Source organism: Ancylobacter sonchi (genome assembly GCF_018390695.1).
GTDB classification, from domain to species: Bacteria; Pseudomonadota; Alphaproteobacteria; order Rhizobiales; family Xanthobacteraceae; genus Ancylobacter; species Ancylobacter sonchi.
The window spans coordinates 222,510-277,928 of record NZ_JAHBGF010000028.1; the positions used below are offsets into that span (position 1 = coordinate 222,510).

Here is a 55,419-nt window from a genome sequence, read left to right on the forward strand (position 1 = left end):
CGACGTCCTCATTGGCGACGATGTCGTCGATCGAGCCTTGAGCAAATACCTTGCCGAGATGCAGCACCGTGACCTTGTGGGCGACCTGCCGCACGAAGGCCATGTCGTGCTCCACCGCCAGCACCGTCATGCCCTCGGCATTGAGGCGCTGGATCATCTCGCCGGTGGCATGGGTCTCTTCCGGCGACATGCCGGCGGTCGGTTCGTCGAGCAGTAGCAGGCGCGGCTTGAGGCTGATCGCCATGCCGATCTCCAGCCACTGCTTCTGGCCGTGGCTGAGATTGCCGGCCAGCCGGCCGGCATCGGCGGAGAGGTTGAGGAAGGCGAGCAGCTTGTCGATCTCCTCGGCGAGATGCGCGGGCTCGTAATGGTGCTGCATCGCGATTTCGAGGTTCTGCCGCACGCTCAGCGCCTTGAAGATGCCCGGCACCTGAAACTTCACGCTCATGCCGCGGCGGATGCGCTGGAAGGATTTGAGCGCGGTGATGTCCTCGCCGGCGAACAGGATGGCCCCCGAGCTCGGCAGGTGCTCGCCGAGGATCAGCCGGAACAGCGTCGACTTGCCTGCGCCGTTCGGCCCGATGAGGCAGTGTACCTCGCCGGTCTCCAGCGCGAGGTCGACATTGTTGGTGACGTGCAGGCCGCCGAAGCGCTTGTTGAGGGCCCGGGTCTCGATGAGCGGCATCACGCGTCTCCCGGAAGGTTGTTGTTGGCCCGCTTGGTGAAGGGGCGGGCGACGAGCTTGGCGAGCGCCAGGATGAGGCCGCTCGGCGCCAGCAGCACGGTGAGCACCAGCATCACGCCCATCACCACCAGCGCGTACTGGCTGCCATGGATGGTGAGCGCCTGGAATACCGCGAGCACGGTGACGGTGCCTATCAGCGTCGTCGTGAGGTCGGAGCGCCCGCCGACCGCGACCCAGACGATGGGCAAAGCGGCGGCGGTCATGCCCATGCTGGACGGGGTGATGTACTGGCCCCAGCTGGTGTAGAGCACGCCCGACAGGCCGGCCAGCGCCGCGCCGATGACGAAGGTGCCGAGCTGGTATTTGCGGATGTCGTAGCCGAGCATCTCGGCCCGCTCGGGATTCTCGCGGATGGCGACCAGTACGTTGCCGAACGGCGAGTTCACCAGAATGCGCAGGCCGAGATAGACGACGACCAGCATGGCGAGCACGACGTAATAGAGCTCGACGTCGGGGAACAGCACGATGTCGCCGCCGGGCCAGGGCAAAGTGAGTGGCGGCATGTTGCTCATGCCGTTGAAGCCGTTGAGCCGCGCGCTGCCGATCCGCCATTCCGGGCCGGCGGTCTGCGCCATGAAGCGCTCCAGCACCAGCGTCACCGACAGGGTGACGATGCCGAGGAACACGCCGGAGATCCGCCCGAAGAACAGGAAGTAGCCGAGCAGCGCCGCGAACAGCGCCGCGACCGCCACCGCGAACAAAAGCGCCACGAAGGTGAAGCCGTAGGCGGCGCCGAAATTGATGGTGAGGATGCCGTAGCTGTAGCCGGCGATGCCGAAGAAGGCGGTCTGCCCGAAGCTCAGCGAGCCGCCATAGCCCCAGATCAGGCAGAGGCCGAGCGCCATGAAGATCCAGGTGAAGAAATACACCGTGTTGCCGACCGTGTAGCCGTCCGAGAACAGCGGATAGGCGCAGGCAGCGGCGAGCGTGACGAGGAAGCCGGCCCAGAAAAGCGGGCCGCGTCCCAGCGTCTGCGGCCCTTCGAGGCGGCGGAGGAAGCGGGTAAGCGCGTTCATGTGTGTCTCGTGTTCCCGCTCAGGCGCGCTCGCGCAGAAGGAAGCCGGAAATGCCGCGCGGCAGCACCCGGATGACGACGATGACGGCCACCAGCAGGCCGATCTGGCCGAAGAGCTGGCCGTACCAGGAGGTCATGGTGGCCTTCACCACGGCGAGCAGCGCCGCCGCCGGCGCGGTGCCGAGGAAGACGTCGGCGCCGCCGACCACCACGGTGACGAAGGCTTCCATGATGAAGGTGGTGCCCATGGTCGGCACCAGCGTCATGGTCGGTGCGTAGAGCCCGCCGGCGAGGCCGGCGAGGCCGGCGCCCAGCGCGAAGGTGAGGCTGTAGACGCGGCGGGTGTCGACGCCGAGCGCCGCCGCCATGTGCGGCACCTGGATGGTGGCGCGGGCCATGACGCCGAAGCGCGTCCAGTTGAACAGCGCATACAGGCCGGCGAGCACCACGATGGCCATGACGAACAGCACGAGGCGGTAGAGCGAATAGGAATAGGCGCCGACCTGGAAGCTGCCGAACGGCGTGCCGACGCCGGCCATGGTAGAGCCGAGCAGGATCAGCGTGCCCTGGGTGCCGATCAGGCTGAGGCCCCAGGTGGCGACGATGGTGTCGAGCGGCCGGTCGTACAGATGCCGGACCACGACGATCTCCACCAGCGCGCCGACCATGCCGGCGACCAGCGCGCCCAGCACGATGGCCAGCGGCAGCGGCAGGCCGGCATGGGCGGCGGAGACGGTGACATAGGCACCGCACATGATGAATTCGCCATGGGCGAGGTTGATCACGCCCATCATCCCGAAGATGACGGCGAGCCCGCAGGCGGACAGCACCAGGAAGGCGAAGGCGTCGCCGAACTGGTAGAGCGCGGAGAAGGCGAGGGTTCCGACATCCATCGGCGAAGCGGCCTTGTGCTGGAAGGAAAGGGTTGCCCCGGCCCTCTCTCTTTCGAGATCGGAGGGGGTCGGCCGGGGCAACGGGCGCGACGGACAAGGGGACGCCGCCGCGCGAGGAGACGGGCCGGACCGGCGAACCGGTCAGGCCCGAAGTGCTGTCGTCAGCGCTGCCGCTATCAGGGCTTCGGCGGCGGGTTCGAGGGCGTGTACTGCGCGCTCGGGTCGCTCTTGGTCAGGTCGCAGCCGGCTTCGCCGAGCCAGTACGGCTTGATGTCCTGCCAGACCTTCGGGAAGGAGATCGAGTGATCCTCGCCCACCTTCGCCAGGTAGATGGTGTGCGACATGTGCTGGCTCTTGGGATCGAGGCAGACCTTGCCTTCCGGCGCGTCCATGCAGACGTCGCCCTTGGCGATCTCCTTGCGCAGGTCCTCGCGCTTGGTCGACTTCGCCCGCTCCACCATCTGCTTGTACAGATAGACGGCGAGGTAGGAGTTCTCGGCTTCCTGGTTCACATAGGGCTCGTCGGGGAACATCGCCTTGAACTTGGCGAAGAACGCCTTGGAGGCCGGGCTGTCGATTTCCTCGATGTAGTTGGTGGTGACGTACATGTCCTTGAGCGACGGCGGCTTGAAGCGCTTGTGCTCGTAGCCCTGGCCGACATTGACCGAGGAGGCCATCGGCAGGTTCACGCTGGCGGCGGCGGCCTGCTCGTAATAGGAGGCCTGCGCGGTGCCGACCAGCAGCGTCACCACGAAGTCGGGCTTGGCCTTCTGGATGTTCTGGATGTTCTGCGAGAACTGGGAGACGCCGAGCGGGATGAAGTCCTCGCCGACCATCTCGCCGCCGTGCTCCTTGACGATGTTGCGCACCCATTCGGCGGAGATCTGGCCGAAATTGTAGTCGGCGGCGAGCGTGTAGACCTTCTTGCCGTACTTCTCCATCATCCACGGGATGAGGGTGGAGAACTGCTGCTCGGGCACCGCGCCGGTGACGATCATGTTGGCGTCGCAGACGCCGCCTTCATACTGGTTGTTGTAGAAGGCGAGCCCGTCGAACTGGTTGACGATCGGGCGATAGGCCTCGCGCGAGGCCGAGGAGAAGCCGGCGAACACCGCGTCGACCTTGTCGCGCTGGAGCACGCGGCGCATGAACTCCTGATAGCGGGTGTTGTCGGACTGGGTGTCGTAGATCACCAGTTCCAGCGGGCGGCCGTCGATGCCGCCGGCCTTGTTGATCTCGTCGGCGGCGAGCTGGATGGCGTGCACCTTGCCGATGGTGGCAGCGGCGAAGTCGCCGGACTGATCCTCGAGCACGCCGAGCTTGATCGGATCGGCGGCCAGCGCGGGGGTGAGGCTGTGGGCGGCGCCGAGCAAAAGCGTCCCCGAGAGGGCTGCGGCACGCAGCCCCCGCATGGTCTTCCCAGTCATCTTACTCTCCTGTGAAAGGTTATCGTCTTTCCGCGCTATGTCCGATGAGGCGCGGTTGCGTCGTCTGGCCGGAAATGCCGGCCCGCTTCTTCATGAAGGCTTCGCAATAGTCTTCGAGGCTCTGCCGCGAGCGCATGCTTTCGCGGCGAAGACATTCATAGGCTTCGTCGTCATCGACGCCCGCATCCTGCATGTGGGCGATGATGGCCTTCACCACCGCGCGGCGTCCGCGCCGGCGGCGATCCATGTCGTCGAGCCGCGCCCGGAGGTCGCCGCGCAACAGGAACTGGTTGATGCCGAGGAACAGGGCGGTGTAGACGGCGGCGCCCTGCACCGGCTTGCGCAGGAACGCCGTCGCCCCGAGATTGACGAGGTGCTTCAATCGGCTCGGCGCCTCGACCCCGACGAGGCCGATCACCGGCACCGGCGGCTGGCGCGAGCCGGCGTCGATGTCGAGGGCGAGCGGGTTGTCGAGGTCGCCGTCGACGAACAGGATGTCGCGCTCGGCCTGAAGCGTGGCCGGGTCGAGGTCGGCGCGCCCGTCGATCAGGGCGGGGAAGCTGGCACTCACCCCGAGCTTGCCGAGCGTGACGTGCAGCGCCTCGACGGCGGTGGGGTTGGACGTGACGATATGCGCCCGGCCGCCGTTGAAGTTCTGGAGCAGTCGTGGGGCCATCACTTCACCACCTTCAGCGACGTGTTGCGGGGAGCGACTGCATAGCGCGGCGAGGACTGCACGAGATAGGGGTCGGGCCGCACCGGTCCGGGGGCCTCGACGAGGACGTCGAAGCGCGCGGCGGCGGTGGAAATGCCGATGCGCGGCGTGAGATAGGCGTGCAGCGTCTGCGGGTCGATGCGCACCTCGCCCTGCGGGGCGAGGAGATGCTGGCGCGTCGCCGCGTCCTTCACCGCCTCGACGTCGTCGGTACCGGCATCCGCCAGCGCGAGGATCAGCAGCTTCATCGCGATATAGGAGGCCTCGGCGTCGGCCGAGGAGGACGGGCCGCCCGGGAAGAGCTCGCGATAGGCGCGGGTGAAGGCGAGGCTGGCCGGCGATGAGAGCGAGGAGAAGTACACGCTGGAGCTCAGGTGTCCGTCCACCGCCTCGGCGCCGATCTCTTCCAGCTCCGGCTCCGACAGAGTGCAGCTCGCCACCGGGATGACGCGCGGCTGATCAATGCCGCGGGCGAGGCAGGCGGAGCGGAAGGCGCGGAAGAAGGCGTAGTTGCTGGTGCCGATGAGGTTGTTGAACACGAAGCTCGGGCGCGCCTCGAGGATCGCCTCGACCACCTGGTCGAACTCGGTGTCGCCGACCGGGACATAGCGCTCGGCCAGCACCCGCGCGCCGCGCGCCATCATCGCCTCGCGGAAGATGCGGGTGTTCTCCCACGCCCAGATGTAGTTGGAGCCGATGCAGAAGGCGCTCGAACCGACATGCGCCAGCATGTGGTCGACCAGCGGCAGCACGTGCTGGTTCGGCGAGGCGCCGGTGTAGATGACGTTGTTGGAGCTCTCGAAGCCCTCATAGTGCGAGGGGTACCACAGCAGCGCGTCATGCTTCTCGAAATAGGGGATCACCTCCTTGCGGCTGGAGGAGGTGTAGCAGCCGACCACGTGGCGGATGCCGGACTGCAGCAATTCGCGGCTGAGCTCGGCATAGCGCGTGAGCTCGCCGCCCGGATTGACCACCACTGGCTCGATGGTGACACCGGGCGCCGCCTGCTCGGCAACCGCCAGCAGCGCTCCGTTCAGCATGGAATGCGGAACGACGCTGTAGGGTCCCGTGGTCGAGAACATGACCCCTATGCGGTAGTGCTTCGACACTCTGCGCTCCGACCAAAACAAAAAGCGCCCGCCGGTCGATTGACCGTGGGCGCCTTTGCCACCAACCCGCAGCACCTCAGGACAGGCGCCGTCGTTGGAAATGTTCACCAAATTGCCGCGACATTAGGCATCCTTGCCCGTCGCTCGTTTCTTAGGCTCGCGTGAAGTCGCCTTTTTGTCAAGCGGTTTTCCTCTCGGGAACATCCGTTGCACAATTTTCCCCGCCCGGCCTATGGGGCGTCGCGCAGCCCGTCGAGATGGCTGCGTATGTGCGCTGCCTCCGCCGCGGTGCCGGCGAGGCCGATCGCGGTCATGAAGCCGTCGCGCGCTTCCCGTGTCCGGCCGAGCTGCATCAGCAGCGCGCCGCGCAGGCCGTGATAGTGGAAATAGCCGGCCAGCCTGTCGCCGAGCGGCTCGACCATGGCGAGCGCCGCTTCCGGCCCGCGCAGTTTGGCGACCGCCACCGCGCGGTTCAGCGTCACCACCGGCGAGGGCTGCATGATCTCCAGCGTGCCGTAGAGCAGGTCGATCTGCGCCCAGTCGGTCTCCTCCGGCGTCGGCGCCCGCGCATGCAGCGCGGCGATCGCCGCCTGCACCTGGTAGGGGCCGGGCCGGCGGTGGCGCATCGCCTTGTCGAGCAAAGCGAGCCCTTCGGCGATCATCGGCCGGTTCCAGAGACTGCGATCCTGCTGGTCGAGCAGCACTGGCGCGCCGTCGGCGTCGAATCGGGTGCCGGCGCGGGCGTGCTGCAACAGCATGAGCGCGGCGAGCCCCATGATCTCCGGCTCGGCGGGGAACAGCCGCAGCAGCAGCCGGGCGAGGCGGATCGCCTCCTCGCATAGCGGCTCGCGGGCGCCGGAGGTGTCGCCGGCGGCGGAATAGCCCTCGTTGAACACGAGGTAGATCATCGCCGCCACCGCGCCGAGCCGCGCGGCGCGCTCCACCGCGCCCGGCGACTCGAACGGCACGTCTGCGCGGCCGATGCGCGCCTTGGCGCGGGTGATGCGCTGTTCCATCGCCGCTTCGCCGACCAGGAAGGCGCGGGCGATCTGCTTCACGCTCAGGCCGGAGACGATGCGCAGCGCCAGCGCGATCTGCTGCGTCGCCGGCAGGTCCGGATGGCAGCAGATGAACAACAGCCGCAGCACGTCGTCGCGATAATCCGCGCCGTCCAGCCGCTCGGCGATCTCCGCCTCGGCGTCGCCGGTGTCGGAGATGAGGTCGTCCGGCGGCAGCTCGGTCTGCTTTGCCCGGCGGCGCACCGAATCGAGCGCCACGTTGCGGCCGACGAACACCAGCCAGGCGGCGGCATCGCGCGGCGGGCCGTTCTGCGGCCAGGTCCGCAGCGCCCGCAGGCACGCCTCCTGGTACGCCTCCTCGGCGAGATCGAGGTCGCGAAAATAGCGCAGCAGCGCGGCAAGCGCCTGCGGGCGCGCGGCGGCAAGGGTGGTGCCGATCCAGCGCGCCTCGTCCATCACGGCCTCGCGCCGCCGTCGACGAACAGGCCGACCGGGCGGATCTCGTAGGAGCCGCCGGGATTGGCGGCACCGAGTTCGCGGGCGATGCCGAGCGCTTCCTCGAGGTCGGCGCAGTCGAGCAGATAGAAGCCCAGCAACTGTTCCTTGGTCTCGGCGAACGGGCCGTCGAGCACCAAGGGCGGGTCCTGGTCCTTGCGCAGCGTGGTGGCGGCGGTGGTCGGCAGCAGCCGCGCCACCGGGCCGAGCCGGCCCTCCCTGGCGAGCCGCTCCTGCACGACGGCGAGCTTGCGCATCACCGCCTCGTCCTCCTCCTTGGTCCAGGCGCAGACGACGTCTTCCTGATGGTAGCAGAGCAGGGCATAGAACATGGGTTGCCTTTCGGTTCGCCGGGGGTCAGCCACCGCTGATCGCGGTGATCACGAAGACGTCCGCGCCGGGGGCGAGCGGCGTCGACAGGCGGGCGCGGCGCCCGTCGACGAACACGTTGATGTGCCGGCGGATCGCCGGGGTCTCGTCGCAGAGCCGCTCGCGCATGCCGGGCCAGCGGGCGTCGAGCTCGTCCATCATGTCCGCGACGCAGCCGGCGTGGAGCGACACCAGCCGCTCGGCGCCGGGAAACAGCACGATGAGATGCGCCGGCAGGCGCACCAGCACCGGCGCCGGCAGCGTCGCCGACGCTTCGTCCGGTCGCTCCCGCAGCGCGTCCTCGCCCATCCGACCCTCCGTGAGCATTTTCGAGCGAAGCGGGTACCGGTTCGCGTGAAGAAAATGCGTCAAAACGACAATCTAGAGCCTGCCCGGCGAACCGTGATCACCGGGCAGGCTCTAGCGCTCGATCACCAGCGTCTCCACCGAGGTGATGGTGGGCAGGTGTGGCGCGACGCAGTCCCAGCTTTCGCCCTCGTCGATGCTGGCATAGAGCCCGCCGGCATTGGTGCCGAAATACACCCCGGCCGGCTCCATGGTGTCGGTCGCCATCGCCTGGCGCAACACGTTGAAATAGGCGCCGCCCTGCGGCAGGCCGGCGCGCAGGGCCTGCCAGCTTCGCCCGGCGTCACGGGTGCGCCACACGGCGGTATTGCCCTCCGGCATGAAGCGGCCCTTGATGTCGCCGTTCAGCGGGATGAGGTAGAGGCTGTCCGGGTCGCGCGGATGCGCGGCGGCCGGGAAGCCGAAGGAGGAGGGCAGGCCGGTCTCGATGCTCTCCCAGCGCCGGCCGCCATCGTCGGAACGGTACATGCCGCAATGGTTCTGCTGGTAGAGCCGTGTACCCTCGCCCGGCGCCTTGACGAGGCAGTGCACGCACTGGCCGAATTCGGGATAGTTCTGCCCCTCGGGCATGTAGTCGGCGCGGGTGCCGCGATTGCGGGTCTCCCAGCTCTCGCCGCCATTCTCGGTGGCGAACACGCCGGCGGCGGAGATGCCGACCCAGATCCTGTTGCGGTCGGCGGGATCGAGCACCAGAGAGTGAAGGATCAGCCCGGCGCCGCCGGGGTTCCATTCCGGCCGCGTCGGATGCTTCTGCAACCCGTCGACATGGGTCCAGCTTTCGCCGCCGTCGGTGCTGCGGAACAGCCCGGCCGGCTCGACACCGGCATAGAGGCTGCCATCCTCGCCGGCGGCGAGGCTCCACACCGCCTTCACCGGCTGCTGCCCCGCCTCATAGGCGAGGCCCTGGCTCGAATGGGTCCAGCTCAGGCCGAAATCGGTGGACTTCCACACCGCCGGGCCGAACCACTCATTGCCGCCGCCGGCATAGACGGTGCCGCTCGCCGGATCGGCGACGACATGGTTGGTCGGCCATGTCTCGCAGAACGGGCCGCGCACCTCCCAGGAGCGGCGCGACGCGTCGCTCGCGAGGATGAACGCGCCCTTGCGGGTGCCGACCAGGAGGAAGACCTGCTTGCCCATGGTCCCCTCCCATCATTCACCGGTGACGACCATCCACGACACGCCGAAACGATCGGTCAGCGTGCCGAAGGCGGGCGAGAAGAAGGTCTTGGCGAGCGGCATGGTCACCTGGCCGCCATCGGAAAGCGCGGCGAACTTTGCCTGCGCCTCCTCCGGCGACTTGACCGAGAGCGCCAGCGAGATGCCGTTGAAGCCGGCCGCGTCGGACTGGCAGCCGTCGGAGGCCATCAGTTCGGCGTCGCCGACCTTGAAGCTGGAATGCATGATCTTGGCGCCCCAGCCATCCGGGACCATGCCGGGCGGCGGCGGCTCCGGCGCGTCGCTGAAGCGCATCAGCACGGTGACTTCGGCGCCGACGGCCTTCTTGTAGAAGTCGATGGCCTCTTCGGTGCGGCCGTTGAACATCAGATAAGCCTGCACGTTCATGATTTCGCTCCCTGGTCGATCCTCTTGCGCCGGCGCTTCGGCCGTTGCGGCCGGCACCGATGACGCGAGGACGAACGGGCGCAGCGTAACCCGACATCACGGCAGGAATTTTTCGCAAGATTCGTTGTCGGGTCCGTGCGGTGGCGCTCAGCCGGCATCCGGCGGGGGCGGCGCGACATGCGCCTGCAGCGCGTCGAGATGGGCGCGCGCGGCGGCGGCGGCCAGTTCCTCGATCTGCCGGTAGCGCTCGACGAGCTCGGTGCCGAACGGCGTCAGCCGGGCGCCGCCGCCATGCTTGCCGCCGGTCTGCGAGAGGACGACCGGCGTGCCGAAGATGCGGCCGAGCTCGTCGACGAGGTCCCAGGCGCGCCGGTAGGACATCTCCATGGCGCGGCCCGCCGCCGAGATCGAGCCGGTGCGGGCGATGGCTTCGAGCAGTGCGATCTTGCCCGGCCCGATGCGGCCTTCGGAATCGAGATCGATGCGGATGGAGAGCGCGGCCATGGAATCCGGGTGCGGGTCGAGAAGGTCGCCGGACAGCATGCCCGCGAAAGCGGCGGCGTCAATTCCCGCCGCCGCGCTCCCGTCGGTCCGCTACATCACCGCGCCGAGCTGCCAGGGCACGAACTCGTTGCGGCCATAGCCGAGCAGCTCCGATTTCGAGCGGGTGCCGGAGGCGATGTCGAGCACCAGCTGGAAGATCTCCCGGCCCTTCTCCTCGATGGAGACGCCGTCGATGATGTCGCCGCAATTGATGTCCATGTCCTCTTCCATCCGGGCGAAGAGGTCGGAATTGGTGGCGAGCTTCACCGAGGGAGTCGGCTTGCAGCCATAGGCTGAGCCTCGACCGGTGGTGAAGCACAGCATGTTGGCCCCACCAGCCACCTGACCGGTCGCGGCGACCGGGTCGTAGCCGGGGGTGTCCATGTAGACGAAACCCCGCCGGTCGATCTTCTCGGCGTAGCGGTAGACGCCGCGCAGGGTCGAGGTGCCGCCCTTGGCCACCGCGCCGAGCGACTTCTCCAGGATGGTGGTGAGCCCGCCCGCCTTGTTGCCGGGGGAGGGGTTGTTGTTCAGCTCGCCGCCGGTGCGGGCGGCATATTCCGTCCACCAGTCGATGAGATCGACGATCTTGCGGCCGACTTCCTCGCTCTCGGCGCGGCGGGTGAGCAGGTGCTCGGCACCGAAGATTTCCGGCGTTTCGGAGAGGATGGCGGTACCGCCATGGCGCACCAGCAAGTCGACCGCCGCGCCCAGCGCCGGGTTGGCGGTGAGGCCGGAATACCCGTCCGAGCCGCCGCATTGCAGTGCCAGCACCAGCTCGGAGGCCGGCACGGTCTCGCGCACGGAGGCGTTGGCGTGTGCCAGCATGTCCTTGATTTTGCTGACGCCGGCCTCGATCGACTTGCGGGTGCCGCCGCTCTCCTGGATGGTCAGCGTCTGGAAATGTGGCCCCTCGACGATGCCGTATTCCTTCATCATCCGCGGGATCTGGAACACCTCGCAGCCGAGGCCCACCACCAGTATCGACGCGAAGTTCGGATGGCTGGCATAGCCCCACTGGGTACGGGCGAGGATGTCGAATTCCTCGCCCTTCGAGGCCATGCCGCAGCCGGTGCCGTGGGTGAAGGCGACGACACCGTCGATGTTCGGGTACTCGGCGAGCACGCCGGAACGGGTGACGGCGTCGGCGATGAAGTCCGCCACCGTCGCCGAGCAATTCACCGAGGACAGGATGCCGATATAGTTGCGCGTGCCCACCCGCCCATCGGCGCGGCGGAAGCCCTGGAAGGTGGCGGGCGCCTCGCCGGGCCGCAGGCCGGTATCGGCCTTCGCCTCGGTGGCGAAGGCGTAGTCGCGCTCGAAATCGTGCAGCACGACATTGTGCTCGTGCACCCATTCGCCCGCCGGGATGTCGTCCTTGGCGAAGCCGATGACCTGGCCGAACTTGCGGATCGCCTCGCCCTTGGGGATCGGGCGCGAGGCGACCTTGTGGCCCTTGGGGATCATCCGGCCGGCCGCGACGCCGTCGGGCAATTCCGCGCCCGCGGCGATCTTGTCGACCGCGATGATGACATTGTCGGCGTCGTTGAGACGCAGGATGCGCGGGGCGCTCATGGCTTCAGACTTCCAAAGGCTTTAGGCGTTCAGGCTTCGAGAGGCTCAGACTTCGAGGATCGCCTTGATCACGCCGGCTTCCGGTTTCAGCCAGGCGTCGAACAGCTTCGGGCCCTCGCTCAGCGGACCGCGATGGGTGTTCAGCGCCTTGGTCGGCACCTTGCCAGCCTCCATCTGCCGGACCACCTCGGCGAAGTCGTCGGCCTGGGCGTTGCGGCTGGCGAACAGCGTCGCCTCGCGCTTGTGGAATTCCGGGTCGGAGAAGGTGATGTCGGTGCGCACCACGCTCACCAGCACATAGCGGCCGGCATGGGCGAGGAAGCCGAAGCCGCGCTGCATCGCCGCCGCATTGCCGGTGGCGTCGATGACGACGTCGAAGAAGTCGCCGCCGGTCAGGCGCTTGGCGGTCTCTTCGGCCTGCGAGTCGGCGATCAGCATCTGGTCGGCGCCGAGCTCGTTGATGGTGAAGGCGATGCGATCCTCGCGCAGGTCCATCACGGTGACGTGCGCTCCGCGAGCTTTCGCGAAGATGATCGCCGACATGCCGATCGGGCCGGAGCCGACCACCAGCACGCGATCGTCAGCGGTGATGCCGCCGCGCTTCACGCCATGGGCGCCGATGGCGAGGAACTCGATCATCGCCGCCTCGTCGATGGAGGCGGAGCCCGCCGGCACGACGTTGCCGACCGGCACGCAGAGGAACTCCGCCATGCCGCCGTCGCGATGCACGCCGAGCACGTTGATGTTCATGCAGGCATTGTTCACGCCCTTGCGGCAGGCGTGGCAGGTGCCGCAGGACAAATACGGCACGATGTAGACGTTCTGACCCTTGGCGAGGCCGCTGCCCTCGGGCGCGCTCTCCACCGTGCCGGAGAGCTCGTGGCCCATCACGCGCGGATATTCGAGGAAGGGGTGCTTGCCCTGATAGATGTGGAAATCGGTGCCGCAGATGCCGACGCGGCGGATGCGGATCAGCGCCTCGCCCGGACCGGGCACCGGCTCGGGGCGGCTGATGATCGACAGGCGGCCGGGTTCATCGCAGATCAGGGCTTTCATCGCAGAATGCTTTCCACAGCAGGAGGCTTCGAGAAGAAGATGCGGCCCGGCTCGGGAGCTCGTCGCCCGGGTCGCCGGGCCGCAGTCGGGAGGTTCGTCACATGGTCGGCGGCAGGGTCTGCGGCAGCGGCGAGCCGTTGTACTTGAGGAACACCTCGCGGAGCTTGCCGTTGGCGAGATCCTTGGCGATCCACTCGTTGAGGCGGGCGCGCAGCGCGTCCTCGTTCTTGCGCAGGCCGATGGCGTAGGGATTGGTCTTCAGGATGATCTTGGTCTCGAGCGGATCGTTCGGGCGACGCTGGTTGACCGCCTTCATCACCTGCGGCGAGGAGCCCATGATGTCGACCTGGCCGGAGACCAGCGCGGTGATCAGCGTCGCGTCGTCGTCATAGCGGACGATCTCGGCGTTCTTGATCTGCGCGGTGACTTCCTTGTCGTTGGTCGAGCCGCGGGTGGTGCCGATGCGCAGGCCCTTGAGGTCGTCGATGGTCTTGATCGCAGTGCCCTTCGGCGCGGCGATGGCGATCTCGATCACGCCATAGGCGTCGGAGAAGTCGATGACCTTCTTGCGCTCCTCGTTCACCGAGAAGGAGGCCATGACGATGTCAGCCTTGCCGGTGAGCAGGAAAGGCACGCGGTTCGGGCTGGTGACCTGCACGATCTCCAGCGGCACGCCGAGATCGGCGGCGAGCAGCTTGGCGCTCTCGACGTCGGAGCCGGTCGGCTGCATCTGCGCGTCGGTGAGGCCGAAGGGCGGCGAGCCGAGGTCGATGGCGACCAGCAGCTTGCCGCGCTTCTTGATCTCGTCAAGCGTGTCGGCCTGCGCCGCGAGCGGCAGGGCCAAGGAGCCGGCGAGGCCGGCGAGCGCGGAAGCGGCAAGGAATGTACGGCGGTTCATGGTTTCCCTCCCTGGGATATTGAGCGGCTAGGCGCGATTGAAGCTGTTCTGGCGTGGTGGTTCTCAGAGACCGCTGCCGACGAAGTCGGCAAGCTCGGCGGTCTTCGGGCTGTCCAGCATGGAGCCGGGCCCGGTTTCCCAGACCTTGCCCTTGTGCATGTAGACGACCTGGCTCGCGACCTTGCGGGCGAAGGCCATTTCATGGGTGACGAGGATCATCGTCATGCCGCCGCGCGCGAGGTCTTCCATGACCTTCAGCACTTCGCCGGTGAGCTGCGGATCGAGCGCCGAGGTGACCTCGTCGAACAGCATCAGCTTGGGCTGCATGGCGAGCGAGCGGGCGATGGCGACGCGCTGCTGCTGGCCGCCGGACAACTGCTCGGGAAAATGCCCAGCCTTCTCGGCGAGGCCGACCCGGCGCAGCACGTCATGGGCGAGGTCACGCGCCTCGGACTTCGACACCTTCTTCACGCAGCTCGGCGCCAGCATGATGTTCTGTTCGGCGGTGAGGTGCGGGAACAGGTTGTAGCTCTGGAACACGATGCCGACGTCGCGGCGCAGCGAGCGACGGTCCAACTTGGCGTCGTGCACCGCATGGCCGCACACGTCGATGGTACCGCCGTCGATGGTCTCCAGCGCGTTGATGCAGCGCAGCGCCGTCGACTTGCCCGAGCCGGACTGGCCGATGACGGCGGCAACCTCGCCGCGTCCGACCTCGAAGGAGACGCCGTCCAGCACCTTGTTGGTGCCGAAGCTCTTGTGAACGTTGGAGAGTTTAACGACGGCTGACATTGAGCTTCCTTTCCAGCCGCCGGCTCCAGGTCGAGAGCGGGAAGCAGATCGCGAAATAGATCGCTGCCACGACCATGAAGACGGTGAAGGGCTCGAAGATCGAGTTGTTGATGAGCTTGCCGGCCTGGGCGAGCTCGACGAAGCCGACCACCGAGGCCAGCGAGGTGTTCTTGACGATCTGGACGAGGAACCCGACCGTCGGCGGCGTGGCGATGCGCATCGCCTGCGGCAGGATCACCCGCGTCATGCGCTGCCAGGGGGTGAGGGCGAGGCACTCGGCCGCCTCCCACTGGGTCTTCGGCACCGATTGCAGGCAGCCGCGCCAGATCTCGGCGAGGAAGCCGGACGAATAGATCGTCAGGCCGATGCCGGCGGCGATCAGCGCCGGCACTTCCTGGAAGCCGACGATGGCGATGCCGAAATAGATCAGGAACAGCAGGATCAGCAGCGGCGTGCCCTGCACCACCTGGATGTAGGCGATGGCGGCGTAGCGCACCCAGCGGATCGGCGAGATGCGCATCAGGGCGACGGCGAAGCCGACGAGCCCGCCGCCGACGAAGGCGATGGCGGACAGGCCGAGCGTCCACATGGCCGCCCAGCCGAGGAATTCGAGGTGTACGAGGCTGAAACCCGGCATGATCAGACCCTCACAGCGCCGTGCCGAGCTTGCGCTTGCGCACGAAGACGACGAGGCCGAACAGCCACAGCGCGATGCGCACCACGAAAGACAGAGCGAGATAGATGATGCCGACGACGATGTAGGTCTCGAACGAGCGGAAGGTGTCGGACTGGATGCGGTTGGCGACCGCCGTCAGCTCTTCCGCCGAGATCTGTGAGGTGATCGATGAGGCCAGCATCAGCAGCACGTACTGGCTGGTGAGCGCCGGATAGACCCGCTCGATCGCCGGACGGATGATGACGTGCCAGTAGATCTGCGGCTTGGACAGGCCGAGGCAGTCGGCGGCTTCCAACTGCGACTTGTGCACGGATTCGAGACCGGCGCGCACGATCTCGCAGGTATAGGCGCCGACATTCACCACCAGCGCGATCACCGCCGCCGCATTGGCGGAGACCTTGATGCCCAGCGTGGCGATGCCGAAATAGACGATGAACACCTGCACCAGCAGCGGGGTGTTGCGGATCACCTCGACATAGCTCGCCACCAGGAATTTCACCCAGGGCGGGCCGTCGGAACGGCCGATGGCGCACAACGTGCCGAGCACGAAACCGAGCACGGTGGAGACCGCCGAGAGCTGCAGCGTAAGCCAGGCGCCCTGCAGAAATTCCGGCCAGAAGGCCCAGAGCGCGGAGAAATCGAATTGATAGGTCATGCCGCCACTCCGTCGGCCCGCCGGGCGACCAGCGCGTCGAGCGTCGGGGTCGCGGGAGCGCCCGGACGGCCGGCGATCCAGTCGAGGAAGGCCTTCACGCGCCGCTCGACCTTCACCGTGTGGTTCTGGGCGATGTCGGCGATGCGATGGTCGAGGAAGGGGTTGCGGAAGCGGTCGAGCGTGACGGCGACATAGGCCCGCGCCTCGCTCTCCATGCCCCGCGCGGCGAAGCCGGGCACGACCTCGTCGGCATAGAGCGCGTCGAGCCGGGCGCGGATGGCGTCGTCGGCGAGGATGGCGCGCACCGTCTCAGTCGCTGGGCGGCCTTCGCGGGCCCAGATGTCGGCGAGGAAGGTGTGGCCGAGATTGAGGATGTGCAGCTTCAGCCGCTCGAAGGGCTCGAGATCGTCGGTGAGCACGACGTCGGGATGCGAGAAGGGCAGGGTAAGGCCCGGCTGCGCTTCGATCGCCCACAGCGCATAGGGCTCTGCGACGGCGCCGACCGGCTCGATGGGCTCGGAGACGATGCGGTCGACCAGCGTGTTGCCGAAGATCACCTTGGCGTCGAGCCAGTCGGCGAAGGCCGCGGGCGCGCCGCTCGCCGCGGCGAGTTCCTTCACCGCTGCCTTCAGTACCTCGCCATTGCGGTTGATCAGCTCGCAGGGCAGCACCTTGATCGGCGCCCCGCCTTGGGTCCAGCGATGGTGCAGCAGGGCGGTGAGCTTGCCGGGGAAGGAGGCGGGAACGCCGCCGGCCAGCAGGGCCGGGCCGCGATCCGCGTCGGCGATCACGTAGCCGGCGTCGCCCATGTTCGAGACGACCAGCTCGGCCTCGCCGGCGAAAAGGGCGGCCAGCGCCGCCCAGTCGGCCGCCGCCGACAGGCCGCGATCGACCGCCCGCACCGTCACTTCGCGCTCGACGGGGGCGCCGTCGACCATGCCGCGGATGATCACCGGATAGCCCTCCGGACGCCCGAAGGCGCTAACGCGCCCGGCGCGGGCCGCCGAGCCGGACGCCTGCACCACCGCGATGGGGCCGATGTCCTGCCCGACCTCGCGCGCCTCATGGACGAAGAGGTCGACATGCGCCTGGAGGAAACGGCTGGTGCCGAACTGAACGATACGCGTGCTCACGAACGGCAAGCTCCCATCATGCCGCCGACAGGCGCCGCCCTGGAGGAGCGGACGACGTTGCGCGGCTCAATGTATTGAAAACAAAGGATTCTGTTGCAGCCGCTTGCGCGCCACATCGCGTATTTCCTCACCCTAGGTTATTATTGTTCTTGTTTCTTATGTATAAAATCCATGCTGGACGCGGCGTGTCAATCTGTTTTTAATGTAGAAAAAACAGCGCCACCGTACAGAGTGGCGCTTGGGGGAAAACGAGCCGCGGGGGCCGCATGAAGGGCAATACCGTCTTTAAACGAAGCTACAACCAGTGTTTGCGCCGGCTGGCGGCGCATGACATCGGCGCTGCGCTGCCTTCCGAAAGTGATCTCGCGCACACGCTCGACGTCAGCCGCACCACGGTGCGGGCGGTGCTGGCGTCGCTGGCGGAGACCGGCATCGTCAGCCTCGGGACGAGTGGGCGCGTGCTGGTCCGCCACCCGGTGGAGGCGGACTATTTTCCCGACATGCAGACGCTGTCGGCCGGCGCCGCGGTGGAGCGGCGCTTCATGGAGTGGATCCTGCTGGGGGACTTCCGTGCCGGCCAGTTGCTGAACGCGGCGGAACTCGCCCGGCAGTTCGGCACCTCGACCACCACCATCCGCGAATATCTGGCCCAGTTCCAGCACGTCGGGCTGCTGGAGCGGCGACCCAACAGTGCCTGGCTCTACAAGGGCGTGACGCCGGACTTCGCCACCGAGATCTACGACGTGCGCGAAATGTTCGAGCTGCGCGCCACCCGCAGCTTCATCGAACTGCCCGACGATTCGCCGCCCTGGCGCGAACTCGACGCCATCGAGGCGGAACATCGCGCGCTGCTCGCCAATATCGACGAGGAATACCGGCGCTTCCCGCAGCTCGACGAGCGGCTGCACCGCGTCATCCACGAGACGTCGAACAACCGCTTCATCATCGATTTCTACGACGTGATCTCGACGCTGTTCCACTACACCTATCGCTGGAACCGCTCGGACGAGCAGCAGCGCAACACCGTCGCGCTGATGGAGCATCTCGACTATATCGAGGCGCTGCGCTCGCGCGACCAGCGCGCCATCGATGCCCGCTGCCGCAAGCATCTGCGCACCGCCCGCGCCACGCTGGCGCGCTCGATCGAGTTCGGCCCGTTCCGTTCCCAGCCCAGCCCTGTCGGAGTTTCCACGTGACCAAGGTCTTTGCCAGCATCGGCGAATGCATGATCGAACTGGCCGATGCCGGCGGCGGGCTGTACCGCCGCGGCTTCGCCGGCGACACGCTGAACACCGCCTGGGGCGTGCGCGGGCTGACCGATCCCGCCGAGGTATCGGTGCGCTACGTCACCCGGGTCGGCGACGACGCGCCGTCGGACGAGATGCTGGGCTTCTTCGCCGGGGCGGGGATCGATACCAGCCATGTCGGCCGGGTGCCGGGCCGCCCGGTCGGGCTGTACATGATCGCGCTGCAGGGTTTTGAGCGCAGCTTCACCTATTGGCGCGACACCTCGGCGGCGAAGCTGCTCGCCGCCGATCGCGACGCGCTGCGGGCGGCGCTGGCGGATGCCGCGTGCATCTATCTGTCCGGCATCACCCTGGCGATCCTGCCGCCGGAGCATCGCGGCAATCTGTTCGCCGTGCTCGCCGAGGCACAGGCGCGCGGCGCCATGATCGCCTTCGACGCCAATATCAGGCTGCGTCTGTGGCCGAGCCTCGACGCGCTGCGGGCCGGACTGGAGGAGGGGTACCGCGCCGCGACCATCGCGCTGCCGACCTTCCCCGACGAAAGCGAGATTTTCGGCGATACCTCCCCGGAGGCGATGATCGAGCGCGTAGCCGGCTATGGAGTTTCCGAGATCGTGGTGAAGGACGGCGCGGAACCCTGCACCTTGCAGACCGGGGGGCGGATCGAGGCGATCCCGGCGGTGCGGGTGGCCGAGCCGCTGGACACCACCGGCGCCGGCGACAGTTTCAATGCCGGCTATCTTGCGGCGCGCCTCGCCGGGCGGGAACCGGCGGAGGCGGTGCGCCTCGCGCACAAGGTGGCGGCGCGGGTGATCTGCAGCCGGGGCGCGCTGATCGACATGGGCGCGCTGCGCGAGGTCGCGCAGGCCGGCTGACGCCGCGCGGCGCGGCCGCTGTGGCGGGGTCAGTGGAAGTCCCGCGATTTCGGCAGCAGCCGCACCTGCCGCGGGTGCCCCTGGGTGGAGCGCCGGCCTTGCAGCATATGACCGGGGCGATGGTTGGTCCGCTCGTCGATGCCGGGATCGACGTTCGGCGGGGCCAGCCGGGGCGGCCCGTCGAACAGGCGGGACAGCTCGGCGGTGCGGTCGTGTATGCGTTCGCCCATCAGATGCACCACGCCTTCCTTGCTCCTCTGCACCCGCCCTTCCACCATGACGAGGCGGGCGCCCATCACCTGCGCGCGGTAGCGCTCGAACAGCCGCGCCCAGATGAGCACGTTGACGATGCCGGTCTCGTCCTCCAGCGTCATGAAGATGGCGTTGCCCTTGCCGGGCCGCTGGCGCACCAGCACGATGCCGGCGGTGCGCAGGAAGGCACCGTCGCGGCTCGCCGCCACCTCGGCGCTGGACAGCACCCGCTCAGCGGCGAAGACCGGCCGCAGCACGCCCATGGGATGGCCCTTCAACGACAGGCGCGTGGTCTGGTAGTCGATGGCGATCGCCTCGGGCAGCGGCATGAGCGGCAGCGGCGCGTCGTGCTCCTCGCCGAGCTCGCGGGCGTCGGCGGCGGCGAAGAGCGGCAGCGGCGCGTCGTCCGGCAGCCGGCGCACCGCCCACGCGGCCTCGCGGCGGGAAAGCCCCATCGAGCCGAAGGCGTCGGCCTCGGCAAGCCTGGTCAGCAGGGCGGTCGGCAGGCGGGTCCGGCGGGCGAGCACCTCGATATCCGGATAGCCCGCACCGCGTGCATCGACCAGCTGCTCGCCGGCGGCCTCTCCGATGCCGTCGACCTGGCGGAAGCCGAGCCGCAGCGCGAGCGTGCCGTCGGCCCGCTCTTCCAGCGTGCAGTCATGCGCGCTGCGATTGACGTCGACGGGGCGGATCTCGACGCCGTGCTCGCGGGCATCGCGCACGATCTGCGCCGGGGCGTAGAAGCCCATGGGCTGCGAATTGAGCAGCGCGCAGGCGAAGACGGCCGGGTGCCGGCATTTGATGTAGGCAGAGATGTAGACCAGCTTGGCGAAGGACGCCGCATGGCTTTCCGGAAAGCCATATTCGCCGAAGCCCTGGATCTGCTGGAAGCAGCGCTCGGCGAAGGCACGCTGGTAGCCCCGCGCGACCATGCCCTCGATCAGCTTGTCCCGGAATTTCCCGATGGTGCCGAGATTGCGGAAGGTGGCCATGGCGCGGCGCAGCTGGTTGGCCTCGACATCGGTGAATCTCGCCGCGACCATGGCGAGCTGCATCGCCTGCTCCTGGAACAGCGGGACGCCCTTGGTACGGGACAGCACCTCCTTCAGCTCGTCGGGATCGTGCGGCGGGGACGGCGAGGGGTAGCTGACCGGCTCCGTTCCCTCCCGCCGGCGCAGATAGGGGTGCACCATGTTGCCCTGGATCGGCCCCGGGCGGACGATCGCCACCTGGATGACGAGGTCGTACAGTTTGCGCGGCTTCAGGCGCGGCAGCATGTTGATCTGCGCCCGGCTCTCTACCTGGAACACGCCGATGGAATCACCGCGGCACAGCATGTCGTAGACGTCGTCCTGTTCCAGCGGCACGTCGGGGAGGCCGTAATCGAGGCCCTCATGCGCGCGTATCAGGTCGAGCGCCTTGCGGATGCAGGTGAGCATGCCGAGCGCCAGCACGTCGACCTTCATCAGCTTGAGCGTGTCGATGTCGTCCTTGTCCCATTCGATGAAGGTGCGGTTCGCCATCACCGCCGGGCCGATCGGCACGATCTCGTCAAGCCGCTTCTGGCTGAGCACGAAGCCGCCGACATGCTGGGACAGATGGCGGGGAAAACCGATGAGGCGGCGGGCGAGGCCGATCACCCGGGCAATGGTCGGGTTGTCCGGGTCGAGGCCCGCTTCGCGCGCCCGCCGCGTCTCGACCTCGCCCCAACTGCCCCACACGGTGCCGGCGAGCCGCGCGGTGACGTCCTCGGTGAGGCCGAGCGCCTTGCCGACATCACGGAAGGCGCTGCGCGGGCGATAGGAGATGACGGTGGCGACGATGCCGGCGCGGTCGCGGCCGTAGCGCCGATAGACATACTGCATCACCTCCTCCCGCCGCCCATGCTCGAAATCGACGTCGATGTCGGGCGGCTCGCGACGTTCGCGGGCGATGAAGCGGGAGAACAAGAGGTTGCTGGTCGACGGATCGACGGCGGTGATGCCCAGCACGTAGCAGACGGCGGAATTGGCTGCCGAGCCGCGCCCCTGGCAGAGGATGCCCTCCTTCTCGGCGAAGTCGACAATGTCGCGGATGGTGAGGAAATAGGGCGCGTAGCCGAGCTCGGCGATCAGCGACAGCTCGGTGTGCAGCTGCCGTTCGACCTTGTCCGGCACGCCGTTGGGGTAGCGGATGGCGGCGCGGCGCCATGTCAGCTTCTCCAGCCATTCCTGCGGGGTGTGGCCGGGCGGCACCGGCTCTTCGGGATATTCGTATCTGAGTTCGCCGAGCGAGAAGTCGATGCGGTCGAGGAAGGCCCGGGTCTCGGCCATGGCTTCCGGCGCCTCGCGGAACAGGCGGGCCATCTCGTCCGGCGCTTTCAGGTGCCGCTCGGCATTGGCCTCGACCAGCCGGCCGGCCGCGTCGATGGTGGTGCCGTGGCGGATGCAGGTGAGCACGTCCTGCAGGTCGCGCTGGTCGGGGTGGTGATAGAGGACGTCGTTCACCGCCAGCAGCGGCACGTCGGCACGGGCGGCGCAGGCCTTCAGCCCGAGAAGGCGGCGGCGGTCGTCGCCACGGCGCGGCATGTCGGCGGCGAGCCATAGCGAGCCGGGCGCCGCCTCGTGGAGGCGGGCGAGGAGATCATCGAGCCCGTCGGGCTGGCGGGGCGGCATCAGGATGAGCGACAGGCCGCCGGCATCGGCCAGGAGGTCGTCGAGCAGCAGGTGGCATTCGCCCTTGATGCCGGCGCGCAGATTGCCGGCGGTGAGCAGCCGGCAGAGCCGGCCCCAGCCGGTGCGGGTCTGCGGATAGGCGAGAATGTCCGGCGTGCCGTCGGCAAAGGCGAGCCGGGCGCCGACCACCAGCTTGAAGGGAAGGGGCGGCGGCTCGGGTTCGCCGTCGTCGTCGGCAGGCGGCGCCTCGACGATGTCCGGATCGTCCGCGCCAGATGAAAGGTCCTCGGAAAAGACTTCTCTGGAAGAACCCATTTTGAAGGGCGGAGTGCCGAGATCGGGATGTCCCGCCCCTGGCCCTGCAGGTTGGGTGGGCGGCGGCGGGTCCTCTTCCTGTCGTTGCGAGGCTGCCGCTCCCTCCATCTCCCGTTGAACGGTCTCGTGCGTGCTCGTCTCACGACACGCCATTTCCTGCTGCCGCGCACCGGCTGCGTCACGGACGGGAGAGGTCATAGACCGAACGTCCTTCCGACCGGCAGGCGGAGTGCGATCCGTTTCCCCGCCGGACGTCGCGTCGATTCCAACACGCGCGGGGTGGGGCCCGCCGGCGGGCGGTGCGACGGGGTGAGTGTCTTTGGCCGCCACTCCGCCGTCCTCTGCCTGTACCGAATTGCCAGCCTCCGTCCGCGCCGCCTTGCCGGCCTGCCCCCGCGCCTGCTTCCAAGCGTTCTGCCAAGCCTCCTCCGCCTCCTGTACCGCCGCATAGGCGCGCACCACGCCGGCCACGGTGTTGCGGTCGGCGATGCCGATGCCGGCATGGCCGAGGGCGAGGGCGGTCTCCACCAGATCCGCCGCGGTCGAGGCGCCGCGCAGGAAGGAGAAGTTCGAGGTGACGGCCAGCTCTGCATAGAACGGGAGCTGCCGCGCCTCGCCCGCCTCCTCCTCCGGGGGCGGCGTTGCGTCGTCATATGCGCTCATGCCGGCCTCCTCACGGGAACAGGCCGTGCAGGAACCAGCGCGGCGTGCCGCCGCCGCGCTCATAGAGGCCGGCGCGGAACAGCCAGAAGCGCCGGCCCTCGCGGTTCTCCACCCGGTAATAGTCGCGCGTGCGCGCGCCTTCCGGTGCCGTCGGCGCCGCGAGCAGGCGCCACCATTCCGGCGCGATGCGCTCGGGACCTTCGGCGCGGGCGACTTCATGCAGGACGCGCCGCCAGCGGAAGCGCAACGGCGGGCCGTCCGGTACCTCCGCCAGTGCCTCGATCGGCTGCGGCGGTTCGAACAGCGTGATCGGGCGGGGCAAGGTTTCCGCCTCCGCTTCCGCCGGCGAGGGCGCGGCCGGGCCGTCGATCGCCGGCACAAGGGCGCCGGCGCGCGAGGGATTGTGGGTGTCGCGCAGCATGAAGCGCAGCACGCGCTCGCGCCCCAGCCTAGTGGTCAGCCGATCGACGAGAGCGGCGATCTCCTCATCCTCGTTGATGCGGCCGTCGAGGCCGATCTGGGCGGCAGCGAGCGGCTCGGCACGCAGCACGGCGAGGCGGACGAGATCGAAGCCGAAGCCGGGATCGAGCGGATCGGCGAGGCTGTCCAGTTTCTCGCGGAACAGCCGGGCGAGCGAGGCGCCGTCGCGCGAGGGGCGGGCGGTCTCCACCGTGAGGCGGCGTACCGCGCCGTCGGTGCGGAAGAACGAAGCCTCGAAGGCGCGTCCGCCCTCGCCGCGGGCCTCCAGCATCCGCCCGACTTCGCCCACCAGCAGGGCGAGCGAGCCCTCTATGTCGCACTCGCGGGCAATCGGCTCGGCGAAGCGTCGTTCGGCGATGCAATCGGGCAGCGGCCGGCGCGGCACGATGCGCGCATCCTCAAGGCCGAGGGTGCGCCGCAGCTTGACCAGCATCTCCTCGCCGAAACGCGCCGCGAGCGGGGTGGCGGGCCGTCCGGCGAGATCGCCAAGCGTCTTCAGCCCGGCGCGGGAGAGCCCGCTCGCCGTCGCCGGCGCCAGCCCAAGGGCCGCGACCGGCAGGCCGGAGAGCCGCCTCGCCTCCTCGCCGGGCGCGATGAGGCCGCCGAGCCCGCAGCGGACCGGGGCGCGGGCGGCGTCCGGCGTGCTCGCCACCACGGCATAGGCGGTGAGGCCGTGCCGCTTCAGATGCGCGAGCAGGCGCGTGCGCAGCGCCACCTCGCCGCCGAACAGATGTGCGCAGCCGCTGATGTCCAGCACCAACCCGTCCGGTGCGTCGAGCGCCACCAGCGGCGTCCAGCGGTCGCAATCATCCGCCACCCGGTTGAGGAAGGCGGCGTCGGCCAGCGGATCGAAGGCGACGACATCGAGATCCGGCAGGCGCGCCCGCGCATCGGCAAGGGTGAGCCCGGGCTCAAGCCCGGCCGCGCGCGCTGCCCGCGACAGCGCGGCGAGCCGCAGTCCGCCGGTCGTCCGCTCGGCAAAGACGAGCGGGCCGGCGGCGCCCGTCGGCCCGCCTTCAGCCGGCGCGGCGGAAGGGGAGCTGGCGCGCGGACTCGCGGAGGGCTGTCGTTCCAGTCGCTGCCTGTCCAGTCTCTCGGCGGACAGGAACGGGAACCACAAAGCGAGGTAGCGCGACGTCGTCGTGGAAGGAACGGGTCTCATGATTCCACTCCAGATGCCAGGAGCCGCCGGCATGGCCGGCACGATGACGCAAGAGCTCGACGAGAAAGCCGGGCGCGCCCGGCGCCTCGCCCGCCAGGGCGCGCGAGGGGGCCGCGCGTATCCGCCAGCGCGTGGCGCCGGCGCTGGGGCCCGGCCGGCCGCTCGGGCGCAGCATCAGCAGGGGGACGCCGGACTCGCCGGCCCGCAGCGACAGGCGGCGCGTGGCGGTGAGATCGAGCGCCTTCGGCTCGCCCCAGGGTTCCAGGATCACCGCGCCGAGCGCCGCGCAGCGTGCCGCATCGTCCGCCGCCCGCAGCGCCGCCTCGGCGCCGGGCGCCCGCACCAGCAGCAGCCGCGCCGGGTCGATCCCCAGCGTAAGTAGCCCGTCCGCCGCGAGACGCCCGGCCTCGGCATCGACGGTCTCCTGCCGCACCCACAAAAGCGGGCGCGTCTCTCCGGCGGGGCGGCCGGCGGCGGCGCGCAGCGCCAGCGCCAGCGCGAAGCCGGCCGCGGCGGCCATGTCGCCAGCCTCGGCGGCGAATATCTCATGCAGCGCACCGCAGGCGAGCGGGCCGCCGAGCGTGGCATCCGCGCGCGGGGCGCCGAGATGGAAGAACTGGGTGCCGCCGGGAAGCCGCTCCGCCTCAAGGCCGGCGAGCATTCCCCGCAGCGCGGAGATAGCCGGTGTCGTACTCATTTTTGTTCCCTTTTTGTTCTATACACTCACCCCGTTCCGGCGGTGGAGTCAAGAGCGGGGAGGGAGACAAGGGAGCTGCGGTGCCCGGCAACCAATGCCGGCGCACAGGGAGCGATGGCCGCGCGTCGTTCAGCCGGCGAAGCCGCCGGCGGCGAGGAAGGCGGCTTCTTCCGGCGTCGTCTCGCGGCCAAGCATGGGGTTGCGGTGGGGGAAGCGGCCGAAGCGGCGGATGATGGCGCGGTGGTCCTCGGCATGGGCGATCCACGGGTCGCCGAGCGGCCGGGTGAGCGTCACGGAGAGGTCCTGGTCGGCGAGATCCTCCGAATGCGCGAAGGGCAGCAGGAAGAACAGCCGGATGTCCGGCTCCACGCTTTGCATGTAGCCGGCGGCCTGCGCCTGCCGCGCATAATGCCGCGCCAGCGGATCGGTGGCGTACATGTGGCCGGTGCCGCGAAAGGCGTTGCGCGGGAACTGGTCGGTCAGGATCAGCAGTGCCAGCGCGCCCTCGGCGCTCGCCATCCAGTCATCATGGCGGCGGGCGGCGGCCTGCATGTGCAGCTCGAGGAAGCCGTCGCGGAACGCGGCGTCGAAGGCGACGTCCTTCTCGAACCACAGATCGCGTGAGCCGGCCTGCCGCCAGAAGCCGCAGACGGACGCGATCTGTGCCGCGATGGCAGGCGTCATCCCGCGGCCTCGCCCGCGGCGGCCGTCGGCAGGTGGGGCGTCGCGTCGGCGATGGCCGGCTTCAAGGGCAGGTTGCCGAGGATGAGGCTGCGCGCGGAGGTGTCGTAGAGGCCGCCGGTGAGCTCGATATCGAGCCGCTCGGCATCGCGGCGACGCACATCGGCGATGATCCGGCTGCGTTCGGTTTCCTCCACATCCATCATGGCGAGCGCCTGCCCACCCATGACAAGGGCGGATTCGAAGGTTTCGCGGATCTGGAAGTCGGCGCCGACATGGATGAGCTCGGCCGCGTTCTCGCGGTCGATGGCGCGCGCGAGCACCGGCACCAGGGGAAACTCGGCCTTGATGAGCTCGGTGATCTTCACCGCGGTCGGGCCATCGTTCACCGCCACGATGATCAGGCGGGCGTCGTGAGCGCCGGCCGCGTGCAGGATGTCGAGGCGCGTGCCGTCGCCGTAATAGACCTTGAAGCCGAAGTCCCGCGAGACGCGGATGAGCTCCGGGTCGGCCTCGATGAGCGAGACCGAGCGGCCGGCCGCCAGCAATGGCTGGCTGACGATCTGGCCGAAGCGACCGAAGCCGATCATCAGCACCGTGGCGGAAAGATTCTCCGCGATCTCGACGCCGTCCATGGAAGGCTGCGGCTTGGGCAGCAGTCGGTCATGGGCGATGATCATGAGCGGCGTCAGCGCCATGGAGACGATGATGGTGGCGGTGAGGATCGCGTTCTCCTCGGTGGTGAGGATGCCGACCGTGGTGGCCGCCGCATAGAGAACGAAGGCGAACTCGCCGCCCTGCGCCATCAGCACCGCGCGTTCGAACGCCTCCCGGTTGTCGGCGCCGAACAGGCGTGCCACCGCGTAGATGGCCAGCGTCTTCAGGATCATGTAGCCGACGACGCAGATCGCGATCAGCTGCCAGTTGGCGCCGATCACCGCGAGATCGAGCGCCATGCCCACCCCGAGGAAGAACAGGCCGAGCAGCACGCCGCGGAACGGCTCGATATCGGCCTCCAGCTGATGGCGGAACGAGCTCTCGGACAGCAGCACGCCGGCGAGGAAGGCGCCCATCGCCATGGACAGCCCGCCGAGCTGCATGGCGAGCGCGGCGCCGAGCACCACGAACAGCGCCGCCGCCGTCATCACCTCGCGCGCCTTGGCCTTGCCGAGGATGCGGAACATCGGGTCGAGCAGGTAGCGCCCGGCCAGCACGAGGGCGAGGATGGAGCCGAGGCCGATGGCGATGCCGGTGAACCGCTCGGCGAGCGTCACCTCGTTGCCGCCCGGAGCGAGGAAGGCCACCAGCGCCAGCAACGGCACGATGGCGAGGTCTTCCAGCAGCAGGATGGCGACGATGCGCCGCCCCTTGGGCAAGGCGAGCGACCGGCGTTCCTCCAGCACCTGCATGACGATGGCGGTGGAGGTGAGCACGAAGCCGGTGCCGGAGACGAAGCTCGGCACCAGCGGATAGCCGAGCGCGAGGCCGACGCAGGTCAGCAACGCGGCGCAGGCGCCGACCTGGGCGAGGCCGAGGCCGAAGATCTCGCCGCGCATGGCCCACAGGCGCGAGGGCTGCATCTCCAGGCCGATGATGAACAGGAACATGACGACGCCGAGCTCGGCGACGTGCAGGATCGATTGCGGATCGGAGAATACGCCGAAGCCGAACGGGCCGATGACGAGGCCGGCCGCCAGGTAGCCCAGCACCGACCCGAGGCCCAGGCGCTTGAACAGGGGCACGGCCACCACTGCGGACGCCAGCAGCACAACGACCGGCAACAGGTCGAAGCCGTGGGCGGCGGCGTGGGAGGCAGTATCGGCAGCGGCTTCGACAGCCATCCGGTGGTCCTTTCGCGCGGGCTCGGGCATCAGTGCCGGCCTTCGCCGGCAACCTAAAGGGGGGCGGGCAGGAGGGCAATTATCGCTCCGGAGGAGTTACTTCCCTTAGGTGACGCTAACGGTCGATTTCGTAACACGGGCGGGCCGCGACCGGCATGCGAGGCGGCAGCCGCGCGCGGGGATGTTCGATCTTGTCTAAAATGAATAATGAATGCAGAATTCATTTGTGACTCAAGGTCACACGCAGGTCCGCCGCACGCCGCGGGCCGTCACCGAGGGATGCTGCCAATGCGCCCGGCATGCTCACGCACAAGCCAATGGACCGGGACGGACGGCATTGCCTCATCCATGAGGAAACGCCATGACCAGAACCTTCCTCGCAAGCGCTTCCGTGCTTGCGGCCCTCGCAGCCGGGACGACACAGGTGAGTGCCAAGGACTACATTCTCGCGACAGGGCGGTGGGACAACACCGCCATCGTGATCGATGTCGAGAAAGCCATCGATCCGGCCAATGACGGGACGCCGAACGCGGTGATCAACCGTCTGCGGGTCACGCCCAACATCGACGGCAAGGGAACCGGCACGCTCGACACGATCGCCAGCGGCCAGCCGATCATCATCGCGATCACGCCGGACCAGACGCGCGCCTATGTCGTCAACCATTCCGGCAAGTCGAAGCCGGAGGATGCGGCGGCCTTCCAGCACGGCCATCCCGGCTCCGTCACGGTGGTCGACCTGGTGAAGGCACTCGACCCGGCGAACAACGGCACGCTGGGGGCGGTCGACGCCTTCATCGATTCCGAAGGCTCCGGCGCCACCGGCTTCGCGGTGTCGGCGGACCAGAAATACGGCATCCTCGCCCATGCCGAAGGACCAGGAAACGAGGATGGCGGCCGGCATATCAACATCGTCGATCTCGCCACCAACAAGGTGATCCACAAGGTCGAGCAGGCCTATGGCAAGCCCGGCCACGACTGCCCGCCGGCGACGATTCCCCACCGGGCGCCGGATCCGGCTTTCGGCTGCTTCCCCGATACCAATGGCGTGACGATCAGCCCGATCGGCGGCGGCACCATCTTCACTGCGAATGGCGGCACAGACGATGTGTCGGTGATCAGCCTGCCCAAGGCTCTCAAGGGCGATGCCGACGCGGAAGTGGCGCGGATTCCGGTTCAGGCCGGGGGATTCGGCATCACCACCAGCCCGGACGGCAAGCTGGTGGCGGTGGCTTCCCGCGAGAGCGCGCGCGACGGCAAGGAAGCCAACACCATCTCCATCATCGATGTCGAGCAGGCCCTGCGCGAACCCGGCAAGGGCGAGGCGGCGCGCATCCTGGTCGGCACCAGCAATCCGGAAGTGCAGACCCGTCCCTTCGTCGCGGCCTTCACGCCGGACGGCAAGCGCATCGTGGTGACGAATTTCCGTACCAACAACCTCTCCATCCTCGATGTCGCCAAGGCCCTGTCGGGCCAGCCGGCGGAACTGGCCCGCATCACGCTGGAGACCCCCACCGGCGAACCGTCGCGGCCGCGCGGCGTGGCCTTCGCCGGCAACGGCAAATATGTCGCGATCAGTGGCGCGCCCAAGGGCAAGCCGGGCAGCGGCGTCGTCTGGCTGGTCGACCTCGACAGCTACAAGGTCGCCGGACGGGTGACGCAGATCGGCAACGAATCCTACATGCTCGGCGGCTTCTCCGGCAAATAGGCGAACGCCGAGACGGGACGATCCATCGGCTTCCCGAGGGCCGTCCGATTCATGCGGGCGGCCGACCGGAACATTGCCGGGGCGACGGGGCGTTGCGTGAGGGGCTTGTCGATGGGCCTTCAGCGCGCCTGCCCGACGCGTCACGCTGGCTCTTCACGCCGGCTCTATGGCGGGGCGGACAGAGTGGGGCATCCGGATCCGGCCGGGCGTCGCGGCAGGCGCGCCAGCGCCTTGTCGGGCTCGACGCGAAAGCGGTGGCTGGCGAGCAGGACTTCCTCGGCCGCCCATGGCCAGCCGCCCCGCATCAAGCGGAACGCCAGCCAGTTGGCGGGACCGGCCCACCAGCGCGGCGTGACAACCAATCGAACGGTGACGAGAGACATGCTCGCCTCGTGCCCATCGCAGAAGATAATACTGGCAAATCGATTCGAATTTGTCACTATTATCCATATTGCCTCGACGGTAGGGAAGCGAGGTTGATGCTGTGCCGTCCTGGCCGTTGCGCGTGGCGGACGGTTCGCACGTTCCCTGCCGTGTGCCTCATGTCGCTTATGGAATGCGGCGGCCAAGCGCCATGCCGATCGCTCCGGCAAGTGCCATCATCGCCAGGACGCCGATGAAACCCGCCATCGTGAAGGCTATCGCGCCTGCCGCCACGCCGACGCTGCCGCCGAGAAACGTGCTGGCATTGACGATGCCGGCACCCTGGCCGGCCTGCGAGGGAGGAAGCGCCGACAGCGCCAGGCGCGGCGCCAGCGCGTAGGGCACGGCAAGGCCGGCGCCCATCATGAGGAAGCCGATCGCGAGCAGCGGAATCGCGGCCAGCACGACCGCAACGGCGGTGAGGGCGCAGGCTACGACCACCATCGCCATGCCGGCGGTGATCGCGTTGCGCGGGCCCATCCGCGCCGAGACGGCGGAAGCCGACAGCGCGAGCGCCAGCAGCGCCGCTCCCAGCGGCAGCAACAGTGCTCCGGCCTCCAGCGCGGTGAGGCCGAGGCCATGCGGGCTCTGCGCATAGAGGTTGAAGTAGAGCAGCAGGCTCATGATGCACAGCATGGCCAGCGCCCCGATGGTGATGCCGATCGAGAATCCACGTTCGGCGAAGAAGCCGAGATTCACCATCGGCGCGCTGGCGCGGGCTTCCACGACCAGCAGCAGGAGCAAGGCGGCGACCGCCAGGGCGAGCGGGCCGATGGCCGACAGCGGCGCCGTCGCGACATGCGGCAGCGCGTGAAGGCCGAACACTACCGAGACCATGAACAGGGCGAGCAGGACGAAACCCGCCCCGTCGGCCCGGCCGCCCGGTTGTTTCCCGGCCCGCGTGCCGGCCCCTCCGACGAGGACGAATCCCGCCAGCGCGACCAGGATCAGCGGGACATTGAACCAGAACACCATGCGCCAGCCGGCGAGATGGGTCAGGCTGCCGCCGAGCAACGGGCCGATGCTGAAGCCGAGCATCAGGAACCCTGTCCAGGCGCCTATGGCCGCTTCACGGCGCTCCGGCGCGGCGCTGCCATTGATCGCCGCGAGCGTGCCGGGCACGGCGAATGCCGCTGCGAGGCCCTGCAGGGCACGGCCGACCAGAAGGACCGCCTGCGTCTCGGCGGTGGCGATGATGCAGGAAGCGAGGCCGAACAGCGCCAGTCCGGCCATCGAGCTCCATCGCGCCGTGAAGCGGTCCGCCGCCCGGCCGCCGAGCACGACGCAGGCAGCGGACATGAGCAGATACGCATTCACCGCCCATTGCACGCCGGCCGGCGTCAGCGACAGCTCGCTCCGCATGAGCGGCAAGGCGGCCATGATCGCCGTGCTGTTGGCTCCCACCGCCAGCATGGCCAGGCAGGATGACCACAAGATCGGATCGAACCCGCCTGGCCGCCGCATCCCTGCACCCCGGTCGTCGATCTGGCACGAGCGTGCATGGTGAGCGGTTCGGGGCGACGAGTCGATCCGTCGCGTGCACGCCGTTCGCCTACCGCTTCGGGTTGAGGACGTCGTTTAGCGCGTCGCCGATGAGATTGAGGCTGAGCGTGGCGAGGAACAGCGCGAAGCCGGGGAAGGCCGCCATCCACCAGGCGCGGTTGAAGAACTCCTGCGCATTGTGAAGCATGGTGCCCCAGCTCATGATGTTGGGGTCGCCGAGGCCGAGGAAGGCGAGGCTGGTCTCCAAAAGGATGGCGCCGGAAATCTGCAGTGTGCCGTTGACGATGATCGGCGGCAGCGCGTTGGGCAGGATCTCGCGGATGATGATGTCGCGGTCCGACATGCCGAGGCTGCGCGCCGCCTCCACGAAATCGCGCCGCTTCAGGGTGAGGAACTCGGCGCGGATCAGGCGGGCGGTGACCGGCCAGGCCAGGATCCCGATGACCAGCACGATGTTCCAGATGCTGGAGCCGAACAGCGCCACGATGACGATGGCCAGGAAGAACTGCGGCAGAATCTGGAACAGCTCGGTCAGCCGCATCAGCGCATCGTCGACCCAGCCGCCGAAATAGCCGGCAATGCTCCCGAGCGTGATGCCGATGACCGAGGAGGTGGCCATGGCGAACACCCCGACGATCAGCGAGGTCCGCGCGCCGTAGATGATGTTGGACAGGACGTCGCTGCCGAGGCTGTCGGTGCCGAGCCAGTGCTCGGGCGAGGGCGGCACGAAGGAATCGCCGATGTCGAGCAGGCCATAGGGGGCGAGCCACGGCGCGAAGATCGCGGTGAACAGGAACACCGCCGTGACGCTCATGCCGAACACCGCCGCCTTCTGGCGGCGCAGCCGCCGCCAGGCGCGCCGCCCCGGCGTGAGGGGCGGGCTGGTCGTTACGGGGACGCTCATCGACATGGCGCTCTCATTGATAGCGGATGCGGGGATCGAGCAGCCCGTAGATGATGTCGACGAGCAGATTGGCCACGATCACGAAGAAGGAGATGAAGATGAACATGCCCATCAGCAGCGGATAGTCCCGCGCGGAGATGGCATCGAAGGTCAGCCGTCCCAGCCCCGGCCAGGCGAACACGGTTTCGGCGAGCACGGCGCCGGCGATGAGGCCGGGGATCTCCAGTCCCACCACCGTCACCACCGGCAGCAGGGCGTTGCGCAGCGCATGGTGCAGCAGCACGGTGCGCTCCGAATGCCCCTTGGCATAGGCGACCTTCACGAAGTCCTGCCCGACCACCTGCAGCATGCTGGCGCGGGTGAGGCGCATGATGAGGCCGAGATTGAAGATGGTCAGCGTCACCACCGGCAGCACCATGTGGTAGGCGACGTCGAGCGCGTAGCGCCAGCCGGTGTAGCCCTCGCGCAGATTGCTCATGCCCTGGATCGGGAACCAGTCGAGGTGATAGCCGAAGGCCAGGATCATCATCTGGCCGAGCCAGAAGATCGGCAGCGAGAAGCTGGTCAGCGACAGGAGGGTGAGGGTGGTGTCGAGGGCGGAGTTCGGCCGCCGCGCCGCCAGCACGCCGAGCAGCACGCCGATGACGGCGGACAGCGTGTACTGGCTCGCCATCAGCAGCAGGGTGGCGGGAAAGCGTTCGAGGATGAGGTCGAGCACCGGGGCGCTCGACACCAGCGAGTAGCCGAGATTGCCGCTCAGCACCTGCAGCACGTAACGCCAGAGCTGCACCAGCATCGGCTGGTCCAGTCCCATCTCGGCCCGTAGCCGCGCCACCAGCTCGCTGTCGGCGCCCGCCTCGCCGATGATGTAGTCGATCGGATTACCCGGCGCCGAATGCACGAGTATGAAGATCACCGTTACCGCGCAGACCAGCAGCGGCACGGTATAGATCAGCCGTCGGATGACGAAGATCAGCAGGCTCATACTCTACTCCCGTCCGGCGCCGGAACCGTGACGCTCATTTCGCGGAAATCTGGTCGAGCGTGCCGTAGCCCGTCACGTCGTCGGTGATGCCGACCACATTGGCGTTGAAGGCGATGGGATAGTAGCGGTCCCACAGCCACCAGTGCGGCGCGTCCTCGGTGATGATGGCGGACGCCTGATGATAGAGCTGCACCCGCTTAGCCTCGTCGAGCTCCTGGGAAGCGGTGTTCAGCAGCTCGTCGACCTTGGGGTTGCAGTAGCCCGAGGCGTTGCGGCCGAACAGCGGCTCGATGCGCGAGCACAGGAAGAAGGTTTGGGCGCCGATCGCCGGATCCGGGCCGCTGGCGAACGAGCCCATGGTGATGTCGAAATCCCATTTGACGAAGGCGCTGTCGCGCCAGGCGCCGGCATCCATGCCCTGGTCGATGAGATCGACGCCGACCGCGGCGAAGTTGGAGCGCATCAGCCGCGCCACGTCGTTCAGCGGGCCTTCCGCCAGCGAGTAGCTCACGCGCAGCGCGAACCTCTTGCCGTCGGCACCGCGCGGGAAGCCGGCCTCGTCCAGCATCTTGTTGGCGAGGGCGGGGTCGAAATCATATTGCCGCACATTCTCGGTATAGAAGATCGGCTGCTCCGAGGAGATCGGCCCGCCCTTCGCGACCTTGCCGAAGCCGAAGCCGGCCTTGTCCAGCATGGCGTTGCGGTCCATCGCGTAATAGAGCGCCTGGCGCACTTCCTTCTTGGCGAGCGGACCCTTGCGGGTGTTGAGGAACGCTTGGTACTGGCCGGCGATCACCCGCTTCTGGAAGGCGACGGTGACGTTCTTCGCCAGCTTCAGCCGGTCGACCTCGCCGAGCGGCATCGAGTTGTAGGTGATGAAGTCGATGTCGCCCTTCTCGATGGCGATGCCGCGCGAGGCCTCGTTGGGGATGATCTGGAACACCAGCCGGTCGATATGCGGCTGTCCCTCGACGTGATAGGCCGGGTTCTTCTCCAGCGCGATGTAGCTGCCCTTCTTGTATTCCTTGAACAGGAAGGGGCCGGTGCCGACCGGCTTCAGGTTGGACGGGTTCTTCCTTGGGTCCTGGCCGTCGTCGAAGATGTGCTTGGAGACGATGGTCGACGAGTTGAAATAGGCGAGGCCGCGCAGCAGCGGCGGGTAGGGGTATTTCAGCTTGAACACCGCCGTCGTCTTGTCCGGCGCGGTGATCGACTCCACCGCCTCCAGCAGGCCCGCCGCCGGGCCGTTATACTTCTTGTTGACGTTCCACAGGCTCCAGGCGACGTCCTCGGCGGTGAAGGGCACGCCGTCGTGCCACTTGATGTCGTCATAGAAGTGGAAGGTATAGGTGAGGCCGTCGGGAGTGATCTCCCATGATTTCGCCAGCGAGGGGACGACGTTGCCGTCCTTGTCGAGGCGGACGACGGTGCTGTAGACCTGCCCGCCGACGATGCTCGACGAGATGTCGGTGGTGATGGTCGAGTTGATCACGGCGAGGTCGCCGGGAATGCCGACCACGAAGGTGCGGATCGGCTTGCCCTGGGCGAAGGCGGCGGTGGAGCCGAGGGCGCAGAGCGCGGCGGCCATCACGAGCGAACGGCGTTTCATCAGCATGGCGGTTCTCCGGGGAACGGACGGGCGGAGCGATGAAGCGGGCGCGAGCATTCCGCGCCCGCCAGCGTCGGCTGTTCAGTTCTTCCAATAGACGACGTCGAAGGCGCCGTAGCCGGTCGGGTCCTCAAGCAGTCCGTCGATCTTCGAGCTGAAGGCGATGGGGTAGTAGCGGTCCCACAGCCACCAGTGCGGGGCGTCCTCGACCAGGATCTTCTGCGCCTGGCGATAGAGCTCGACGCGCTTGGCCTCGTCACCTTCCCGGCCGGCCTTGTCGAAGATCTCGTCCAGCGACGGGTTGCAGTAGCCCGAGGCGTTGCGGGCCATCAGCCGCTCGATGTTGCGGCAGACATAGATGCGCTCGACACCGACCGCCGGGTCCGGGCCGGTCGAGAAGCTGCCCATGGTGATGTCGAAGTTCCAGTCCTTGAAGGCCGTGTCGCGCCAGGCGCCGCTATCCATGCCCATGATCTCGAGATCGACGCCGACGGCGGCGAAGTTCAGGCGCATCAGCCGCGCCACGTCGTCCATCGGGCCTTCCTTGACGTCGAAGCTGACGCGCAGCTTGAAGCGCTTGCCGTCGGCGCCGCGCGGAAAGCCGGCCTCGTCCAGCATCTTGTTGGCGAGGGCGGGGTCGTAGTCGTATTGCCGCACGTCCTGGGTGTAGAAGATCGGCTGCTCGGAGGAGACCGGGCCGACCGCCACCTTGCCGTAGCCGAAGCCGGCCTTGTCGAGCATGGCCTTGCGGTTCATCGCGTAATACAGCGCCTGGCGTACCTCCTTCTTGGCAAGCGGGCCCTCGCGGGTATTGAGGAACGCCATGTACTCGCCGGCGATCATCCGCTTGGCGAAGGTCACGACCAGCTTGTCGTTCTTGCGCAGCCCCTCGGTCTGTCCGAGCGGCATGGCGTAATAGGGGATGAAGTCGATGTCGCCCTTCTCCAGTGCGATGGAGCGCGCGCCCTCGTTCGGGATGATCTGGAACACCACGCGGTCGAGATAGGGCAGGCCCGCGAGATGGTAGTTCGGGTTCTTCTCGAGAATGATGTGGCTGCCCTTCTTGTATTCCTTGAACACGAAGGGGCCGGTGCCGATCGGCTTCAGGTTGGCGGGGTTGTTCCGCGGGTCCTGGCCGTTGTCGAAGATGTGCTTGGGCACGATGGTCGACGAGTTGAAATAGGCGAGCCCGCGCAGCAGCGGCGGCGAGGGGTATTTCAGCTTGAACACGACCGTGCTGGGATCGGCGGCGACGATCTCTTCCACCGGCGCCAGCAGGCCGGAGGACGGGCCGTTATACTTCTTGTTGACGTTCCACAGGCTCCAGGCGACGTCCTCGGCGCTGAACGGCGCGCCGTCATGCCACTTGATGCCGTCATAAAGATGGAAGGTATAGGTCAGCCCGTCCGGCGAGATGTCCCAGGACTTGGCGAGCGAGGGCAGCACCTTGCCGTTGGCGTCGAGGCGGACGAGCGTGCTGTAGACCTGTCCCGAGATGTTGCTCGACGAGATGTCCGTGGTGATCGCCGAATTGATGACCGGCGGATCACCCGGCAGGGCGACCACCATGGTGCCGCCATCCTTGCCGCCGGGCGGCGCCGTCGAGCCCGGGCCGGCCGTCAAGACCAGCGAGACGAGAGCGATGCAGGCGCCGAGCGCGCCGCGTCGCAAGCTTTCCATCGTCATGGATGTCATGGAACCGACCCTGTTCTCTGGAAGATGTTGTTGTCCTTGGAGGCATTGCTCCGGGCGGCGCCCTCTTGCGCGGCGTCCTCCCCGGAGGCGGGCACGTCGAGAAGCGGGTAGTGGCAGGCGGCCAGCCGGCCGGGCGCGTGCTCCCGCAAGTCGGGGGCCTCGATCGCGCAGCGGTCGCGCCGCTGCGGGCAGCGTGGATGGAAGGCGCAGCCGCTGGGCGGGTTCACCGGCGAGGGCATGTCGCCCTTGAGCACGATGCGCTTGCCGCCGGTGCGCGGGCCGAGGCGCGGCAGCGCCGAGAGCAGCGCCTCCGAATAGGGATGCAGCGGGCGCCGGTAGAGCGAGGCGGTGTCGCTGAGTTCCACCAGGCGGCCGAGATACATCACCCCGACCCGGTCGCTGATGTGGCGGACCACCCGCAGATCGTGGGAGATGAACACATAGGTGAGCCCCAGGCGCTTCTGCAGCGTCACCATCAGGTTCAGCACCTGCGCCTGCACGGAGACGTCGAGGGCGGACACCGCCTCGTCGGCAACGATCAGCTTGGGATCGAGCGCGATGGCGCGGGCGATGCAGATGCGCTGGCGCTGGCCGCCGCTGAACTCGTGCGGGTAGCGGTGGATGTGCTCGGTGCGCAGCCCGACCATGTCGAGCAGGGCGCGCGCCTTGTCCATCCGCTCGGATGGCGTGTAGAGGCCGTGGATGCGGTAGGCTTCGGTCAGGATCGAGCCGACCGTCTTGCGCGGGTTGAGCGCGGAGTAGGGATCCTGGAAGACGATCTGCATCTCGCGGCGGCGCTGGCGCATCTCCTGGGCCGACAGCGTGGCGAGGTCCTGTCCGTCGAACAGCACCTGCCCGCCGGTCGGCGGCGCAAGGTGCAGGATGCAGCGTCCGAGCGTGCTCTTGCCGCAGCCGGACTCGCCGACCAGTCCCAGCGTCTCGCCGCGCCGGACCGACAGCGACACGCCGTCCACCGCCTTCACCGCCGCCGCATCGGAGCGCAGGAAGGCGCGGCGGCCGGGGAAATACTTCCGGACGTCGACAAGGCGCAGCAGCGGCATGTCGTCCGCTTGCGCGAGGTCCGCCGCGTGCGGCGCGGTCGACAGGGGAGCAGGATCACGCGTCATAGAGCCAGCACCTGACCTTGTGAGCGGTACGGACTTCGCGCAGCGGCGGCTCCTCGGCCCGGCAGCGCGCCCGCACGTGCGGGCAGCGGGTCTGGAACGCGCATCCGGCAGGGAGCTCCGCGAGATTGGGGACGCCGCCGCCGATCACCGGCAGCAGGCGATCCTCGGGCAGGTCCTCGTCGAGCTTCGGCACCGAGCGCATCAGGCCGAGCGTGTAGGGGTGCAGCGGTTCGTCGAACAGCGTGGCGACCTCGGCGACCTCGGCGATCTGGCCGGCATACATCACCGCGACGCGGTCGGCGGTTTCCGAGATGACGCCGAGATCATGGGTGATCAGCAGCACCGAGCAGCCGAAATCGCGCTTGAGATCGATCAGCAGGTCGAGAATCTGCGCCTGGATGGTGACGTCGAGCGCGGTGGTGGGCTCGTCGGCGATGATGAGTTTCGGGCGGCAGGCGAGGGCGGTGGCGATCATCACCCGCTGGCGCTGGCCGCCGCTCAGCTCGTGGGGGAAATTGGCGAGGCGCGCCTTCGGATCGGGAATGCCGACGCGGCCGAGCAGGTCCTTCGCCTCGCTGAGGGCCTGGGCCTTCGACAGCCCCCGATGCAGGCGCAGCACGTCGGAGACCTGGTCGCCGATGCGCAGCACCGGGTTCAGCGAGGTCATCGGCTCCTGGAAGATCATGGCGATGCGGTTGCCCCGCACCTTCTGCATCTGCCGCACCGAGGCCCGTGCGAGATCTTCGCCCTCGAACAGGATCTCGCCCTGCACGATGCTGCCGGAGGAGGGGATGAGGCGCATGATGGAATGCGCCGTCACGCTTTTTCCCGAGCCGGATTCGCCGACCAATCCGACAACCTCGCCGGGGCCGATGTCGAGGTCGACGCCGCGAACCGACTTCACCACGCCGTCTTCGGTGCGAAAGTGGGTGTGAAGGTTGCGGACACTTAGGACGTCTTCGGACACGACTCCCCCATTTCGGCAAGCGGCGGTTCAGGGGGCGGAGGGGCCTTGGCTCCTCCGCGTCGGCAGGTCGCCGTCGAAGGCGCTCAGATCGTCTCGTGCTGGGTGTGCTCGACCCGCTTCTCGTCGCTCAGCTGCAGGCGCCAGCCGTCGGGATCGCGCAGCAGCGCGTTCTTGCGCCCGGTGGACGGGGAGGGGTGCACGTCGCGGTAGAAGCTGATCCCCTTGTCCACCAGATCGGCGTGGGTGCCGTCGATGTCCCGCACCTTGAAGGAGATGTGGTTGATGCCGGGGTTTTCCTCGGTCAGCAATTGGTGAATCTCGAAGATCGGCTGGTTGTCGCCCGGCAGCTGGAGTTCGGCCGATCCGCCATGATGATCGGTCCAGTTCAGCAGCTTGAATCCAAGCTTCTGATAGAATTCGACGTATTCTTTCACATCGCGAACGATGATCTCGATGTGATCGATGCCGACAATCATGGAAGTCTCCCTTTTTCACTGAAATGAGGCACATGGCCGGCCGCTTCGGGGCCGTGCCGTTATTGGTCGACTAGCCGGAACGACGGCGTCGCTCCGGCGATCAAGCCTTCATCAAACATCCCCGTGCCGTGCGTGCCGGGCCGGGGTTGTTCGTATCGGGCTTAACCAATCGTTTGACCAATTAAGGACCTATTGTAAATTGGTTTGCAAGCGCCATTCTCCGTGAGGGGAATATTTTTTGCGCTTGACACATTCTGGGGCACTCGCCATCACCATTGATGTCGATTGGTCCGCACGCTTCGACATGAGGAGAGCGATGGATTTTGCGGACGTGGCAGGTGCTGCCGAAATTCAGTCCGGCAGGGAGCTCGCAGCCTATACGCAGTTGCAGGCTTTCCTTGCCCAATCGGAATTGGTTGCCAATCAGCGCCTGCCACCAGAGCGTGAGCTGTGCGACCTCCTGGGCGTGTCGCGCGGCGAACTGCGCAAGGCACTCGCCATCGCCGAGGCCGACGGCCAGGTCTGGCGCCATGTCGGCAAGGGCACCTTCATCGGCCCCCGACAAGCCGAGGGACCGGCGGAGGTCGTCAGTCTGGCGCACCTGACCAGTCCGGCGGAGGTGATGCGGGCGCGGATCCTGTTCGAGCCGATGATGGCCCGCGAGGCGGCGGCCAACGCCACCTCGGCGAATATCGCCGAGATGCGGCTGTGCCTGTCGCGCGGCCGAGAGGTCACCTCATGGCGCCGCGCCGAGCACTGGGACAATCGCCTGCACCGGGCCATCGCCGAATCCGCCCGCAACCCGCTGCTGCTGGTGATGTTCGACACGCTGAACACCGTGCGACGGGCCGTGGCGTGGGGGCGTTTCCGCGCCGATCCGGACGGGCCGCAGCCGGGGCGCACCGAGTTCCAGGAGCACGAGAACATCGTGACGGCGATTGCCGACCGCAATCCGGCCAATGCCGAGAGACTCATGCGCGTTCATCTTGAGAATGTTGCGTACAAGCTGCTGGGCTCGCGCTAGCGCGGGTGGCGGGCTAGGCTTCCGAGTTTGCAAGGCGACCGTCCGTTTCGACCGTCGAGGGCGGCCGTTCGGAAGATGCGACGCCGATCCGTCGGAAGAACATCAAGGAAAAATTAGATCGTAGTTTCAGGTTTATTCTACGGGTGCATATTACCTGGCGTAAATCATTACCAATTGTTTAGGTAGATGTTCACGTGCCATTCATGACGGAAGTACCATTCTGCGCTTCATAACTGGCTACAGACGAATGCCAAATGAAGGAGTAGGCATCATGAAGCGCGCCATTATCCTTGCCTCCATCCTGTCGATGCTAGGAACATCTGTGGCGCTCGCCCAGAATGCTCCGCCGCCGCGCCCGAACGCCTCGCAGGGGCAGAAGCCCAATCAGGCAAAGCCTCAGCCCACCCGTCCGCACACGAGCAAGCCGCAGCCCCACCGGCCGCAGGTGGCCAAGCCCGCGCCGCATCATTCGCAGTGGTCCCGTGGCAGGCAGCTGCCGCCCAATTACCGGCACAACGTCGTGCGGGACTACGGGCGCTATCGCCTCGCCCCGCCGCCGCGCGGCTATAACTGGGTGCGGGTGAACAACGAATATCTGCTGATCGGCATCACGTCGGGGATCATCTCGTCCATCGTCCGGCCGTACTGAGCCGGCAGCGCGCGGGAGGGGCGCGCGACGCCCCTTCCGCCTCCCGCCTGTGCGCCTTGCCGCGCGGGCTCCTTGCTGAGGTGTGCCGGCGCGCCACCGGATCGGCGGCCGTCACGGATTGAGCGGGCGCTCCCGATAGGCCGGCAGCACCCGCAGCGCGAACTCCACCAGATTGGCCTCGTCCTTCTCGCCACGGCCGAAGGCCTCGATCAGCGCCGAGGCCAGCCGGTGACGAATATCCGGACTGACCGGGCCGGTCTCCATCGCCTGGGCGATCTGCTGTGCCTTCGTCATGCACCTGTCGAGCAGCTTGATGGTGGCGGGATCGAAGCGGACGGAACGCGACGGCATGTGTCTTGGTACCTCTGGCGGCCATTTGCGGCTCGCGCGCTGATGTAGGAGCCTCACGCGCTGCGGCAAGGTCGATGTGTGCCATGGCCGGGCGATCGCGATCACGAAGCCGGCAGGGCAGACCCTCCATCACATGAGGAGAAGGCGTCATCGCGGCATCGGCCGGATGACGGGCGGTGCCGTTCCGGCCGCCGGCGCAGTCGGTGGCTGCAATCGCCGGCAAATCGTCCTACCAAGCACGGTGCGGACGCGGAGCGGACCATGGCGCGGACGGCGCCGGAGGAGAAAAACCGACGTGAGTGACGACCGGACACAACTGCCGAGCTATCGGCTTCCCGCCCTCGACCAGGACTTCCTGCTCGGCGATTCGATGCGCGGCGTGCGCTTCCTGCTCGAATACGCCAAGGCCGAGGAAGAGCTGCGGCGGTGGCGGATCCGCTCGACCGTGGTGGTGTTCGGCTCGGCGCGGGTGCGGGAGGACGGGCCGGGACGCCAGCCTGTCCTCTACGAACAGGCGCGGGCCTTCGGGCGGATCGCGTCGGAGCGTGGCGGCGCGCTCGGGCTCGGCGACCACGGCGTGCGCGACAACGTGATCGCCACCGGCGGCGGGCCGGGGCTGATGGAGGCGGCCAATCGCGGTGCCTTCGAGGCGGCGGCGCCGAGCATCGGGTTCAACATCAGCCTGCCGCACGAGCAGGCCCCCAATCCCTACACCACGCCGCAGCTCACCTTCCGCTTCCACTATTTCGCGATGCGCAAGATGCACCTCGCCATGCGGGCGAGCGCGCTGGTGGTGTTTCCCGGCGGCTTCGGCACGCTCGACGAATTGTTCGAGATCCTCAACCTGCGGGCGACGAACAAGGCGCAGCCGGTCGGCATCGTGCTGTTCGACGAGGCCTATTGGCGCTCGGTGATCAATTTCCGCGCGCTGGTCGACAACGGCATGATCGACGAGGACGAGTGCGGCCTGTTCGAGTTCGCCGACACCGCCGAGGATGTCTGGGCGAAGCTTATTGCCGGAGGGTTGAAGGTGCCGGCCTGATCCGGCCGGCGCGGGCGTCGATCCAGTTGGCGATCTCCGGCCAGGTTTCCGCATGCGCCCGCCGCCCGGCGAGTATGGCGAGGTGCTGGAGGCCGACGCCGACCTCCGGCGGGTGCTCGACGATGCGGGTATCGTCGCTCGCGATGCGGGCGAGGAACGGCTCGACCGCCGTGCGCGGACCGATCTCATCCGCCGGATTGACGAGGGCGAGCACCGGCAGGCGCAATTGCTGCGGACCGAGCCTGCGGCCGCCGAGTTCGATCCGCCCGCGGCGGAACCGATCCTCCCGGTAGAGCCAGCGGACGATCTCGTGCACCAGCCGGCCGGGGAGGGGCACCTCGTCCAGCGCCCAGCGTTCGACGTGGACGTGGATGTCGAACGCCGCCGGGTCGGCAAGGCTCAGCGCGGCGTCGAGCCAGCGCGACCACACGAAGGTGCTCGGCGACAGCAGGGCGCAGCCCTGTGACAGCAGCGAGCCGGCCACCGGGCTGTCCTCAGGCGTCTCGGATTTCTGCGCCACCACGACGTCGCGGAACGGGCTGGAGCCGGCCTCGAAGCAAAGAGGGGCGCCGAGCAGCACCAGCCCGGCGAAGCGGGGAGGCTCGAGGGTACAGGCGAGGGCGGCGAGCGTGCCGCCAAGTGAATGTCCGGCGATCACCGGCACCGCGCCGGCGCGTTCGGCCGCGATGAGGCGGGCGGCGGAGAGCAGCGCCAGCACATAGGCGGCGATGCCGGCCGGCGCGTCGCCGCTGCGTGGCGGCTCCCATTCGACGAGATGCACCGCAAAGCCGTGGTCGAGGCAGAAGCGCACCGGGCTCACCTGCGGCGTCAGGTCCCAGACATAGGGGCGCTTGATCGGTGCCGGCACGAAGAGCAGGGCAGGCCCGTCGGACCCGCCGGCATAGCGGCGGAGCCGCCAATGCGGGCCCGTCGCGATCACCTCATAGGGGGTCTCATGCGGCTGGTAGCCGAACATATCGAGCGCGCGCGCCTGGGCGTGGCGCAACTCGTCCATCGCCGCGAGCTGCACGGCGCGCAGCCCGGCGAACGCCTCGGGCATGGAGTGCTGCGAGACAGGTTGCTCCATGACGTTCCGCTCCTCGAACGTCGTCGGACCACCACCGCGATGCGGCCGGTGGCCGGACATCGACAGAGAGCGTAGCACGCGATTATGGCAGATCGGCAGACATCCGGCCTATCGGCAGGACGCCCGTTCTCAGCTGCAGCGGCCGAGGCTCCCCGCCGTTCTCAGCTGCAGCGGCCGAGGCTCCCCGGCGCGCGGGTCCATTCCATCGTCTCGCCCAGCGCCTCGAGGCCGACGAAGCCGATCATCGCCAGCCGCCCGTTCTTCCGGAGCTCGGCGGACAGACGGTAGCGGCTGCCGGTCTCGGGATCGTAGATCCAGCCGCCCTCGTAACGGTTGCCCTTGGCCTGCAGGTCGCCGAACACGCGCAGGCCGCAGATCGGCCGGTTGCGCGCCGAGGTGTCGGGATTGCGCGCGTCGCGCAGCGGCTGGCCGTCCATGGTCGGCGTCTTCAGCCAGACGATGCGGCCGCACACCGCCCCGCCGCACGGCGCGATCTCGACGGCGCCTTGTCCGTCATCGGTCACCCACACGCCGCTGATGTCCTCGGGCGCGGCTTCGGCGGCCGGGGCGGCGACGAGAAGGGACAGTGCCGCGAGGGCGGACAGCATCAGAGGTCGGCGCATGATTTCACTCCCGTGGACGGTGTCGACGCGGCAGGTTTGGCCTGCTCAGCGGTTTTGGCCTCGTTCGGCTCGGCCTCGGGGCCGATCAGCCAGACCCCGGCGAGAATGAGGGCGATTCCGAGCGCGGGCACAAGCCCCACACCCTCGCCGAAGATCAGCCAGCTGGCCAGCGGCACCGTGACATAGCTCAGCGTCGTCAGTGGGAACGCCTTGCCGAGCGGGCAGTACTTCAGGATCAGGATCCAGGAGGCATAGGTGGCGAAATAGAGCAGCGCCGCCACCCAGCTCGCCGGCGACTGAGCCACCGCCTGCAGGAAGGCCGGGCTGATCGGCATGTCGCCGATGGCGCGCGAGGTCGCCTCGAAGGCGATCTGGGTGCCGGTGTCGACCAGGAGATAGATCCCGACCAGCACGGGAAAACGCAGCGAGGCGGCGATCATGACACCTGCTCCCGCTTGTGGTGCGCCACGAGGTCGGGGTCCCAGCGCGGAAAGCCCAGCCACGGCACGGCGAGGCGCACCAGCGCGTGCAGGGCGGGGTTGAGGTGCTTCACCATGATGGTGGAGGGTCGCAGCCCGCTGCCGTAGCGCAGCTTCGAGGCGAAGGCGGTCTGCCCCGTCTGCAGGAAGCGCTTGCCGAGACGCTGGCACAGTTTCACGTTTTCCGCCCAACTCACCGCGTAGAGATCGTGGTCGCGGGCCAGCGGATAGGCCATGCCGAGGAATTTGTCGATCACCCGATCCGGTTCGAGCAGCAGCAGGTTGAACGCCGCCAATTGGTCGCCGATCCGGTAGAAGGCGAACAGCGTGCGCTCGGGCTGCGCGGCGGCGACGCGCTCGAAATAGCCGTCCGGCAGGTCCTCGAAGTCGCCATAGCGCACATGGCTCTGCGCCCGCGTCGCGTCATAGAGGGCGCGCACCTCCTCCTCCAGCCCGGCGATGGAATGGCGCCATTCGACGCTGACGCGGTCGGCGCGCTTCAGCTTGCGGCGCAGGTCCTTGCGGGTGGCGGAGGACAGCCGCGCCAGCCAGTCATCGACAGTGGAGGTGCCGGCGAGGTCGAGCACCGCATGCGGCAGGCTTTCCAGCACCACATAGCCGGCGGCCCGCAGGGCAGGGCCGACGCGCTCCATCTCCGCCGGGTCGAGGTCCTTGACGGCGATCAGCCCGGCCTTCTGCCGCCGGGCCTCGGCCTCGACGCCGCGCAGCAGTTCGGCGAGCACGGCGTCGCGCTCCGCTGGGGTGAGCATTGGATCAAGCGCCACCGGGCAATTCTCGGTGAAGGGCGAGCCGATGGCGAGCAGCCGCCATTCCTGGCCGCGCAGCAAGGCGCGCGCGCCCGAGCGTGCCAGCCGGCCGAGCTGATCACCGAGCGAGCCGCCCGCCTGTGCCGCGCTTTCCTCCTGGAACGGGGTGTCCAGCCGGTAGCCGACGGTGAACAGCGGCAGGCCGCCGCGAAATCCTTTGCCATCCGTGAGGCTGGCCGCCGCCAGGCGAAAGCTGGGTGGCGTGCCGGTCTCGCAGGCGACCAGATAGTCCCACCCCTCGGCGTCGTCCGGGCGGCACGCGATCCAGTCCTGCCGGGCGATGTCGGTCACGCCGGCATGGATGCGCACCTGCCGTCCGGCAGGCGTGCCGGCTCCGGTCGATGAGGTTGTCATGCCGGAGTCCCGGGATGCCGCCGTCTGCCAGGATGAACGCCCTTCGCCGGCCGGCAGGCCGAGCGACAGGGGCTCATGAGCCATGGCCCGCCCCGACGGAGGCCAGCGCGGCCGATCCGAGGCCGGGAACGAGGTCGGCGGCTTCGCGCCCACCCGGCGCCGCGACTGCCTCCGCCGTGACATTGGCATTGGCGGCGGCACTCGGCCGCGCCCAGCCGGTCGGCTCGGCCTGCTCGGCCTCGACATCGCGGGCGATGCGGTTGACGAACTCCACCACCCGGTCGCCGACGAGGTGCCGCTGCCGGTCCACGGTGACGAGATGGTAGCTGTCCTCCAGCACCATGGTGTCGACGACGCCGCCGAGGCGGCGCTGCAAGGTGATGGCGTTGTCGAGGCTGGCGATGTCGTCGTGTCGGGCGTGCACGACCAGGGTGCGCTGGCGGATCAGCGGAAGCATCGGCTTGATCTTGGCGGTGAGCCGCCACAGCTCGCGCAGCGCCATGGCCGGGGTGGCGAGCAGGCCGGCTTCGGCGCTGCTGCCGTGGCGCATGGAATAGGCGACCATCGCCCGGGTGCGCTCGTCCTTCAGCCCGTAGGGCTCGCGCTCCTCGAAGCGGTAGCGCCGGCCGAACGGCGTGTTGATGAACAGCCGCAGCAGGAAGCTGTATTTCGGGATCGACCAGCCGTCATAGGTCAGGGTCGGCGCCAGCATGACGAGCCCGCGCACGCGCTGCGACTGGCGTGCCGCTACCAGCGCCGCCAGCACCGCGCCCATGGAGAGGCCGCCGACCAGAATGGTCGAGCAGCGCTTTTCCAATTCGTGCAGGGCGTCGACGGCGCTGTCGTACCAGTCCTCGAAGCCGGTGGCGGTCAGGTCGTCCTCGGTGCCGCAATGGCCGGCCAGCTGGCAGCACATGGCGGTGTAGCCGGCCGCCGCGAGCCGGCGCGCAATGTCGCGCATCTCGACCGGGGTGCCGCCGAGGCCGTGGATGAGCAGCACGCCGACCGGACCGCGTTCATAGAGAATGGAATGATCGGCCACGGCCTTCACCACGTGCCTTCCTCACAGTTCACTGGCGACGAGAACAATGCCCGCCATGATCAGCAGTGCCCCCGCCCAATGGTTCCGGCCCAGCCGCTCACCGAGAAACAGGTGGCTGGCCGCCAGAACACCGAGAATGTTCAGGCTGGCGAGCGGAAAGGCGATGGAGAGCGGCACCAGGGCCAGAATGCGGATCCATATAATGAATTCCGCCACATATATACCGATTCCGGCCAGCAGCCAGGGCGTCGCCACCAGCGAGCGGACGAAGGCCCCCCAGCGGCCCTTTTCAGGTGTCGGGGTATTGTCCGCCCCCAGCTTGAAGGCGATCTGGCCGAGAATGTCGCAGGTGACGGAAAGCGCAAACAGCGCGACGAGTTCGAGCGTCATTGCAGCAGCGCCTCCATCGCCGAGACGATGCGCAGATTGGTCGCCTCGTTGACGGCGATGCCGGCATCGGGCGGCACCGGGCGCTGGTCGCGGTCGAGCCGGGCGAGCAGCGAGCGCACCAGCCCGAGCGGGCCTTCCGGCGAGTAGTCGCCGCAGACGTCCATGCCGATCAGCGGCCGCCGGGCGGCGATGATGTCGATCGCCTCCAGCACCGCGTCAAGGCTGAGGCGGCCCTGGTCCCAATTGGTCACCGCCTCGGCGGAGGTCAGTGCGTCCTTGTCGAGGCTGACCCAGACCGGCGCGTCGGGCAGCCGCTCGGCGATGCCGGCGATGCGCCCGGCCCAGTCGTCCTGCGCGAGGCCATGCCAGCGCAGGCCGTCGCGGGCGAGGCCGCCCTTGCCGTGCGCCCCGGCATTCTCGAAGGAGGGGCCGGCATAGAACGTTGCGCCGTCGAACCAGGGATGCAGTTCCAGCCGGCCGGAGCGCAGCGCGCCGACCGCGCCGCCCCGCAGCTGCGGCGCCTCGATGTCGGCGCTCGCCGGGCCGAGCGTGACGACGCGCAGCACCTGCGGCAGTTCCAGCGCCCGCGCCACCCAGGAGCCGCAATTGATGCTGGAGGGAAAGCGGATCCAGTCCGGATGGTTGTCGAAATGGATGATGCTCACCGGCTGCTTCAGCCGCTTCACCAGCAGCAGCGACAGATGGTGGAAATCGCCGGAGCCGATGAAATGAATGTCGCCCGGCGCCGGCGGGCCGAGCCGCGCGTCGAGGGCGTCGAGCGCCTCCTCCGAGGCCAGCAGCCGCAGGCGCGGGGCAAGGTCGCGGGCGGCGACGACATCGCCGCCCGAGCGTGCGCATGACGCGACCAGACCGGGCTGGGCCGCAAGCGAGCCATCCGTGTCCAGCAGGCGTATGCGCATCGGCGTCACCGGGGCGTGACCCGCTCGAACAGCTGGTCGAGCAGGGCGAGGGCAAGATCGATCTCCTCATAGGAAATCGTCAGCGCCGGCGCCACGGTGATCACGTTCTTATGGTAACCGCCGATGTCGAGCACCAGGCCGTAGCGCTCGCCGCCATGGACGAGGTCGCCCTTCAGCGCTTCGTCGACCATCAGGTCGACCAGCTTCTTCGACGGCGTGTAGCTGTCATGCGGCTCGCAGATCTCGATGCGCAGGGCGAGGCCGAGGCCGTCGACGTCGCCGACGATCTTGTGCTTCTCCTTGAGCGCCTTCAGGCCGTCGAGGAAATAGGCGCCCTTGGCCGGCACGGTGGTCTCGTAGTCATCCTCGCGCATCATGCGCATGGCTTCGAGCGCCACGGCGGTGCCGAGCGGGTTGGCGTTGAAGGTGGAGTGCGTCGAGCCGGCCGGGAACACGGTCGGGTTGATCAACTCTTCGCGCGCCCAGATGCCGGACAGCGGGTTGAGGCCGTTGGTCAGCGCCTTGCCGAACACCAGCACGTCCGGCGTGACGCCGAAGTGCTCGATCGACCACAGCTTGCCGGTGCGGTAGAAGCCCATCTGGATTTCGTCGACGACGAGCAGGATGCCGTGCTTGTCGAGCACGCGCTTCAGCTCGGGGAAGAAGTTCGGCGGCGGGATGACGTAGCCGCCGGTGCCCTGGATCGGCTCGACATAGAAGGCGGCATATTCCGCCTGGCCGACCTTGGGGTCCCACACGCCGTTATATTCGCTCTCGAACAGGCGCTCGAACTTCTTCACGCACAGCTCGCCATATTCCTCCTTCGACATGCCGCGCGGGCCGCGGAAGTGATAGGGGAACTCAATGAACTGCGCGCGCTCGCCGAAATGGCCGTAGCGGCGGCGGTAGCGGTAGGAGGAGGTGATCGCCGAGGCGCCCAGCGTACGGCCGTGATAGCCGCCCTCGAAGGCGAACATCAGGCTCTTCCCGTTCGAGGCGTTGCGCACGATCTTCAGCGAGTCTTCCACCGCCTGCGCGCCGCCGACGTTGAAGTGCACGCGGCCCTTCTGGCCGAAGCGCTCCTGCGCGCCGATGGCGATCTCGGCGGCGAGCTCGATCTTCTCCTTGTGGAGATACTGGCTGGCGACCTGCGGCAGGCGATCGATCTGGCGCTTCAGCGCCTCGTTCAGGCGCGGATTGGCATAGCCGAAATTGACCGCCGAGTACCACATCTGCAGGTCGAGGAACTGTTGGCCCTCGTCGTCATAGATGAAGGAACCTTCGCAGCGCTCGAAGATCTTCGGCACTTCCGTGTAGTGTACCGTATCTCCGTAGGAGCAGTATTCGGCTTCCAGAGCATAGAGACGTTCGCGGTCGTTCTCACTCGCCAGCGGATTGGAGGTCGGATTACGGTCAAGCATTGAGGTCCTCGAACGAAGTTCCGGCGGAAGCCGGCAGGGTTGGGCTCATCTCCGAGACGAGCGCGGGCAGGAAGGCAAGCACGTCGGCAAAGCTGGACACTGCCAGATGCGGCAGGGCTTCATCGGCGCAATAGGCGGCGAGGCTTCCCTTCGCGAAGACGAAATCAGCGCGCCGAGCAAGGCAAAAATCGGACCGCCCGTCGCCGACCAGCACCAGGTGCTGCTTGCCGTCGGTGGCGGCGCATTTGCAGGTGCCGCTGCCGCAGCCTTCATTGCCGTTGCTGAAGCTGGCGGCCCAGCGATCGCCACCGACCGGCACCATGCGGTTGCAGGTGACGGGAAGGTCGAGGCCGGCGGCGGCCAGCAGCGGCAGGATGGACACGTCGAACCCGTCGGACACCACCGAGACGTCGGCGCCGTACTGCCGCGCGGCTGCCACGAAGCGCGGCACGTCCGGATCGAGCGTGATCGCGGAGAGGGCGCGGCGCACATCCTGCTCGCTGGCACGGATCAGCGCGACCTGCGCGGCGAGGCACTCGCGTGACGAAATTTCCCCGGCCTGCCAGCGATCTTCGATGTCGCGCCATTCCGGCTCGGCGAAGCTCTCCAGCAGGAAGTCGGTGGTATCGATGGGGCAGATGGTTCCGTCGAAATCCAGTGCGAAGTGAAGCCGCGAAATCACGTGCATGAGGTTACCGATGGTCATGTATATGTTCTGACGAGTCTATGCCCGCTTCTCGAACGACTTTCTTTCACATAGCTAGCAAAATTTCTTTTCAATTTCGCCTGCTTCTAAGGTCGGGGGCATGAGGTGCCCACCCGACTGTCACCAATCTGCCACGGTGGTGCTGATCCCCTTGAAATCGTTGCGTCAACTTGCGCGGGTATGCGGACGATGCATGGCCGGTCTGTCCTCATCTAGGGTTGAGCTGAGGGCTCCGCCAGATGGGGTTTCGATACTTCGCCGCCCCGGCGCGAAAGCAATGCCGTGGCGGTACGCGGCACATGACGTCAGGTGCCGGGACGATGCCCGGCTTCGCGTGGCCGGCCGATTTCGTCGGGCGGGCGGACCGGGTCGGGTGTTCGACGGCGGGACTCAAGGTCATGTAAGCTGATGCCAAGCTGCTTGTGACGGCGGGGATCCGGCCATGCGTCTGTTGCTCGTCGAAGATGATTGCGAAGTTGCCAGGATGCTTGAAGCCGCCCTTGAGCCGGCGGGCTTCGCGGTCGATCACGTCGCGAGTATTGCCAGTGCCGAGGCGGCCCTTGCGGCCGGGCATCATGACATCGCCGTGCTCGACCTGCGCTTGCCGGACGGCAATGGCCTCGATCTGCTGAAGCGGTGCCGGGCGAACGGCGTCGCCATTCCGATCCTCATCCTCAGCGGGCGCGACAGTCCGGCGGAGCGGGTGCGCGGGCTGGAGGAGGGCGGCGACGACTACATGGGAAAGCCGTTCCATCTCGATGAGCTGGTGGCCCGGCTGCGGGTGCTGCTGCGCCGGCCGAACCAGGCGCTGGGCATTCATCTCATCATCGGCAATGTCGACTTCGATACCGTCGCCCTCAAGGTGACGGTGGCGAACCTGCCGCTGTCGCTGTCGCGGCGAGAGCTCCGTTTGCTTGAGCTGTTCATGCGCCGGGCCGGGCGTGTGCTGACCAAGGACGTCATCGAGCACGCGCTGTACAGCTTCGACGACGAGATCGAGTCGAACGCCGTGGAGGTGCTCATGCATCGCCTCCGCCGCAAGCTGGCCGACGCCGGCGCCAACTCGGGCATCCAGACGCTGCGCGGCATCGGTTACGTGATGGACGACGCAAGGTGAGCTTGCCGCCCCCCGCGCCGCCGGCCGGCATGTCGGTGTGCCAGCTCGGCCGCCGGTGCGAGCGCAAATAGGGAGGCGTCCCGCCATCGTTCTTTTGCCGGCGGGCGTGGATACCGTCCAACACGTCGCCTGTAGGGCGACGACATATAATATGCCAACTGACTTGATATTTTCACGATAAAAAATTTTCAATTTCGTACTAAAGCGGACCAATTGTAAGCTTGCCGTAAGGTTGCCTGCTCAGATTGCTGAGGGAACGGATGTTGAGGGGCTACTCAACCCGATCGTGGAGTATCAGTTCCGCCAGGATGCGATCTGTCGTCACGCTTTTCTAGGCTAGAGGCATAGCCCGGCATTCCCTGGTCCGATGGGACGGGGCCGTCGTTGGTTGATGCGGCCAGATAGCTGATATCGCTCATCTTATCCCGCAATTCGACATTCATCATCACTGCGAGATCGAAGGTTCTGCACCCATGCAAAGAGCGATGGCGCATGCCCGTATCACCCGCGATGCCACCCTGCGCCGGAACCGTCGGATTCTGGTCACCGGCGGGGCGGGCTTTGTTGGCTCCCATTTGTGCGACCGGCTTGTCGAGCGCGGAGCCCATGTTGTTTGCCTCGACGATCTATCGACCGGAAGGCGGCAAAATATCGAGCACCTGATTGGCAATCCGCGTTTTTCGTTGCTGGTGCACGATGTGGTGGAGCCGCTGCCGATCCGTCTCGAGGTGGACGAGATCTACAACCTCGCATGCCCGGCCTCGCCGCCGGCCTATTCCGCCGTGCCCATCCACACCACGCTGACCAGCGTGCTCGGAGCACACCATCTCCTCGAGCTGGCGACGGAGCAGAATGCCCGGATCCTGCAGGCTTCGACATCCGAGGTCTATGGCGATCCCGAGGTAAGCCCGCAGTCGGAAACCTATTGGGGGCACGTCGACCCGATCGGTCCACGCGCCTGCTACGACGAAGGCAAGCGCTGCGCGGAAAGCCTGTTCTTCGATCATGCGCGCCTTCTGGGAACGCGGATCAAGATCGCCCGGATCTTCAATACCTACGGTCCGCGCATGAGCACGGATGACGGGCGCGTCACCTCGAACCTGATCGTGCAGGCGCTGTCCGGCGCCGACATGACCGTGTATGGCGACGGCTCGCAGACCCGGTCCTTCTGCTATGTCGACGAGACGGTCGAGGCGCTGATCCGCCTGATGGCGACGCCAGACTCCGTGGTCGGGCCGGTCAATATCGGCAACCCGGACGAGCGAACCATCAATGATTTCGCCGCCATCGTGCGGCGGATGACCGGGTCGCGGTCGCAGATCATCTACCGTCCGCTGCCGGTCGACGATCCGCGCCGCCGCTGCCCCGACATCGGCCAGGCGGTGCGCCTGCTCGACTGGCTGCCGAACATCGCGCTCGAGGAAGGTCTGGCCCGCACCATCGCCTATTTCCGCAACGAGCTGGTGCGCCAGCCCGCGCGGCGGGAGGTCGTGGCATGAGCGTGACCGGGGCAAGGTCGGGATCGGGAACAACGGTCCATGGGAGCGCCGGCAGCCATGCCGGCGCTCGCCTCCTGCGGCCTGACGGCGTCAGAGCAAGGAGGCGCCCATGACCGGAGATCCGCGGAACCGCGAAGCGCTGAACCCTGACGCGCTGCACCACGATCCACGTCTTCTCGCCGCGGCGGCCGAGGACATTCCCGGCGAGTTCGTCGACCGCCGCGTCTATAATCGTCCGCGTGCCGCGCTGATGCCGCTGCTCGATCGCTGGCAGCGGATCGAACTGTTCTTCGCCATGACGGCCTGGATGGCCGCCTTCCTGTTCTTCTGGGTCTGGTGGCTCGATCCGGCGCATGTGGACGGTCTCGGGCGGTTCGTCTTTGCCAGCCTGCCCTTCGTCTGGCTCACCCTGATGCCGGTCTATTTCTTCAGCGTCTTCGCCGGCAGCCGCAAGCCGGCCGGCATCGCGCTGCTGCCGGCGGGAAGCCGGGTGGCGATGGTGGTGACCAAGGCGCCGTCCGAACCCTTCGAGGTGGTGGCGCAGACGCTGGAGGCCATGCTGGCCCAGCCCTATCCGCACGACACCTGGCTCGCCGACGAGGACCCCTCGGAGGCGACGCGCGGCTGGTGCGCGGAGCGCGGCATCCGCGTCTCCACCCGCAAGGGCGTCGCGGCGTATCAGCGACAGGACTGGCCGCGCCGGGTACGCTGCAAGGAGGGAAACCTCGCTTACTTCTACGACCATTACGGTTATGAGCTGTACGACTTCGTCGTGCAGATGGACGCCGATCACGTGCCGACCCCGCACTATCTGGAGCGGATGCTGGCGCCGTTCAGCGACCCGCGCATCGGCTATGTGTCCGCGCCCAGCATCTGCGACCGCAATGCCGCGCACAGCTGGGCGGCGCGGGCCCGCCTCTATGCCGAGGCCTCGATGCATGGCGCACTCCAGGCCGGCTATACCGGAGGCTGGGCGCCGCTGTGCATCGGCTCGCACTATGCGGTGCGCACAGAGGCGCTGAAGGAGATCGGCGGCCTCGGCCCGGAACTCGCCGAGGACCACTCGACCACGCTGATGATGAATGCGCATGGCTGGCGCGGCGTCCATGCCATCGATGCCATCGCCCATGGCGACGGCCCCCGCACCTTCGCCGACCTCGCGACCCAGGAATTCCAGTGGGCGCGGAGCCTCGTCACCATCCTCTTGCGCTATTCGCCCGATCTGGTGCCGCGGCTGCCGGGGCGGCTGCGCTTCCAGTTCCTGTTCTGCCAGTTCTGGTACCCGCTCTATTCCAGCATCTGGGCTCTGCTGTTCCTGATGCCGGCGGTGGCGCTCGCCTCCGGCCAGCATTTCGCCAACGTCACCTATCTCGACTTCGCCGTGCACTACGTGCCGATGTCGGTGGTGCTGCTGGTCATGATCTATCGCTGGCGCGCCAGCGGCTGGCTGCGCCCGGTGGATTCCCGGCTGCTGAGCTGGGAGGAGATCCTGTTCGTGCTGGCGAAGTGGCCGTGGTCGCTGCTCGGCACGCTCTATGCGCTGCGCGACTGGGTGACCGGCTCCTTCGTCGATTTCCGCGTCACGCCGAAGGGCAAGGGCGGGGTGGATCCGGTGCCGCTGCGGGTGCTCGCCCCCTATGCGGCGATCTCCGCAGGCTCGGCCGCCGCGCCGCTGGTGGTCGGCAATGCCGGCTCGGCGAGCGGCTTCTACATCTTCGCCATCGTCAATTCGCTGCTCTACGCGGTGCTGGTGGTCGTCATCCTCGTGCGGCACGGCGTCGAGAACCCGGACCGCCGGCGGATGCGCCTGCGCGGCGTCGCCTGCGCGGGGCTGGTCATCGGGCTGTTCGCCCTGCCGCTCGCCGCAGCCCGCCAGCGTGGGCCGGAAGGGCTGGGGGCGCTGGCATGGGGCGCCCTGCCGACCGCCTATACCCGCGTGGTGTTCTCCGCCACCGGGGCCGGCATGGGACGCGGCGCCTTCCGGCTGGTCTTCATCCCGCCCTGGATCGCGAAGAACCAGCAGCCGCCATCCACCGGGCAGCCGTTCACCGAATTCCCGTCGCCGGCGCGCGTGGCGCCGACGAGTGGCGCGCCGTCACCCGCGGCGCCTCCGATCCGGCCACGGGCAAGGAACTGAGAGCGGGCTGCAACCCGCTCTCGGTCAATGAGCAGAGGAGGCAGGAAGATGAGGAGATGGTCCAAGCACATGTGGCTTGCCGCATTGTCCGGCAGCGCCGTGCTCGCGCTGACGCTCGCCCTGGTGATACCGGGCGAAACGCAGTCGACGACGCTCGGATCGCCGGCCGGCAAGGTGAAGTTCGGCATCTATGACCCCGACGGCGTGTTCGCCGGGGACAAAAACGTGCGTATCGAGCACATCTACATCCCCTGGCGGGATGCCGATCTCGGCTCGCTCGCCAAGGCCGACGGCTATGCTCGCGAGCGCCACCGGGAGTTGCTGATCTCCGTCGAGCCGTGGTCCTGGGCGCCGGGGGCTAACGCTCCGGCCGACCAGTTGCTCGGCGGTATCCTGGCCGGCGCCTATGACGGGTCGGCGCAGGGGGTCTGCGCCGCCGCCGG

53 protein-coding genes (2 of these 53 running past the window's edge) are annotated in these 55,419 nt (G+C 67.8%); 10 read left to right on the top strand and 43 right to left on the bottom strand.

Annotated elements, in window-relative coordinates:
• The 19 genes from KHC28_RS16460 to KHC28_RS16550 all read right to left on the bottom strand — a co-directional run.
• Positions 1 to 685, bottom strand: the 5' portion of a protein-coding gene (locus tag KHC28_RS16460) for an ABC transporter ATP-binding protein (RefSeq protein ID WP_214009439.1). It extends 71 nt beyond the left edge of the window; only the first 685 of its 756 coding nucleotides appear in the window; its start codon is at positions 683 to 685; its stop codon lies beyond the left edge, outside the window.
• On the bottom strand, positions 685 to 1,761 hold the full coding sequence (locus KHC28_RS16465) for a branched-chain amino acid ABC transporter permease (protein WP_214009440.1): 1,077 nt from the start codon (positions 1,759 to 1,761) through the stop codon (positions 685 to 687). Before KHC28_RS16465 ends, KHC28_RS16460 begins: the two co-directional genes overlap by 1 nt.
• Before the next feature lie 19 nt (positions 1,762 to 1,780).
• Complete coding sequence (locus KHC28_RS16470) at positions 1,781 to 2,653, bottom strand: ABC transporter permease subunit (RefSeq protein WP_214009441.1); 873 nt, start codon at positions 2,651 to 2,653, stop codon at positions 1,781 to 1,783.
• Positions 2,654 to 2,829: 176 nt separating this feature from the next.
• On the bottom strand, positions 2,830 to 4,080 hold the full coding sequence (locus KHC28_RS16475) for an urea ABC transporter substrate-binding protein (protein ID WP_214009442.1): 1,251 nt from the start codon (positions 4,078 to 4,080) through the stop codon (positions 2,830 to 2,832).
• 19 nt (positions 4,081 to 4,099) lie between these two features.
• Entirely contained in the window at positions 4,100 to 4,756 is a 657-nt protein-coding gene (locus tag KHC28_RS16480; protein ID WP_214009443.1) for an ANTAR domain-containing response regulator, read from the bottom strand.
• Positions 4,756 to 5,904 (bottom strand): transporter substrate-binding domain-containing protein, encoded by a 1,149-nt coding sequence (locus KHC28_RS16485; RefSeq protein WP_312893229.1) that lies wholly within the window; start codon positions 5,902 to 5,904, stop codon positions 4,756 to 4,758. Before KHC28_RS16485 ends, KHC28_RS16480 begins: the two co-directional genes overlap by 1 nt.
• Positions 5,905 to 6,134: 230 nt before the next feature.
• Complete coding sequence (locus KHC28_RS16490) at positions 6,135 to 7,379, bottom strand: RNA polymerase sigma factor (protein WP_214009444.1); 1,245 nt, start codon at positions 7,377 to 7,379, stop codon at positions 6,135 to 6,137.
• Complete coding sequence (locus KHC28_RS16495) at positions 7,379 to 7,750, bottom strand: YciI family protein (RefSeq protein WP_214009445.1); 372 nt, start codon at positions 7,748 to 7,750, stop codon at positions 7,379 to 7,381. The genes KHC28_RS16490 and KHC28_RS16495 overlap by 1 nt, the downstream gene beginning before the upstream one ends.
• A 25-nt stretch (positions 7,751 to 7,775) precedes the next feature.
• Positions 7,776 to 8,096: a MoaD/ThiS family protein gene (locus KHC28_RS16500; protein ID WP_214009446.1), complete on the bottom strand. Its 321-nt coding sequence runs from the start codon at positions 8,094 to 8,096 to the stop codon at positions 7,776 to 7,778.
• A 111-nt stretch (positions 8,097 to 8,207) separates the two neighbouring features.
• Positions 8,208 to 9,293, bottom strand: coding sequence for a WD40/YVTN/BNR-like repeat-containing protein (locus KHC28_RS16505; RefSeq protein ID WP_214009447.1), 1,086 nt, complete (start codon positions 9,291 to 9,293; stop codon positions 8,208 to 8,210).
• Between the two features lie 12 nt (positions 9,294 to 9,305).
• Positions 9,306 to 9,719: a VOC family protein gene (locus KHC28_RS16510; RefSeq protein WP_214009448.1), complete on the bottom strand. Its 414-nt coding sequence runs from the start codon at positions 9,717 to 9,719 to the stop codon at positions 9,306 to 9,308.
• Positions 9,720 to 9,866: 147 nt separating this feature from the next.
• Positions 9,867 to 10,262 (bottom strand): winged helix-turn-helix domain-containing protein, encoded by a 396-nt coding sequence (locus KHC28_RS16515; protein WP_246564912.1) that lies wholly within the window; start codon positions 10,260 to 10,262, stop codon positions 9,867 to 9,869.
• A 51-nt stretch (positions 10,263 to 10,313) separates the two neighbouring features.
• Positions 10,314 to 11,837 (bottom strand): D-arabinonate dehydratase, encoded by a 1,524-nt coding sequence (locus KHC28_RS16520; protein WP_214009449.1) that lies wholly within the window; start codon positions 11,835 to 11,837, stop codon positions 10,314 to 10,316.
• Positions 11,838 to 11,882: 45 nt separating this feature from the next.
• The gene (locus KHC28_RS16525) at positions 11,883 to 12,893 is read right to left on the bottom strand and encodes a zinc-binding alcohol dehydrogenase family protein (protein ID WP_214009450.1); all 1,011 of its coding nucleotides are present in this window, start codon (positions 12,891 to 12,893) and stop codon (positions 11,883 to 11,885) included.
• Between the two features lie 97 nt (positions 12,894 to 12,990).
• A complete protein-coding gene (locus tag KHC28_RS16530) occupies positions 12,991 to 13,791 on the bottom strand; it encodes a transporter substrate-binding domain-containing protein (RefSeq protein WP_214009451.1) in 801 nt (266 codons plus the stop codon).
• A gap of 63 nt (positions 13,792 to 13,854) precedes the next feature.
• Positions 13,855 to 14,583 (bottom strand): amino acid ABC transporter ATP-binding protein, encoded by a 729-nt coding sequence (locus KHC28_RS16535; protein ID WP_214009452.1) that lies wholly within the window; start codon positions 14,581 to 14,583, stop codon positions 13,855 to 13,857.
• The gene (locus tag KHC28_RS16540; protein ID WP_214009453.1) at positions 14,567 to 15,220 is read right to left on the bottom strand and encodes an amino acid ABC transporter permease; all 654 of its coding nucleotides are present in this window, start codon (positions 15,218 to 15,220) and stop codon (positions 14,567 to 14,569) included. Before KHC28_RS16540 ends, KHC28_RS16535 begins: the two co-directional genes overlap by 17 nt.
• A 10-nt stretch (positions 15,221 to 15,230) precedes the next feature.
• Entirely contained in the window at positions 15,231 to 15,914 is a 684-nt protein-coding gene (locus KHC28_RS16545; protein ID WP_214009454.1) for an amino acid ABC transporter permease, read from the bottom strand.
• The gene (locus KHC28_RS16550; RefSeq protein WP_214009455.1) at positions 15,911 to 17,047 is read right to left on the bottom strand and encodes a mannitol dehydrogenase family protein; all 1,137 of its coding nucleotides are present in this window, start codon (positions 17,045 to 17,047) and stop codon (positions 15,911 to 15,913) included. The genes KHC28_RS16545 and KHC28_RS16550 overlap by 4 nt, the downstream gene beginning before the upstream one ends.
• 266 nt (positions 17,048 to 17,313) lie before the next feature.
• Here KHC28_RS16550 and KHC28_RS16555 point away from each other — a divergent pair, with 266 nt between their 5' ends.
• The gene (locus tag KHC28_RS16555; protein WP_214009456.1) at positions 17,314 to 18,243 is read left to right on the top strand and encodes a GntR family transcriptional regulator; all 930 of its coding nucleotides are present in this window, start codon (positions 17,314 to 17,316) and stop codon (positions 18,241 to 18,243) included.
• Positions 18,240 to 19,169, top strand: a complete 930-nt coding sequence (locus KHC28_RS16560; protein WP_214009457.1) for a sugar kinase — start codon at positions 18,240 to 18,242, stop codon at positions 19,167 to 19,169. The genes KHC28_RS16555 and KHC28_RS16560 overlap by 4 nt, the downstream gene beginning before the upstream one ends.
• Positions 19,170 to 19,198: 29 nt before the next feature.
• Here KHC28_RS16560 and KHC28_RS16565 read toward each other — a convergent pair whose 3' ends face one another.
• From KHC28_RS16565 to KHC28_RS16580, 5 genes are all read right to left on the bottom strand, one after another.
• Positions 19,199 to 23,053: an error-prone DNA polymerase gene (locus KHC28_RS16565; RefSeq protein WP_246564913.1), complete on the bottom strand. Its 3,855-nt coding sequence runs from the start codon at positions 23,051 to 23,053 to the stop codon at positions 19,199 to 19,201.
• Between the two features lie 10 nt (positions 23,054 to 23,063).
• A complete protein-coding gene (locus KHC28_RS16570; RefSeq protein WP_246564982.1) occupies positions 23,064 to 24,653 on the bottom strand; it encodes a Y-family DNA polymerase in 1,590 nt (529 codons plus the stop codon).
• The gene (locus KHC28_RS27475; protein ID WP_246564914.1) at positions 24,550 to 25,392 is read right to left on the bottom strand and encodes an ImuA family protein; all 843 of its coding nucleotides are present in this window, start codon (positions 25,390 to 25,392) and stop codon (positions 24,550 to 24,552) included. The genes KHC28_RS16570 and KHC28_RS27475 overlap by 104 nt, the downstream gene beginning before the upstream one ends.
• 129 nt (positions 25,393 to 25,521) lie before the next feature.
• Positions 25,522 to 26,076, bottom strand: coding sequence for a DUF924 family protein (locus tag KHC28_RS16575; RefSeq protein ID WP_214009459.1), 555 nt, complete (start codon positions 26,074 to 26,076; stop codon positions 25,522 to 25,524).
• Complete coding sequence (locus KHC28_RS16580; RefSeq protein ID WP_214009460.1) at positions 26,073 to 27,914, bottom strand: monovalent cation:proton antiporter-2 (CPA2) family protein; 1,842 nt, start codon at positions 27,912 to 27,914, stop codon at positions 26,073 to 26,075. The genes KHC28_RS16575 and KHC28_RS16580 overlap by 4 nt, the downstream gene beginning before the upstream one ends.
• A 361-nt stretch (positions 27,915 to 28,275) precedes the next feature.
• Between KHC28_RS16580 and KHC28_RS16585 the strand changes: the two genes are divergently transcribed.
• Complete coding sequence (locus KHC28_RS16585) at positions 28,276 to 29,619, top strand: YncE family protein (protein WP_214009461.1); 1,344 nt, start codon at positions 28,276 to 28,278, stop codon at positions 29,617 to 29,619.
• Positions 29,620 to 29,783: 164 nt separating this feature from the next.
• On the opposite strand, the gene KHC28_RS16590 is transcribed toward KHC28_RS16585, so the two are convergent.
• From KHC28_RS16590 to KHC28_RS16630, 9 genes are all read right to left on the bottom strand, one after another.
• Complete coding sequence (locus KHC28_RS16590; protein ID WP_214009462.1) at positions 29,784 to 30,002, bottom strand: hypothetical protein; 219 nt, start codon at positions 30,000 to 30,002, stop codon at positions 29,784 to 29,786.
• A gap of 166 nt (positions 30,003 to 30,168) precedes the next feature.
• A complete protein-coding gene (locus tag KHC28_RS16595) occupies positions 30,169 to 31,476 on the bottom strand; it encodes an MFS transporter (protein ID WP_214009463.1) in 1,308 nt (435 codons plus the stop codon).
• Positions 31,477 to 31,594: 118 nt separating this feature from the next.
• Entirely contained in the window at positions 31,595 to 32,455 is an 861-nt protein-coding gene (locus KHC28_RS16600; protein WP_214009464.1) for an ABC transporter permease, read from the bottom strand.
• A gap of 7 nt (positions 32,456 to 32,462) precedes the next feature.
• Positions 32,463 to 33,434, bottom strand: coding sequence for an ABC transporter permease (locus tag KHC28_RS16605; protein ID WP_214009465.1), 972 nt, complete (start codon positions 33,432 to 33,434; stop codon positions 32,463 to 32,465).
• A gap of 34 nt (positions 33,435 to 33,468) precedes the next feature.
• Entirely contained in the window at positions 33,469 to 35,049 is a 1,581-nt protein-coding gene (locus tag KHC28_RS16610) for an ABC transporter substrate-binding protein (RefSeq protein ID WP_214009466.1), read from the bottom strand.
• 75 nt (positions 35,050 to 35,124) lie between these two features.
• Positions 35,125 to 36,738 (bottom strand): ABC transporter substrate-binding protein, encoded by a 1,614-nt coding sequence (locus KHC28_RS16615; RefSeq protein WP_214009467.1) that lies wholly within the window; start codon positions 36,736 to 36,738, stop codon positions 35,125 to 35,127.
• On the bottom strand, positions 36,735 to 37,799 hold the full coding sequence (locus KHC28_RS16620) for an ABC transporter ATP-binding protein (RefSeq protein WP_214009944.1): 1,065 nt from the start codon (positions 37,797 to 37,799) through the stop codon (positions 36,735 to 36,737). Before KHC28_RS16620 ends, KHC28_RS16615 begins: the two co-directional genes overlap by 4 nt.
• A gap of 55 nt (positions 37,800 to 37,854) precedes the next feature.
• Positions 37,855 to 38,832: an ABC transporter ATP-binding protein gene (locus tag KHC28_RS16625; protein ID WP_214009468.1), complete on the bottom strand. Its 978-nt coding sequence runs from the start codon at positions 38,830 to 38,832 to the stop codon at positions 37,855 to 37,857.
• A gap of 83 nt (positions 38,833 to 38,915) precedes the next feature.
• The gene (locus KHC28_RS16630; protein ID WP_214009469.1) at positions 38,916 to 39,308 is read right to left on the bottom strand and encodes a VOC family protein; all 393 of its coding nucleotides are present in this window, start codon (positions 39,306 to 39,308) and stop codon (positions 38,916 to 38,918) included.
• Positions 39,309 to 39,546: 238 nt separating this feature from the next.
• Here KHC28_RS16630 and KHC28_RS16635 point away from each other — a divergent pair, with 238 nt between their 5' ends.
• On the top strand, positions 39,547 to 40,332 hold the full coding sequence (locus tag KHC28_RS16635; protein WP_246564915.1) for a FadR/GntR family transcriptional regulator: 786 nt from the start codon (positions 39,547 to 39,549) through the stop codon (positions 40,330 to 40,332).
• Positions 40,333 to 40,603: 271 nt separating this feature from the next.
• Complete coding sequence (locus KHC28_RS16640; RefSeq protein ID WP_246564916.1) at positions 40,604 to 40,981, top strand: RcnB family protein; 378 nt, start codon at positions 40,604 to 40,606, stop codon at positions 40,979 to 40,981.
• A 111-nt stretch (positions 40,982 to 41,092) separates the two neighbouring features.
• Here KHC28_RS16640 and KHC28_RS16645 read toward each other — a convergent pair whose 3' ends face one another.
• On the bottom strand, positions 41,093 to 41,332 hold the full coding sequence (locus KHC28_RS16645) for a hypothetical protein (RefSeq protein WP_214009470.1): 240 nt from the start codon (positions 41,330 to 41,332) through the stop codon (positions 41,093 to 41,095).
• Between the two features lie 370 nt (positions 41,333 to 41,702).
• Here KHC28_RS16645 and KHC28_RS16650 point away from each other — a divergent pair, with 370 nt between their 5' ends.
• The gene (locus KHC28_RS16650) at positions 41,703 to 42,374 is read left to right on the top strand and encodes an LOG family protein (protein WP_246564983.1); all 672 of its coding nucleotides are present in this window, start codon (positions 41,703 to 41,705) and stop codon (positions 42,372 to 42,374) included.
• Here KHC28_RS16650 and KHC28_RS16655 read toward each other — a convergent pair.
• The 9 genes from KHC28_RS16655 to KHC28_RS16695 form a co-directional block, all read right to left on the bottom strand.
• Positions 42,343 to 43,461, bottom strand: a complete 1,119-nt coding sequence (locus KHC28_RS16655; protein WP_246564918.1) for a polyhydroxyalkanoate synthase family protein — start codon at positions 43,459 to 43,461, stop codon at positions 42,343 to 42,345. The two genes, KHC28_RS16650 and KHC28_RS16655, sit on opposite strands and share 32 nt — an antisense overlap.
• Positions 43,462 to 43,622: 161 nt before the next feature.
• A complete protein-coding gene (locus KHC28_RS16660) occupies positions 43,623 to 44,084 on the bottom strand; it encodes a DUF2147 domain-containing protein (RefSeq protein WP_214009471.1) in 462 nt (153 codons plus the stop codon).
• Complete coding sequence (locus KHC28_RS16665; protein ID WP_214009472.1) at positions 44,069 to 44,524, bottom strand: EamA family transporter; 456 nt, start codon at positions 44,522 to 44,524, stop codon at positions 44,069 to 44,071. Before KHC28_RS16665 ends, KHC28_RS16660 begins: the two co-directional genes overlap by 16 nt.
• A complete protein-coding gene (locus KHC28_RS16670; RefSeq protein ID WP_214009473.1) occupies positions 44,521 to 45,744 on the bottom strand; it encodes a GNAT family N-acetyltransferase in 1,224 nt (407 codons plus the stop codon). Before KHC28_RS16670 ends, KHC28_RS16665 begins: the two co-directional genes overlap by 4 nt.
• Positions 45,745 to 45,817: 73 nt before the next feature.
• Entirely contained in the window at positions 45,818 to 46,798 is a 981-nt protein-coding gene (locus KHC28_RS16675) for an alpha/beta hydrolase (protein ID WP_312893231.1), read from the bottom strand.
• A gap of 9 nt (positions 46,799 to 46,807) precedes the next feature.
• Complete coding sequence (locus KHC28_RS16680; RefSeq protein WP_214009474.1) at positions 46,808 to 47,176, bottom strand: EamA family transporter; 369 nt, start codon at positions 47,174 to 47,176, stop codon at positions 46,808 to 46,810.
• Positions 47,173 to 48,096: an arginase family protein gene (locus tag KHC28_RS16685; RefSeq protein WP_214009475.1), complete on the bottom strand. Its 924-nt coding sequence runs from the start codon at positions 48,094 to 48,096 to the stop codon at positions 47,173 to 47,175. The genes KHC28_RS16680 and KHC28_RS16685 overlap by 4 nt, the downstream gene beginning before the upstream one ends.
• A 5-nt stretch (positions 48,097 to 48,101) precedes the next feature.
• The gene (locus KHC28_RS16690) at positions 48,102 to 49,517 is read right to left on the bottom strand and encodes an aspartate aminotransferase family protein (protein ID WP_214009476.1); all 1,416 of its coding nucleotides are present in this window, start codon (positions 49,515 to 49,517) and stop codon (positions 48,102 to 48,104) included.
• The gene (locus KHC28_RS16695; RefSeq protein WP_214009477.1) at positions 49,510 to 50,223 is read right to left on the bottom strand and encodes an HAD-IB family phosphatase; all 714 of its coding nucleotides are present in this window, start codon (positions 50,221 to 50,223) and stop codon (positions 49,510 to 49,512) included. Before KHC28_RS16695 ends, KHC28_RS16690 begins: the two co-directional genes overlap by 8 nt.
• A gap of 442 nt (positions 50,224 to 50,665) precedes the next feature.
• Here KHC28_RS16695 and KHC28_RS16700 point away from each other — a divergent pair, with 442 nt between their 5' ends.
• From KHC28_RS16700 to KHC28_RS16715, 4 genes are all read left to right on the top strand, one after another.
• Positions 50,666 to 51,340: a response regulator transcription factor gene (locus KHC28_RS16700; RefSeq protein ID WP_214009478.1), complete on the top strand. Its 675-nt coding sequence runs from the start codon at positions 50,666 to 50,668 to the stop codon at positions 51,338 to 51,340.
• Positions 51,341 to 51,825: 485 nt separating this feature from the next.
• The gene (locus KHC28_RS16705; RefSeq protein WP_246564919.1) at positions 51,826 to 52,839 is read left to right on the top strand and encodes a UDP-glucuronic acid decarboxylase family protein; all 1,014 of its coding nucleotides are present in this window, start codon (positions 51,826 to 51,828) and stop codon (positions 52,837 to 52,839) included.
• Between the two features lie 250 nt (positions 52,840 to 53,089).
• Complete coding sequence (locus tag KHC28_RS16710) at positions 53,090 to 54,976, top strand: glycosyltransferase (RefSeq protein WP_246564985.1); 1,887 nt, start codon at positions 53,090 to 53,092, stop codon at positions 54,974 to 54,976.
• A 48-nt stretch (positions 54,977 to 55,024) separates the two neighbouring features.
• Positions 55,025 to 55,419 carry the beginning of a glycoside hydrolase family 26 protein gene (locus tag KHC28_RS16715; RefSeq protein ID WP_214009481.1) on the top strand. 529 nt of this gene lie beyond the right edge of the window, so 395 of the gene's 924 nt are visible here — the first part of the coding sequence; its start codon is at positions 55,025 to 55,027; its stop codon lies off the right edge, out of view.

Excerpts from the sequence above, each read along its gene's own strand:
- KHC28_RS16465 (WP_214009440.1), bottom strand. The coding sequence starts at position 1,761 with ATGAACGCGCTTACCCGCTTCCTCCGCCGCCTCGAAGGGCCGCAGACG.
- KHC28_RS16470 (WP_214009441.1), bottom strand. The coding sequence starts at position 2,653 with ATGGATGTCGGAACCCTCGCCTTCTCCGCGCTCTACCAGTTCGGCGAC.
- KHC28_RS16475 (WP_214009442.1), bottom strand. The coding sequence starts at position 4,080 with ATGACTGGGAAGACCATGCGGGGGCTGCGTGCCGCAGCCCTCTCGGGG.
- KHC28_RS16480 (WP_214009443.1), bottom strand. The coding sequence starts at position 4,756 with ATGGCCCCACGACTGCTCCAGAACTTCAACGGCGGCCGGGCGCATATC.
- KHC28_RS16490 (WP_214009444.1), bottom strand. The coding sequence starts at position 7,379 with ATGGACGAGGCGCGCTGGATCGGCACCACCCTTGCCGCCGCGCGCCCG.
- KHC28_RS16495 (WP_214009445.1), bottom strand. The coding sequence starts at position 7,750 with ATGTTCTATGCCCTGCTCTGCTACCATCAGGAAGACGTCGTCTGCGCC.
- KHC28_RS16500 (WP_214009446.1), bottom strand. The coding sequence starts at position 8,096 with ATGGGCGAGGACGCGCTGCGGGAGCGACCGGACGAAGCGTCGGCGACG.
- KHC28_RS16505 (WP_214009447.1), bottom strand. The coding sequence starts at position 9,293 with ATGGGCAAGCAGGTCTTCCTCCTGGTCGGCACCCGCAAGGGCGCGTTC.
- KHC28_RS16510 (WP_214009448.1), bottom strand. The coding sequence starts at position 9,719 with ATGAACGTGCAGGCTTATCTGATGTTCAACGGCCGCACCGAAGAGGCC.
- KHC28_RS16515 (WP_246564912.1), bottom strand. The coding sequence starts at position 10,262 with ATGCTGTCCGGCGACCTTCTCGACCCGCACCCGGATTCCATGGCCGCG.
- KHC28_RS16520 (WP_214009449.1), bottom strand. The coding sequence starts at position 11,837 with ATGAGCGCCCCGCGCATCCTGCGTCTCAACGACGCCGACAATGTCATC.
- KHC28_RS16525 (WP_214009450.1), bottom strand. The coding sequence starts at position 12,893 with ATGAAAGCCCTGATCTGCGATGAACCCGGCCGCCTGTCGATCATCAGC.
- KHC28_RS16530 (WP_214009451.1), bottom strand. The coding sequence starts at position 13,791 with ATGAACCGCCGTACATTCCTTGCCGCTTCCGCGCTCGCCGGCCTCGCC.
- KHC28_RS16535 (WP_214009452.1), bottom strand. The coding sequence starts at position 14,583 with ATGTCAGCCGTCGTTAAACTCTCCAACGTTCACAAGAGCTTCGGCACC.
- KHC28_RS16540 (WP_214009453.1), bottom strand. The coding sequence starts at position 15,220 with ATGCCGGGTTTCAGCCTCGTACACCTCGAATTCCTCGGCTGGGCGGCC.
- KHC28_RS16545 (WP_214009454.1), bottom strand. The coding sequence starts at position 15,914 with ATGACCTATCAATTCGATTTCTCCGCGCTCTGGGCCTTCTGGCCGGAA.
- KHC28_RS16555 (WP_214009456.1), top strand. The coding sequence starts at position 17,314 with ATGAAGGGCAATACCGTCTTTAAACGAAGCTACAACCAGTGTTTGCGC.
- KHC28_RS16565 (WP_246564913.1), bottom strand. The coding sequence starts at position 23,053 with ATGAGCGCATATGACGACGCAACGCCGCCCCCGGAGGAGGAGGCGGGC.
- KHC28_RS27475 (WP_246564914.1), bottom strand. The coding sequence starts at position 25,392 with ATGAGTACGACACCGGCTATCTCCGCGCTGCGGGGAATGCTCGCCGGC.
- KHC28_RS16575 (WP_214009459.1), bottom strand. The coding sequence starts at position 26,076 with ATGACGCCTGCCATCGCGGCACAGATCGCGTCCGTCTGCGGCTTCTGG.
- KHC28_RS16580 (WP_214009460.1), bottom strand. The coding sequence starts at position 27,914 with ATGGCTGTCGAAGCCGCTGCCGATACTGCCTCCCACGCCGCCGCCCAC.
- KHC28_RS16585 (WP_214009461.1), top strand. The coding sequence starts at position 28,276 with ATGACCAGAACCTTCCTCGCAAGCGCTTCCGTGCTTGCGGCCCTCGCA.
- KHC28_RS16590 (WP_214009462.1), bottom strand. The coding sequence starts at position 30,002 with ATGTCTCTCGTCACCGTTCGATTGGTTGTCACGCCGCGCTGGTGGGCC.
- KHC28_RS16600 (WP_214009464.1), bottom strand. The coding sequence starts at position 32,455 with ATGTCGATGAGCGTCCCCGTAACGACCAGCCCGCCCCTCACGCCGGGG.
- KHC28_RS16605 (WP_214009465.1), bottom strand. The coding sequence starts at position 33,434 with ATGAGCCTGCTGATCTTCGTCATCCGACGGCTGATCTATACCGTGCCG.
- KHC28_RS16610 (WP_214009466.1), bottom strand. The coding sequence starts at position 35,049 with ATGCTGATGAAACGCCGTTCGCTCGTGATGGCCGCCGCGCTCTGCGCC.
- KHC28_RS16615 (WP_214009467.1), bottom strand. The coding sequence starts at position 36,738 with ATGACATCCATGACGATGGAAAGCTTGCGACGCGGCGCGCTCGGCGCC.
- KHC28_RS16620 (WP_214009944.1), bottom strand. The coding sequence starts at position 37,799 with ATGCCGCTGCTGCGCCTTGTCGACGTCCGGAAGTATTTCCCCGGCCGC.
- KHC28_RS16630 (WP_214009469.1), bottom strand. The coding sequence starts at position 39,308 with ATGATTGTCGGCATCGATCACATCGAGATCATCGTTCGCGATGTGAAA.
- KHC28_RS16640 (WP_246564916.1), top strand. The coding sequence starts at position 40,604 with ATGAAGCGCGCCATTATCCTTGCCTCCATCCTGTCGATGCTAGGAACA.
- KHC28_RS16645 (WP_214009470.1), bottom strand. The coding sequence starts at position 41,332 with ATGCCGTCGCGTTCCGTCCGCTTCGATCCCGCCACCATCAAGCTGCTC.
- KHC28_RS16650 (WP_246564983.1), top strand. The coding sequence starts at position 41,703 with ATGCGCGGCGTGCGCTTCCTGCTCGAATACGCCAAGGCCGAGGAAGAG.
- KHC28_RS16655 (WP_246564918.1), bottom strand. The coding sequence starts at position 43,461 with ATGGAGCAACCTGTCTCGCAGCACTCCATGCCCGAGGCGTTCGCCGGG.
- KHC28_RS16660 (WP_214009471.1), bottom strand. The coding sequence starts at position 44,084 with ATGCGCCGACCTCTGATGCTGTCCGCCCTCGCGGCACTGTCCCTTCTC.
- KHC28_RS16665 (WP_214009472.1), bottom strand. The coding sequence starts at position 44,524 with ATGATCGCCGCCTCGCTGCGTTTTCCCGTGCTGGTCGGGATCTATCTC.
- KHC28_RS16670 (WP_214009473.1), bottom strand. The coding sequence starts at position 45,744 with ATGACAACCTCATCGACCGGAGCCGGCACGCCTGCCGGACGGCAGGTG.
- KHC28_RS16680 (WP_214009474.1), bottom strand. The coding sequence starts at position 47,176 with ATGACGCTCGAACTCGTCGCGCTGTTTGCGCTTTCCGTCACCTGCGAC.
- KHC28_RS16685 (WP_214009475.1), bottom strand. The coding sequence starts at position 48,096 with ATGCGCATACGCCTGCTGGACACGGATGGCTCGCTTGCGGCCCAGCCC.
- KHC28_RS16690 (WP_214009476.1), bottom strand. The coding sequence starts at position 49,517 with ATGCTTGACCGTAATCCGACCTCCAATCCGCTGGCGAGTGAGAACGAC.
- KHC28_RS16695 (WP_214009477.1), bottom strand. The coding sequence starts at position 50,223 with ATGACCATCGGTAACCTCATGCACGTGATTTCGCGGCTTCACTTCGCA.
- KHC28_RS16700 (WP_214009478.1), top strand. The coding sequence starts at position 50,666 with ATGCGTCTGTTGCTCGTCGAAGATGATTGCGAAGTTGCCAGGATGCTT.
- KHC28_RS16705 (WP_246564919.1), top strand. The coding sequence starts at position 51,826 with ATGGCGCATGCCCGTATCACCCGCGATGCCACCCTGCGCCGGAACCGT.
- KHC28_RS16710 (WP_246564985.1), top strand. The coding sequence starts at position 53,090 with ATGCCGCTGCTCGATCGCTGGCAGCGGATCGAACTGTTCTTCGCCATG.